Source organism: Lentzea kentuckyensis, assembly GCF_002150765.1.
Classification (GTDB): Bacteria; Actinomycetota; Actinomycetes; order Mycobacteriales; family Pseudonocardiaceae; genus Lentzea; species Lentzea kentuckyensis.
The window spans coordinates 112,437-168,390 of the sequence record NZ_MUYM01000056.1 but is presented as its reverse complement, the minus strand read 5'-3'; the positions used below and the strand labels follow the sequence as shown (position 1 = coordinate 168,390).

The window sequence follows — 55,954 nt, the reverse complement described above, 5'->3', positions numbered from 1 at the left end:
GGCGATTCCTGCTGGCTACAGGGGTTGCGCTGGTCGGCACGTCAGCGATGACGGGGACTGCCTCGGCAGTGTCCTCCGCCTCGCTGTGGCAGGAGTTCGTGGCGAACCCGTACAACCACCCGCAGATCCCGAACATCGCCTACGCCGGCTATCGGACGGGTGAAAAGCCTGCTCACAGGCCTGTGCTGGCGAACGTGCTGTTCTTCGGCGCACGCCGGGACGGCTCGGCGGACGCTGCTCCGGCGATCAACAGGGCGATCGAGTTCGTGGGCCGGCTGGGTGGCGGCACCGTCCTCGTGCCGCCGGGCCGCTACCGGATCGACGACATCATCCGCATCGGTTACGACAACGTGGTGTTGCGTGGTGCGGGCAGCACGAAGACGACGTTCTACGCGACCCGGTCGCTGGAGGAGATCGTCGGCATCAACCGCAGCCGCTACGGCTCGGAGAACTCGGCGTGGAGCTGGTCGGGCGGTCTGGTGTGGGTGTGCCACCGCGACCGCTACCAGCCGTTGGTCGAAGCGATCAAGGCGCACAAGTGGCCGTTCGAGGGCTGGACGGGCAACGAGCTGGAGCAGGGTTCCGTGTTGACCACCGTGACCGGTGCCGCGGCTCGGGGTTCGTTCGTCATGACCGTCGAGAATGGACGGAAGCTGCGCGCCGGTCAGCGCGTGTTGCTGCGGCTGGACGACTCCGAGTACTCGCTGCCGAAGCACATGTGCGGTGACCTCCCTGGCTGTGCGTCCTACAAGTGGGACGACAAGGACAAGCTCCTGTCGTACTTCCCCTTCCTGTGGCCGGTGCGCGTGGAATGGGTGCGCGGCAACAGGGTCAAGCTCGCGCAGCCGTTGCCGCTGGAGATCCGCCCGGAGTGGAAGGCGCGTCTGACCACGATGGCGCCGGTCGTCACGGGTGCGGGCGTCGAGGGCATCAAGATCGAGATGTACAAGGTGCCGACGCCGAAGCACTTGCAGGACAAGGGGTACAACGGTCTGGCGTTCCAGTGCGCGTGGGACTGCTGGGCCGACGACGTGCACGTGCAGGACGTCGACAACGGGTTCCTCCTGGTGTCCTCCAAGGGGATCTCGTTGCTGAACACGCGGGTGTCCGGCCGTGGTCACCATCATGCTTATGCGACGCGCGAGCAGTCCCACGACAACCTGACCGACGGGTTCGTGATCGAGGCCCCGTCCGAGCCCTCCCAGGCCGGTGCGGGCAACCACGGGTTGAACGTCGAAGGCCTGTCCTGCGGCAACGTCTGGACCCGCGGCAAGATGGACCACGACGTCTTCGACACTCACCGCGGCCTGCCGTTCGGCAACGTCCGCACCGAGATCACCATCAACAACGTCGGTGCGCACGGCGGTAGTGCGAACGCGGGTCCGTTGTACGGCGCCAGGTTCGCGCACTGGAACGTCACGGTGACGAACCAGCGCGCCGGCAACGTCCGGATCGACCAGGTGGCCCCGTGCAGTGCCACGGTGGCGATCTCCGAGGTGCGCGACTTCGGTCAGATCGACAAGCCGGACTTCGCCGGGCCGTTGAACTCGCGGTTGGAGCTCTACGGCACCACCGACGTCACGCCGCGCAACCTCTATGACGCGCAACGAAAACTGCGTCGTTCATGACGTAGCCGCGTACATCGCGATCGGCAGTGACCGTGCGACCGCGTCGAGGTCGGTGGGGAGCACGAAGCTCTCCACCGATCTGCCGATGCGGCGTTCCCAGCCGTTCTCGGTGAGCTCCAGGCGGTACGTGGTGTGGAGCTGGGGCAGGTCGCTGGGCGGCGTGGTGTCGGACAGCAGCAGGTGCTGGCCGTACGTGCGTCCTACCTGGGTGAGGGTCTGCAGCGTCGAGAAGAACGCCGGCCTTGCTTCTGCCAGGCCGTGCACGCCGTCCACGCAGACGAGCAGCCGCGGTGGTGCGGTGCCATCTGCCAGCATCCTGATGCGTTGTTCCAGGTCGTCCTTCAGATGGTGTGGTTGCACGTGCGGTGCGTGCGCCAGGCTCGCGAACACGCCAGTGCCGTGGAAGTCGATGAGTACGACCTGGAGTTCGTCCGGCGAGTGCCACAGCATCTGGCCGAGAATCAGCGCTTTGAGTGCGTCGGAACGTCGTTCTGGAGGCGCCACGACCTCGCCGTGCGGACCCATCCCGTCCTCCGTGAGGCCGGCCTTGATGTCGATCTCGACGGGCTGGTTGTACTCGTCCACACCCACCGCGGCCCGGTACCTCAACTTGATCGGCCGCGGTCGCCATCCGTGCGTCGGGTCGAACTTCGGCATGTCGTGCAGCATGAAGAAGTCCGGTGGCTGCTCGGCCTGGCGCATCAGCCGGGGCAGCTCACCGGCGTGCTGGTCGAGGTTCGCCGGCGTCGTGCAGTCGTCGATCCACACCCTCGTCGACTCGTGCGGGGCGTCCAGCAGCAGCTGCATCCCGGACCTGCCGACGTCCTGGGCGACGGTGGCGAGGGCGGTGCCGAGCTCCGTGGCTTCGACGTCCCGAAAACCGGTGACGCAGATGAGCAGTTGTGGCAGCACCTGGTGCAGGCCGCGGTGGTCGAAGATCGTCCAGGTGTTGCCGACGATCTCCAGCCGGCGTTCCGACTCGGCCAGGATCGCCTTCGCGAGCTCTGCGGGATCCCTTGCCACGTCCCGATGATGGGCCTGAACGTGCGGCGCCTGGTCGAGCCCGGCGAACGTGTCGGTGTCGTGCGCGTCGATGAAGATCGCTTGGAACAGCTTGGGCGAGTGTGTGGTCATGAGGCCCAGCAGCAGACTGCGGAACGCCTCCCGTGGGGTGACGCTGAGGTGCGACCCCGTGCGCCACTTGCCGTCCACGAAGTGCGTGAGCTCGACGACGACCGGTTCGCCGGTGCTGTCGATGCCGATCGGGACCTTCCACCACCGGCCCTTCCAGGCGAGCGCCTTGGTGAAGGTGCTCAGGCCGTGCAGGGCGAGGAAGTCCATCCGCACCAACGATCGCAGGTGCTTCGGAACGTCGGTCAGCGTGCTGGCCGTGATGACCACCCGGACGTCCCTGGCCGTCGAGGTGATCCACCGGACGGCCTCGGCGAGCCCGGGATCGCTTGCCGCGCAGAGCTTCCAGTCGTCGATCAGCAGCGTCGCACCGGGCTCGGCACCGCGTTCGAACCACGTCAGCAGGTTCTGGCGGCGGCGCTCGTCGGCGGGGTCGAACGAGACGTTGACCGGCTCGGCCGGTGTGCCCCGGCCGATGCGGTAGACCGGCCCGGTCACGGGACCGCGATCTGGACGGCGGTCTGGTCGTGCACGGAAAGCCCCATGCCGGGCTGGTCCGGTACGTGCGCGGCGCTGCGGGCGTTGATCAGCGAGGTGCCGGGGTCGTCCAGCCGGAGTTCGATGCCGAACGCCAGGCTGTCCCTGATGAACGACGGCACCTGGTCCCAGGTGTGCGCGGTGACGACGATGTGCCGTTGCGGGTCGAGGGGCTCGCCGGGGCCGTCGAGCAGTTGGAACGCGCTGAGATCGCCGAGCGCGGCGGCGAGGGTGCGCAACGCCGTGGACTTGCCGCTGCCGGGCGCGCCGACGATGGCGCCGTGCCGCAGTTCCGTCGTGAAGGCCGGGACGAGCGGGTCGCGGCGGTGTTCGTACGGCTTGTCCAGCAGGCCGACGGCGCCGGGCGGGAGCATGTCGAGCGTCAGCGGTTCGCCGAGCGGTGGCAGCACGATCTCGTAGGCGATGCCGCCACCGGTGACGTCCGGCAGGTCGTCGAGCGCCTCGGCGAAGTCATGGGTGGGGGTGGCGAGCGGCCACTCCGGGAGCTCGTACGGAATCCCTTGGGGCACAACGCCTGCGAACACGACGTGCATGCCCAGCGAGCGACCGGCGCGCATGGCCATCAGCAGCGCCGCGAGGAACTTCGGTTCCCTGGCCAGGAAAGCCTCCGCACCGGACACGCAGATGATCAGTTCGGGGACGGAGTTCCCTTCGGTGTGCACGATCTCCTGGCGCCGGTTGATCTCGCCGTAGAACGCGTCCAGCAGCCGGACGACCATCGCGTCGTCCGCCGCCGGCGTGATCGTGAACGCGACCTGGTCCACGTACGCCAGCGGATCGAAGACGCCGCTGCCGTCGCCGTCGACGAAGAGGTACTGCACGTGGTCGGCCGAGTGCGTGACCATCAGGCCGAGCAGTGCGCTGCGCAGCTGGTCCGGCGTGCCGCGGTGCACGGCGCTGCCCGGCGTGATCTCGACGTGGACCGGCCAGCCCCGGTCGTCGACACCGATGGCGGCCCTGAGGTCGTCGCGCTGCCACATGTTGCTCAGATCGGCCTCGATGCCGTGCAGCCCGAGGAAGTCCGTCGGCTCGCCGAGCAGGAGCCTGCGCAACCGGTCCGGCAGATCGGCCCACCTCCGAGCCGTGACCACGACCTGCACCCCACGCCCGGGCCCCAGCGCCGCGATCCACTCCACGGTCCGGTCCAGCTCCGGGTCCTGCCCTGCGCACAACGCCCAGTCGTCCACCAGCAACACCGCACCCGACGGCGCCCCGCGCTCGAACCAGTCCAGCAGACTCCGGCAGCCCGACTGGTCGGACGGATCGAACGTGGCCGCCACCGGCAACGGGTCGGCGCCCCGCCCGATCCGGTAGACCGCCATGTCCGGCGCGGCCGCGAGAGCGGCCGTCAACCGCTCCCTGGTCGCCCGCCCTGGACCGACGACGGCGAAGTTCCTGATCACCGCCCACATATACCAACAGCCCCCGGACCGCCGCTGCCCCTTCGCTAATGTGGGCGACGTGCCAGCCAAAGCCGTCGATCCAGCCGAGCTGCGCGCCGCCGTGCAGGCAGTGCTCCCCTGGCTGCGAGGCGAGGCCGACCAGCCGGAACGCCAAATCCTCGCCGCCGCCGTCCGCCTGAGCCTGCGCACCCTCGAACACATCGCGCCGGGCCGCAGCGTCGAGGTCCGCGTCCCCCCGTTCGCCGCCGTGCAGTGCGTGGAGGGCCCGCGGCACACCCGCGGCACGCCCCCGAACGTCGTCGAAACCGACCCCCGCACCTGGCTGGAACTGGCGACCGGCGCCCTGACCTGGCCCGACGCCCTGGACGGTGCTCGGGTCACCGCCTCAGGGACCCGAGCCGACCTCTCCCACCTGCTACCGGTGGTCCGTTTCTAGAACCAGGACCCGATGGTGTTGTCGTAAGCCGACTTCGCGCCGTCGCTGATGGCCCCGCCGACGTCCTTGACGACCTCGACACCACCCTCCACAACAGCCTTCCCGCCCTCGTAAACGTCACGCCCGAGCTCGCCCGCGTTGCCCAGCGTGTCAGCCACCACGTCGACGGCATCGCTGCCCAGCTCGCCAACGGTGCCCACCGCGTTGCGCCCGGCATCTCCCCAGCGTCCGTGCGAGATGTCGTCGACAACTTGACCGCCGCCGCGCCACATGTCCTCGCCCATGTCGACGACTTCTTTTCCGGTGTTGACACCCCAGTCGATGATCGGCCCGGCCACCGGCAGGTCGGAACCTGGCACCTCGACGGGAGTGGGCGAGTCCTGCCAACGCTGCTCAGTGACCTCGCCGCCCTGCCCGCCGGCGATCTTCGCGAGGTTGCCCAACGACTCGGAACCCTTGTCGTAGTACGAGGAATGAGAATGTCCGACCCAGTCCTCTCCTGATGTGCCGAACTGCTTCGCACCGAACGACGAGTCGTACGGCCCGGTCGACGACCCGTCCTTGGTAAACCAGTCGCCGCTCGTCAATTGGATGATCGGGTCGTGCTCGGCGCCACCGACGTACACGTGGCCGCGACCGGGTGGGATCTGGTCCACGCTGGACGCACCCACACCGGGTGAGCCGACGAACGCGATGTCGTCCGCCTTCAGCCCGTTGTCCATCGCCGAGTAGCCGACGACCGTGCTGCCGTAGCTATGGCCGATCACGGTGACGTGGGCACCGGGGTTGCGCTCCCGGTACCCCGCGACGTCCTGGGCCAGGAGCGCCGCGCCCTCCTTCGCTTGTGCCGGGTTGTCCACCTGGCCGATTGCGAACTCCGGAGCGTCGTAGCCGAACCACTGAATCGCGGCGCCGTCCTTGCCCATCGCGCCGCTGAGCGCCGCTGCCTGCTCCATGCTGAAATCGTCGAGTCCGGATCCCGTTCCAGGTACGCAAACGGCGAGGTCCTTGGCGGTGTCCGGGTCGCCGAACGCCACCGCCATGGTCCCCTCCTTGGCACCTGGCCCGTCGGGGTTCCACTGCAGGACGTAGGCCTTCTTGCCGTTCTCTCCGCCGAGCCTGTCCGCGTCCTTCAACGCACCTGAAGCGTCAGTCGCGTTCTTCGCGCGACGGGCGGCCTCGTCGTACTCCGACATGAGCTGCGCACCCTGCGGGTCGTTGCGCAAGGCACGCTGGCCGTCGGCGGTGTTCGGGTCGACGCCGAGTTCGCGCGCTCGGTCGGCGAGCTGCTGCTGCAGGTCGTTCTTCTGCTTGTTGAACCGATCCACGTCCTGCTCGATGCGCCGGCGGTTGGCCAGGTCCATGCCCTCGGCAGGCAGACCCTTGAGCTTGAGGAGTTCCTCGGGCTTGGCCTTGGCCAGCGCTTCCTTTTCCGCCGCGCTGAGCTTGTTCCACCAGTCGCGCACGGCCTGCGGATCACTGCCCGGCGGCGGCAACGGAGGCAGGCCGCTGCCTGCACCGGAGCGCTGAGCGGCGCGGTCCCAGCCGCAGTCGGTCCGTGCTGACTCCTCGAAGCCTGGCGGGATCTTGGTGAGCGCACCGGCATACGAACGCAGGACGTTCTCGTAGCCGGACCTGACCTTGCTCAGCGAGTCGTTGACCTGGTTGGCGAGCGTGCGGGTCTGTGCTTCGTCCAAGCCCGGCGGACGACTGCGCCACACGCTGATCGCCTGGTCGGCCGCGCCGCGCATCTGGCCATACGCACGGGAAGCGGCCTGCACGATGTCGACACCGGCGCCGAGACGCTCACCGGCGGTCTTGGCGGCGGTGGCGGACAGTTCGGCACGTGCGGTGAACTTCGTGGAGGCCTCACCGGTCCAGTTGCTGACCGCGGTCTTGCCGCCGTTGGAGACCAACTGGCCAGCACGCCCGACCGCGCTGATCGCGCCGGTGATCGGGTCTGCGGCAGCGGCGATCCGTCCGGCGTCTCCGGCGGCAAGCTTGCTGTACAGGCTCTCTGGATCCGTGTAGCTCACTTGCCGCCCCCAAGTCCCGAGAAGAGCTTCTGCAACGCGGCCGCATGGTCGTCGTCCGTGCGCTGATAGGCGTCCGCGTTGGACACGAGGCCTTCTGCGGCATCGGTGAGCCACGTCGAACCGCGCTGTAGGTCCTGGGAGTGCGTGCCGACGAACTTCGACAGCGCGTCCGCGAACTCTGCCGCGGCGTCGACCTCGCCGAGCGCGCCCGCGTCAAGCTTGAGCATCGAGATCATCTCCGCTGCCTCACGCACCGCGTCGGAGCCGTTGCCGAACTCTTTGGACGCGTTGCGCAGCAGTTCGGGCTCAACGCCGAACATCGCCACCCCCTGGTTGGTCTCTGATCCATGCGACGCAGAAGCATCATGGCCGGTTCCCCACTCACGCGTGGCGCGTTTGGGGCACGATGACCCCATGGTGCAGACAGGGTGGACGGCCCAGCGGTGGACCGCCGTGTTCATGGAGCAGGCGGAGATGTTCCGCAAGGCAGTGTCAGACGCGGACCCGACAGCCGAGGTGCCGACCCGTCCAGGGTGGACGGTGCAGGATCTGGTCATCCACCTCGCGCGCTTCCTGGAGACGTCCACCGCTTACTTGCGCACGGGCAGCCGCAGTCCGATGCAGCCGCCGCCCGCGCCCACCGGCCTCGCCCCGCTGGAGTATCTCGATCTCCAGTTGGTGGCTGCGCACGAGATCCTGACAGCCGTACCGGGTAACCGGCCGGTGTGGACGTTCTCGCCATCCGCGCCCGACCTCGCGTGGGTGTGGCATCGCCGCGTCGCCCATGAGACGGTGCTGCGTCGGTTCGACGCTCAGGCCACCGTGCGGCAGCTTGTCGCCACCGACGCCGACCTCGCAGTCGACGGCATCGATGAGGTGCTGACCACGATCGTCGCGGCCAAGGTTGCAGGTGACGTGCCGGGTGAGGTGTCCGGCAGTGCTGTCGTGCGGCCGACCGACGTGCCCGAGTCGTGGCTGATCTCCCTCGCACCCGGCGAGGTGCCTGAGGTCCGCGCCGCTGCTCCCGGCGAGGACGGCGGCGCTCAGATCGTCGGCGAGGCCGAACTCGTCTACTTCTGGCTCTGGAACCGGATGAACCTCAAAGAGATGACCGGAGACCGGCGCGTCCTGGACGTCCTGCAGGTCGGACGGGGGCACTGATGCGCAATCTGACCGCGCTGCTACTCGGTTGCTTGCTGTTGACCGCGTGTGCGGCCAGCTCCGAACACGAGCTTCGCTACAAGATCAGCGGGATCGACAACAGCTCTCCGACCGAGTATCTGAAACTCGATCTGGTGGACGGCGCGCCGAAGAACGCGCTGGATCCGAAGGCGCTGGAGCATCAGCTCGCGTATGAGCGCGAGATCAGTGGGGGTGCGGTTGTCGGTGACGAGGTCATCTGCACGATCACGCAGAACAAAGGGAGCGCGTTCGAGAACTCGAACGTGAAGACCAGGCTCACCGGGTGCAAGAAGGCCTGATGCGCAAGATCGTTCTCATCCTGCTCGGCTGCCTCGTGCTCGCCGGATGTGCCGGCACCTGGGAGGCGGAGATCCGGCTGAAGGTCACCAAGATCGAAGAGAACGATGTCGGACTCGACTACCTTCCGCCCGACGTGCAGGTCTGGCTGGACCCGGTCGGCGATTTGCCGGAGGACGCGTACGACCGGGACAACTTCATCGGCAAGATCATGGAGCCCGCCGAAATCGACGGTGACGTGAAGGTCGGCGACGAAGTCACGTGTCTGGCGAAGCAACGCACGATCGGGGCCCTGCAGACCAACTCGATCCAAACTGAGCTGTTTCAGTGCCGGAAGGCATGAGTTTCGTCACCTCACCGGGGGTGCGAAGGGGGTAGTTGGCCCCCTGCTCCACTTACACTCGGGTTGCAGCCAGCCCCACTCGTGAGGGAGCCAATTCGGTGGTCGCCGACCATTCCCAGTCCGAACAGGAACCCCGTGAGGAGTGCGGCGTCTTCGGCGTCTGGGCTCCGGGTGAAGATGTTTCCAAGCTCACCTACTACGGGCTCTACGCCCTGCAGCACCGCGGCCAGGAGGCGGCGGGCATCTCGGTCGGTGACGGGGCTCAGGTCGTCGTCTTCAAGGACCTCGGGCTCGTCAGCCAGGTGTTCGACGAGCAGGTCCTGCAGTCTCTCAAGGGCCACGTGGCCGTCGGGCACTGCCGTTACTCCACCACCGGGTCCACGACCTGGGAGAACGCGCAGCCGACGTTCCGGACCACGGCCGCCGGAAGTGGTCTGAGTCTCGGGCACAACGGCAACCTCGTGAACACCGCCGAACTCCTCGAAAAGGCGAAAGAGCTCGGCATCGTCGCGCGCAACGGCGCCACCACCGACTCGGACATCCTGTGCGGGCTGCTCGCGCACGCGGCGGCCGACAAGGGCATCGAGCAGGCCGCGCTGGAGCTGCTGCCCACCGTCAAGGGCGCCTACTGCCTCACCTTCTCCGACGAGTCCACGCTCTACGCGGCGCGTGACCCGCACGGGGTTCGCCCGCTGGTGCTCGGCCGGCTCGACCGCGGCTGGGTCGTGGCGAGCGAGACCGCGGCGCTGGACATCGTGGGTGCGAGCTTCGTGCGCGAGGTCGAGCCCGGTGAGCTCATCGCGATCGACGAGGACGGGCTGCGGTCCACCCGGTTCGCGACTCCCGAGCCCAAGGGCTGCATCTTCGAGTACGTCTACCTGGCGCGGCCGGACACCACGATCTCCGGGCGCGGCGTCCACGCCACGCGCGTCGAGATCGGTCGCCGGCTCGCCAAGGAGCACCCGGTCGAGGCCGACCTGGTGATCCCGGTGCCGGAGTCCGGCACGCCGGCCGCGATCGGGTACGCGCAGGCCAGCGGCATCCCGTACGGGTCCGGCCTGGTCAAGAACGCCTACGTCGGGCGGACGTTCATCCAGCCGTCGCAGACCATCCGCCAGCTGGGCATCCGGCTCAAGCTGAACCCGCTGCGGGACGTCATCCGCGGCAAGCGGCTGGTCGTCGTGGACGACTCGATCGTGCGCGGCAACACCCAGCGCGCGCTCGTCCGCATGTTGCGCGAGGCCGGTGCGCTCGAGGTGCACGTGCGGATCGCGTCGCCGCCCGTCAAGTGGCCGTGCTTCTACGGCATCGACTTCGCCTCACGTGCGGAGCTCATCGCGAACGGGCTGGACGACGACGGCATCCGCCGCTCGGTCGGCGCCGACTCGCTCGGGTACGTGTCGCTCGAGCAGCTCATCGCCGCGACCGAGCAGCCCAAGACGCGGCTGTGCTCGGCCTGCTTCGACGGGGAGTACCCGATCGAACTGCCGCCGGACGCGCTCATCGGCAAGCACCTGCTCGAGGGCCTCAAGGGCGTGGCGGGCTCGGCCGCTCCCGTCCTGGCGAGCGGCTATGGTGCCGAAGACGCACTCCGCCGTCCTTAACTTTGGGTACGTCCCTGCGACCCCAGATCCAAGTGGAAGAAGTTGACGTGACCGACAGCGCCAAGGCCACCTACGCCGCCGCCGGAGTCAGTATCGCCGCAGGTGACGAGGCGGTGGAGAAGCTCAAGCCGTGGGCGGCCAAGGCGCACCGGCCCGAGGTGCTCGGTGGCATCGGCGGGTTCGCCGGCCTGTTCCAGCTCAAGCTCGACCGCTGGAAGGAGCCGATCCTCGCGTCCTCCACGGACGGCGTCGGCACCAAGATCGCGGTCGCGCAGGCGCTCGACAAGCACGACACCGTGGGCATCGACCTGGTCGCCATGATCGTGGACGACCTGGTCGTGTGCGGTGCCGAGCCGCTGTTCGTGCAGGACTACATCGCGGTCGGCCGGGTCGTCCCTGACAAGATCGCCGCGCTGGTCAAGGGCATCGCCGAGGGCTGTGTCCAGGCCGGGTGCGCGCTGCTCGGCGGCGAGACGGCCGAGCACCCCGGTCTGATGGGCGACGACGACTACGACATCTCCGGCACCGGCGTCGGCGTGGTCGAGCAGTCCAAGCTGCTCGGTCCTGACCGCGTGCGCGACGGCGACGTCGTCATCGCGATGGGTTCGTCCGGCCTGCACTCCAACGGCTACTCGCTGGCCCGGCACGTGCTGCTGGAGATCGCGCGGATGCCGCTCGAGGGTCACGTCGAGGAGTTCGGCCGCACCCTCGGCGAGGAGCTGCTGGAGCCGACCAAGATCTACGCCAAGGACTGCCTCGCGCTGATCGCCGAGACAGAGGTCCGCGGGTTCTCCCACGTCACCGGTGGTGGCCTGGCCGCGAACCTGGCCCGCGTGCTGCCCGACGGCCTGCACGCCAAGCTCGACCGCGGCACCTGGACGCCCGCCCCGGTGTTCCAGCTCATCGCCCAGCGCGGCCGCGTGGAGCGCGAGGAGATGGAGAAGGCGTTCAACATGGGCGTCGGCATGGTCGCCGTCGTCGCGCCCGAGGACGTCGACCGCGCCCTGGCCGTGCTGACCGCGCGCCACGTCCCGGCGTGGGTGCTGGGCGAGATCACCAAGTCCCCCGAGGGCGGCGCAGCGCTCGTTGGCGACCACCCGCGTTTCTGAGGCAACCTCCTGAGGCGGTCGCCGCGTACTAAGCGGCGACCGAGGAGGGGCACTTGGACCGCGACCGCGAGTTCGGCGAGTTCGTCGACGCACGCGCTCTCGTCATGCGCCGCACGGCGTTCCTGCTGTGCGGCGACTGGCATCGCGCGGAGGACATCGTCCAGTCCGCGTTGATCAAGCTCTACGTGGCCTGGACGCGCGTGCGCAAGGACAGCGTCGACGCGTACGCGCGCAAAGTGCTGGTGCGCACCGCCATCGACGAGGGCCGCCGCGGGTTCTTCCAGCGGGAACGGTCCGTCGACGCCGTGCCCGAACACCCGGTGATCGACGACTCGGCGGACTTCGACCTGCGGCAGGCACTCGACGCGTTGCCGCCGGGCCAACGTGCCGTCGTCGTGCTGCGGTACTGGGAGGACCTGAGCGTCACCGAGACCGCCCGCATCCTCGGCAGGACGGAGGGCACGGTGAAGAGCCAGGCGGCCAAGGGGCTCGCGGCGCTGCGCGACCTGCTGGAGGACGAGCCGGCGTCGCGGATCCACACCTCAGAGGTGATCCGGAAGGGCAGGACGAAGCTCGCCCGCAGGCGCACGGCGATCGCCACGGCGATGGCGTTCGTGGTGCTGGCCGGACTGGGCACGATCGGGTACCTGGCGTCACCGCGGCCGACCTCGGGGCAGAGCGTTTCGGCCGCCGTCGACCACAACGAGGAACTGACCCGAACCCTGCGCGACGCCGGTATCGTCCCGCCCGGCGTCACCGCGGGAGACGTCGCAGGCAGCCGGGCACTGACCTTCTACTCGAAGGACTACTACCGGTACGCCGCGGCTCGTCTGACCGACGCACAGGGCGCGGGCAATCTCGTGATCATCCTGAGTCGCCCGAAGAATCCGGCCAACTTCGCCTGCCCGATGCGGGCCGACATCGACTGCTCGTCCGAAACGGTCAACGGCTTCAAGATCGTGACTACCCGGTGGCCCGAGCAGAACGGATCCGTGATCTGGTCGGCGGGAGTGATCCGGTCCGATGGCACGCAGGTCGAGATCCGCAGCGACAACCTCGCCGCGCCGCAGACGATCGACCCCGTCGATTCCGATCGCAACGCCGCAGTCACCAGGCCGGAACCGCTGCTCGGCCGAGACGCCCTGATAAAGATCGCGACACTTCCGGGCCTGACCTTCTAACCTGAAGACATGAATGACGTGACCGTGACTCGGACGCTGGTGCTGCCGGCGTCCGAGCTGCGCGAACGTTTTTCCAGGTCAGGCGGGCCGGGTGGGCAGGGAGTGAACACGGCGGACAGCCGCGTGGAGCTCTCGTTCGACCTGGCAGCCTCGCCGTCGATCCCCGAGCACCTCAAGCGCCGGATGCTCGACAGGCTCCAGAACAGGCTCGTCGACGGCGTGCTCACGATCGCCGCGTCCGAGCACCGCGCACAGCTGCAGAACCGCGCCGCGGCCCGCGAACGCCTCGCCGCGATCCTCCGCGCTGCCGCCGCCGCGCCACCTCCTGTGCGCAGGCCGACGAAGCCCACCAAGGGGTCGCAGGAACGCCGCATCGCCTCGAAGAAGCGCCGTGCGGACACCAAACGCGGCCGTGGCCGCTCAGGCTCCTGGGACTAGCGCGTAGATCCGTTCCGGACGGCCGGTTCCGCCGTACCGCAACCGAACCTCGGCCCGTCCGATGGACACGAAGTGCTCCAGGTACCGCCGCGCACTCACCCGTGCAACGCCGGTCGACGAGGCGCACTCCGAAGCCGAGAGCCCGTCCGGATGTGACCGCAGCGCGCCCTCCACGAGCCGTGCGGTCTCCGGGGTCAAACCCTTGGGCAGCAACGGTTTCGAAGTAGGCCGCGCACCGAAGACCTGGTCCACGTCCGCCTGCCCGGCCGAGTCGAGCCGGTGCAGCTTCTCCCGCAACGACGCGAAGTGCGCGAGCTGGTCACGCAGTGCCGAGTAGTCGAACGGCTTGATCAGGTAGTGCAACACGCCGCCGCGCATCGCACTGCGCACGGTGTCGACGTCGGTCGCCGCAGTGATCACGATGACGTCCACGTCCTCGTTGGCACGCAACGACTTCAGCACGTCGATCCCACTCTGGTCCGGCAGGTAGACGTCGAGCAGCACCAGGTCCGGTTTCAACGAGGACACCAGCCGCAACGCGTCTCCGCCGGTGTGCGCGACCCCGACGACCTCGAAACCCTCTGTGCGCGCGACATATCCGCTGTGGACCTTGGCCACCATGAAGTCGTCGTCGACGACGAGCACCCGGATCACCACGGAAGCCTTGCGGTGAAGACCGAACCCGACACGCTCACCGAACCACCGCGCCGCAGGCACGCCCGCCGGATCAGCGCGAGTCCGATGCCGCGTTCGCCGTGCGACGCCGCCTTGGTCGTGAACCCGTGCCGGAACACCTCCTCGGCCAGTTCCGGCGCCACACCGGGACCCGAGTCACGCACCACGACCTGGACCTCGTCGTCCAACTGCAGCACCCCCACCTCGATCCACTTGCCGGCTCCGTTGGTGCTCGGCGAGCTCAGTGCATCCAACGCGTTGTCGACGAGATTTCCCAGCACCATCACCAGATCCGCGGACAGAGCTTCGTCGACGCGTCCCAGCACGCTGTCCGGGCCCATCCGCAACGCCGTGCCGCGTTCGGCCGCCAAAGAAGCCTTCGCGATCAGCAACGCGGCCACGGCGGGGTCGCCGATCGACGAGCTGACCTCGGCCCGCCACTGGTCCTGTGCCGAGCTGATCTGGTGAATGTAGTTGGTGACCTCGTCGTACTCCTTCAGCGCGATCAGCCCGGCGATGGTGTGCAGCCGGTTCGCGAACTCGTGCGCCTGCGCTCGCAACGTGTCCGTCGCGTGCTGGGACGCGTCGAGTTCATGTTGCAGCGCAAGGAGTTCGGTGCGATCTCGCAACGTCACCACGGCGCCCTCACCGCTTTCGATCGGCATGCGGTTCAACGTCAGCACGACGCCCTGCCGCAGCACCAGCTGGTCGACACCGGTCGCGCGGCCGGTCAGCACGTCGCGCAGCCGTTCGTTGAGCTCCAGTTCCTCGACCGAGCGGCCCACCGCGTCCTCCGGCAACGCCAGCAGGTCGCTCGCGTGGTCGTTGACCAGTGTGATCCGATGCTGCCCGTCGAGACCGACGACGCCCTCGCGGATGCCGTGCAGCAACGCCTCGCGGTTCTCGACCAGCGCGGTGATCTCGTGCGGCTCCAGTCCGAGCGTCTGGTTCTTCACCCTGCGGGCCAGCAGCAACGACCCGGTGACGCCGATGACCAGCGCGATCGCCAGGTAACGCAGCACGTCGACGGGTTGCTGCAGCACGCCGGCGAACACTCCCTGATCCTCGGCTCCCGCGATCACCATGCCGTTCACCCGGCGGCTGATCGGGTCGAACACCGGCACGTGCGCCTCGATCGAGTCGCCGATGGTTCCGGTCCAGGACCTGCCCTCCAGCGCGGTGGTCCGGGTGTCCAGAGTGGACCCGATCTGGTCCGGGACCGGCGAGGCGATCACGAGCCGCTTGTCGTTGAGGATCAGCACGTAGGAGGCACCGGACAGGCTGCGGGCCGTCTCGGCGGGCGCGGCGAGCAGCCGCCAGTTGCCCATCTGCTCCTGGACCAGCGAGTTCGCGGCCACCGTCTCCGCGACCGAGAGCATGCGGCGTTCCTCGTTGGAGCGAAAGTTGCTCCCCGTCTGGACGACCGTCAGCGCGCCGACCGCGCACAGTAGCAAGGTGACGACTACGAGTTGCCACACGAGGAGTTGACTGGCCAGGGAACGGCGGCGGCGCATGAAACCTCCCGTGACCAGAAAGACCGAAAGAAACCTTAGAAGCGCAAGAGCGACATCAAGGTTTACACGAGAGCAACATGTCGAACCACGCGGACGAGAGGCGGGGATCACAGTGTCGGTGAAGGTGTGGGTGGCGGTGGCGACGGCGTTGCTCGCCGTCCTGCTGGTGCCACCGCTGCTGACGCCGGGTGCGGACAGCGGCGACACGAACCAGGTCAGGGCGCTGCGCGTGCTCGTGCCGAACTCCCCTGGCGGCGGGTACGACATCACCGCCAGGACCGCGGCCAAGGCCATGGAGGACGCTGACCTGCTGCGCAACGCCGAGGTGTTCAACCTCCCCGGCGCCGGCGGCACGGTCGGGCTCGGCCGCACGGTCGGCGAGCGCGGCAACGGCAAGCTGATCATGTCGATGGGTCTGGGCGTCGTCGGCGCGGTGTACACGAACAAGTCGCCGAACTCGCTGCTCGACACCACCCCGATCGCGAAGCTGATCGAGGAACCGGACATCGTCGTGGTCGCGAAGGACTCGCCGTACACGTCGATGCAACAGCTCGTGGACGCGTGGAAGGCCAGCCCCGGCACGGTGACCGTGGGCGGCGGCTCGGCTCCCGGCGGCCCCGACCACCTGGCCCCGATGCTGATCGCGAAGGCCGTGGGCCTGCAGCCGAAGACGGTCAACTACATCCCGTTCGACGGTGGCGGCGAACTGCTGGCGTCCGTGCTCGGCGGCAAGGTGGCGTTCGGCGTCTCCGGCGTCGGCGAGTACCGCGACCAGATCCAGGCCGGCACGTTGCGGGTGCTCGCGGTGACGAGCAAGGACCGCATCCAGGGCATCGACGCGCCGACGCTCAAGCAGGCCGGCGTGGACGTCGAGTTCACCAACTGGCGCGGCATCGTCGCGCCGCCGGGCATCACGCAGACCGACCGCGACAAGCTGGTCGACCTGTTCGGGCGGCTCCAGAAGACGCCGCAGTGGGCGGAAGCGTTGCAGCGCAACGGCTGGACCGGCGCCTTCGCACCAGGGGACGAGTTCAGGACCTTCCTGGAAAACGAGAACAAGCGGGTGGCAACGGTGCTGAAGGACTTGGGGCTGGCATGACAGCGACGAAAGCGTGGTTGCGGGAACGCTCTGAGCTGGGCATCTGCGCCCTGCTGGTCGTGCTCGGCGTGCTGGTGCTGACCGACGCGCTGCGCATCCCCACGGACTTCGCCCAGCGCGGTCCGGTCGGCCCGAAGGCGGTGCCGATCCTGGTCGGCTCGCTGCTCCTGCTCGTCGCCGTGCTGCTGGCCCGCGACGTGCTGCGCGGCGGTCGTGGCGAGGCGGAGGCCGGCGAGGACGTCGACCTGTCCGCACCGGCCGATCTGCGCACGGTCCTGCTGCTGTGCGGGGCTTTCCTCGCCAACGCCGTGCTGATCGGCGTGGTCGGGTTCCCGATCTCGGGCGCGATCCTGTTCTGGGGCGCGGCCTACGCGCTCGGCAGCCGCAACCTGGTGCGCGACCCGTTGATCGCGGCCGGTCTCTCGATCCTGACGTTCCTGGTGTTCAACAACCTGCTCGGCGTCCCCCTGCCCGGTGGCCCGTTGATGGAGGTGTTCTAGGTGGAACAACTGCTCGACGGCTTCGCGACCGCGCTGACGCCGACACACCTGCTGATGGCGGCGATCGGCGTGCTGCTCGGCACCGCGATCGGCGTCCTGCCCGGCATCGGCCCGGCCATGGCGGTGGCGCTGCTGCTACCCGTCACCTACGGCATGGAACCGACCGGCGCGTTCATCATGTTCGCCGGCATCTACTACGGCGGCATGTTCGGTGGCTCGACGACGTCGATCCTGCTGAACACGCCGGGCGAGAGCGCCGCGGTGGTCACCGCGTTCGAAGGCAATCCCATGGCCCGCAAGGGACGTGGAGCGCAAGCGCTGGCCGCCGCCGCCATCGGCCACTTCACCGGCGGCATCATCGGCACGCTGCTGATCGTGCTGCTGGCGCCGTTCGTGGCCAAGCACGCGGTCGACATCGGCGCACCGGACCTGTTCGCGATCATGGTGCTGGCGTTCATCGCCGTCACGTCGGTGCTCGGTGCCTCCCGGATCCGCGGCGTGGCATCGTTGCTCATCGGTCTGACGCTCGGTCTGGTCGGCCTCGACGAGATGACCGGCCAGCAGCGCCTGACGTTCGGCTCGCTGCACCTCGCGGACGGCATCGACGTCGTGGTCGTCGCGGTGGCGCTGTTCGCGGTCGGCGAGGCCCTGTGGGTCGCGGCCCACCTGCGGCGCAAGCCGTTCGAGCCGATCCCGGTCGGCCGTCCGTGGCTCTCGAAGTCCGACCTCAAGCGCACCTGGAAGCCGTGGCTGCGCGGGCCGGTGATCGGGTTCCCGTTCGGCGCGATTCCCGCCGGAGGTGCGGAGATCCCGACGTTCCTGTCGTACGTGACGGAGAAGCGGCTCTCCAAGCACAAGGACGAGTTCGGCAAGGGGGCCATCGAGGGCGTCGCGGGCCCGGAGTCCACGGCCTCCGCGTCCGCCGCAGGCACCCTGGTCACGATGCTGACGCTGGGCCTGCCGACCACCGCGGTCGCGGCCGTGATGCTCGCGGCGTTCCAGCAGTACGGCATCCAGCCCGGCCCGCTGCTGTTCCAGCGGGAAGCCGGCTTGGTGTGGGCGCTGATCGCGTCGCTGTTCATCGGCCTGACGCTGCTGCTGGTGTTGAACCTGCCGCTGGCGCCGTTGTGGGCGAAGCTGCTGCGGATCCCGCGGCCGTACCTCTACGCGGGCATCCTGTTCTTCGCCTCGGTCGGCGCGTACGCGGTGAACGCGGACATCTTCGACCTGCTGCTGATGTTCGTGATCGGCCTGCTGGGCTTCGCGATGCGCCGCTACGGCCTGCCGGTGCTGCCGGCGATCATCGGCGTGATCCTCGGCCCGGCCGCGGAACAGCAGATGCGCCGCGCGCTGCAGCTCTCCGACGGTTCGCTGACGGGCCTGGTGAACACGCCGATGGCGATCATCGTCTACGTGGTCATCCTGCTCATCCTCTTCTTCCCGCTGATCCGCCGCTTCCTCCCCAGCCCAACCCCTCCTACCGCTCCCACCCCTGAGCGCGAAAAAATCGACGCCTGAGAAGTGCACGCGGGGACCTTTCGTTCACTCCTGGAGTGCGAAAGGGCCCCGCGTGCGTTCAAGCAGCAGGGGTCAGCCGTGGGTTGGGAAGCCCAGGTTCACGCCGTGTTGTTGGGGCCAACGGGCTGTGATGGCCTTGGCGCGCGTGTAGAACTTCACGCCCTCGGCGCCGTGAACGTGCGTGTCGCCGAACAGCGAGTCCTTCCAGCCACCGAACGAGTAGTAGGCCATCGGCACGGGGATCGGCACGTTGATGCCGACCATGCCAACGTGCACGCGCCGCTGGTACTCACGCGCGGCCAGACCGTCACCGGTGTAGATCGCGGTGCCGTTGCCGTACTGGTTGCTGTTCACCAGGTCGACGGCGTCCTCGAACGTGTCGACGCGCACGACCGACAGCACCGGGCCGAAGATCTCGTCGGTGTAGATCGTCATGTCCCGCGTGACGTGGTCGAACAGCGTTGGCGCGAGCCAGAACCCGTTCTCGTGGCCCTCGGGAGCATGCCCGCGGCCATCGACGACCAGGGTGGCGCCGGCGGCCTCGCCCGCGTCCACATAGGACCGGACCTTGTCCCGGTGCACACCGGTGACCAGCGGGCCCATCTGGGCGTCGGGGTTGGTGCCCGGCAGCACCGACGGGTGCAGGTCACGGGTCCGTGCGGCGATCTTGGCGACCAGTTCGTCGCCGGTCTCGCCCACCGCCACGACCACCGAGATCGCCATGCAGCGTTCGCCCGCGGAGCCGTAACCAGCGGAGACAGCGGCATCCGCGGCGACGTCGAGGTCGGCGTCCGGCAACACGACCATGTGGTTCTTCGCGCCACCCAACGCCTGCACGCGCTTCCCGGCCGCCGTGCCGCGCGTGTAGACGTGCCGGGCGATCGGGGTCGAGCCGACGAACGAGGCCGCGGCGACGTCCGGGTGGTCGAGCAGCGCGTTCACCGCGAAGGCGTCGCCCTGCAGGACGTTCAGCACGCCGTCGGGCAGCCCGGCCTCCTGGAACAGCTCGGCCAGTCGAACCGACGCCGACGGGTCGCGCTCGGAAGGCTTGAGAACGAACGTGTTCCCGGTCGCGATGGCGATGGGGAACATCCACATCGGCACCATCACGGGGAAGTTGAACGGCGTGATGCCCGCGACCACACCGAGCGGTTGCCGCAGCGAGTAGGCGTCGACACCGCGCGAGACCTGCTCGGAGTGCTCACCCTTCAGCAACTGCGGGATGCCGCACGCGAACTCGACGACCTCGAGTCCGCGCTGCACCTCGCCGGCCGCGTCGGACAGCACCTTGCCGTGCTCGGAGGTGATGATCGCGGCGAGCTCGTCGCGTGCCTCGTGCAGCAGGTGGCGGTAGGCGAACAGGATCCGCGAACGCGTCGACAACGACGACTCGGCCCAGGACTGCGCGGCCTTCAGCGACGAGGCGACCGCGAGGTCGACGTCGGCCTGCTCCGCGAGCACGACCTGGGCCGACACCGCACCGGTCGCCGGGTTGAAGACGTCAGAGGTTCGGGACGACACCCCCGTGGTGCGGGCGCCGTCGATCCAGTGGGGGATGGTGCTCAACGCGGTCCTCCTGGGGGAGCTGTCGTGTTGCGGACTACGAGAGAGGGATTGAGGAGATGGCGCACGGGTTCAGTGCGCTCGTCGCGAACTCGCTGCAGCAGAGCGAGAGCCGCCAACCGGCCGAACTCGGCACGGGGCTGGTCGATCGTGGTCAGGGAGACGTGGCGGAGTGCTGCCAACGAAGTGTTGTCGTACCCCACAACGGAAACATCGGCCGGAACGCGCAAACCCGCGTCTTCCAACGCCGAAATGGCGCCGACGGCGTTGAAGTCGTTGCAGGACAGGATGGCGGTGGGCAACGAATCATCAGCGATCAGTGCACGGATCGCGCGTGCGCCGGCCGCGTCGGTGTACTCGGAAGACACGACCTGCGGCACGAGACCGTGCGCCTCCATGGCCGTGACGTACCCACGGCGACGAGGTCCGGCCTGAGTGCCTTCACCGCCGTCTAAATGGGCAATCCGCTTGTGTCCCAACGACACCAGGTGGTCGACCGCGAGTCGCGCGCCCTGCTCGCCGTCGTCGTTCACGGTATCCACAGTGGACACTCGCGACGAACGGGCCACGAGCACGATCGGAAGTTGTTCGGCGGCCTTGCCGATGGCGGTCGCCGGCACGACAGGGGACAACAGGATGAGTCCGGCAGGGCGAAACGACAGCAGGGATTCCAGGGCTCGGCGTTCGCGGGCGGGCGAGCGGCCACCGGTGTTGATGATGATGTCGAACCCCTGCTCGCGTGCCACCTCGTCGATGCCGTCCACGACCTCGGCGAAGAACGCGTTGTGCAGGTCGGAAACCATCACGCCGAGCACCGTCGACGTGCGCGAGGCCAACGAGCGCGCCATGGCGTGCGGCGAGTACCCCAGTTCCTCCGCGGCCTTCAGCACAGCGGTGCGTCGCATCTCGCTCACCTTGGGTGAACCGCGCATCACCAGTGACACCAGAGCACGGGACACACCCGCGCGCAGAGCGACGTCTTCCATCGTCGGCCTGACCATCTGAAGCCACCTCCCCTCTTGACACCCTGTGGCCGAAGTTACAGCATTGGAGCGCTCCAACCAATAGAGCGCTCTAACACATCACCGGCGATGAACAGGGGAAACCTGCGATGCGGATCGGAGTAGCGGGTGTCGGCAGGATCGGCACCATGCACGCGACCAACCTCGCCGCACTGGATCGAGTCGACGAGGTGCTTCTCTTCGACCCGGTGCCCGGTCGCGCCGCGCAGGCGTCGGCTGAGCTGAGCGGGACCAAGGCGGTGGACGACCTCGACACGTTGCTCGGCAGCGTCGACGGCGTCCTGCTGGCCACGCCGACCAACACCCACCCCGAGATGCTCCGCGCGGCGATCGGGCGAGGGGTCCCCACGCTGTGCGAGAAGCCGATCGCGAGCGACCTCGCCGAGATGACCGCGCTCGTCGAGGACGTCGAGAAGTCCGGTGTCGAGGTGCTGGTGGGCTTCCAGCGCCGGTTCGACCCGGCCATCTACGAGCTGAACCGCCGCATCCGCGCCGGCGAGGTCGGCGACATCTACCTGGTCAGGGCGGTCGGCAACGACGCGAACCCGCCGGACTTCTCCTACCTGCCGGCGTCCGGCGGCATCTTCCGCGACCTGCTGATCCACGACCTGGACTGCGTGCCGTGGCTGGTCGGCGAGCCGGTCGTCGAGGTCTACGCAAGCGGTTCCGTGCTGGTGCACCAGGCGTTCGCGGACGCTGACGACGTCGACAACGCGGTCGTGATGCTGAAGTTCGCGGGCGGCGCGCACGCCACGTTGGCCGGCGGCAGGCACGACCCGGTCGGCTACGACCACCGCATCGAGGTGCTGGGCAGCAAGGACTCCCTGGTCGCCGGCGTCGACCAGAAGACGCCGCTCAACTCGCTGGAGCCTGGCGGCCACGTGGCCGGACCGGACGCCTACCCCGGATTCCCGGAGCGCTTCCACCGCGCGTACGTCAACGAGATGAACCTGTTCACGCAGGTCATCAAGGGCGAGGTCGCGAACCCGTCGCCGGCGCGGGAGAGTTTGATCAGCCTTCGCCTGGCCGAAGCGTGTGAGCAGTCGCGCCGCAGCGGCGCACCGGTGAAGATCGAGGGGAACTGAAGGACATGGCGAAGATCGCTGGGGCACCGATCTCCTGGGGCGTGTGCGAGGTTCCGGGCTGGGGCAACGTCCTGCCCGCGACCACCGTGCTGGGCGAGATGAACGAGCTGGGCCTCACGGCCACCGAGCTCGGCCCGCCCGACTACCTGCCCGCCGACCCCGGTGCCTTGAAGGCACTGCTCAGCGAGTTCGAACTGACGCTGGTCGGCGGGTTCCTCGCGGTCACCCTGCACACCGACGTCCAGTCCACTCTGGACGAAGCCGACCGGGTGGCCGCGATCCTCAAGGCCGGTGGCGCCGAGGTGCTCGTGCTCGCCGCCGCGACGGGGCTGGACGGCTACGACGAAACGCCGCAGCTCACCGACGACGAGTGGAACACCCTCGTCAGCACCTGCGCGAAGATCCGCGAGATCGCCGCAGGGCATGGCCTCAGGACCGTGCTGCACCCGCACGTGGGCACCCACGTCGAGCGGGAGGCGGAGGTCGACAGGTTCCTCGCGGACTCCGATCTCCAGCTCTGCCTGGACACCGGCCACCTCCTCATCGGTGGCACGGATCCGGTCGAGCTGGCGCGCCGCTACCCGGACCGGATCGGTCACGTGCACCTCAAGGACGTGCGTGACGGGATCGCGGCGAAGGTGCGCAGCGGCGAGCTCAGTTACACCGATGCCGTGGAACAGGGCATCTACGTGCCGCTCGGGGACGGCGACGTGGACGTGGAAGCGCTGGTGAAGCTCGTTCAGGAGGCGGGCTACACCGGTTGGTTCGTGCTTGAGCAGGACACTCAGCTCAAGGACGGAAGTCCAGTGGACACACCACTGAAGGACACCGGGCGCAGCCTCGCGCACCTCAGCAAGATCCTCTGAAGGGACTGGAGACGATGAAGTCTCGCTTGGTCATCCGTGCGGGCGTTGCCCTCGCCGGTGTTGCTCTACTCGCCGCCTGCAGCGGTCCCACGGGTTCCAACACCCAGAACACGCAGAACAACAGCGCACCGGCTTCCGGTGACCTGAAAGTCGCTGTGATCACGCACGGAACCGCGGGTGACGCGTTCTGGAGCGTGGTGAAGGTCGGTGCCGAGGACGCGGGCAAGCAGCTCGGCGTCGGCGTCACGTACAACTCCGACGGCGACCCCGGCGCCCAGGCGAAGCTGATCGACAACGCCGTGTCGCAGAAGGTCGGCGGCATCGTGGTGTCGATGGCGAACCCGGACGCGCTCAAGACGTCCATCGAGAACGCGGTGAAGGCCGGCATCCCGGTCATCACGATCAACTCCGGCAGCGCGAAGAGCGCCGAGTTCGGTGCCATGGCGCACGTCGGCCAGGAGGAGTCGATCGCCGGTGAGGAAGCGGGCAAGAAGCTCAAGGCGGCCGGCAAGACCAAGCTGCTGTGCGTGATCCACGAGGCCGGCAACACGGGCCTCAACCAGCGCTGCGACGGTGCCCGCACCGGTTTCGGCGGCGCGGTGGAGAACCTCCAGGTCGACATCTCCAACCCCACGGACATCGAGGCCCGCATCAAGGCCAAGCTCCAGTCCGACACCGCCGTCGACGGTGTGCTGGCGCTGAACCCGCAGGTCGCCGTGAACGCGGCCGCCGCGATCAAGGGTGCGAGCTCGAAGGCGCAGGTCGCGACGTTCGACCTGAACGCGGACGTGGTCAGCGCGATCAAGGCGGGTGACGTGCTGTTCGCCGTCGACCAGCAGCAGTACGAGCAGGGCTACCTGCCGATCGTGATGCTGAAGCTGTTCAAGGACAACGCGAACACCCTCGGTGGCGGCAAGCCCGTGCTGACCGGTCCCGGCTTCGTCGACAAGTCCAATGTGGACAAGGTCGCGGAGTACGCCAAGAACGGCAAGAGGTAAGGAGGAGGCGGGGAGATGACCGTGACGGCCACAGCTCCACCGGCTGCCGACGAACGGCTGAGCAAGCCCAGGGTGATGGATCAGCTGATCAAGCGCCCGGAGATCGGCGCCATGCTCGGCGCACTGCTCGTGTTCCTGTTCTTCTCCGTGGTCACCGAGCAGTTCCTGAGCATGGGTGGTGCGGCCACCTGGCTGGACGACGCGTCCATGCTCGGCATCATGGCGGTCGCGGTGGCGCTGCTCATGATCGGCGGCGAGTTCGACCTGTCCGCCGGTGTCATGACCGCGTCCACCGCGCTCGTCACGGCTCTCCTCGCCACCCAGCTGGGACTCAACGTCTGGCTGTCGTTGCTCGTGTCGCTCGCCTTCGCGTTGGCGGTGGGCGCGTTGAACGGCTGGCTCGTGATGCGCACGGGCTTGCCGAGCTTCATCGTGACGCTGGGCAGCTTCCTCGCGTTGCAGGGCCTCAACCTCGGCGTCACGCGCCTGGTGACGGGCAGCGTGCAGGTGTCGGGCATGCGGGAGACGGCCGGCTACGAGTCGGCCGGGTTCCTGTTCGCGTCGACGTTCCAGATCGGCGGCACCAGTTTCTACGTGTCGATCATCTGGTGGGTCCTGTTCACCGTGATCGCGTCGACGGTGTTGATGCGCACCAAGTTCGGTAACTGGATCTTCGCGATCGGTGGTGCCGCGCAGAGTTCGCGCGCGGTCGGTGTGCCGGTCGTGCGGTCCAAGATCCTGCTGTTCATGACCACGGCGTTCGCGGCGTGGCTGGTCGGCTCGATCAACATCCTGCGGTACGCGAGCGTGCAGGCGAACCAGGGCATCGGCCTGGAGTTCCAGTACATCATCGCGGCGGTGATCGGCGGCTGCCTGCTCACCGGTGGCTTCGGGTCCGCGGTGGGCGCGGCGATCGGCGCGCTGATCTTCGGCATGGCCCGGCAGGGCATCGTCTACGCCGGTTGGAACAGCGACTGGTTCCAGCTGTTCCTCGGCGTGATGCTGCTGGCCGCCGTGCTGGTGAACAACATGCTTCGCCGTCGGGCGGAAAGGGTGAAGCGATGACCGCGCTCATCGAGACCGAGAACATCGGCAAGACCTACGGCAGCGTCATCGCGCTGAGCGATGTGTCCACTGTGGTCAACGCAGGTGAGGTCACCTGCGTGCTCGGCGACAACGGCGCCGGCAAGTCGACGCTGATCAAGATCCTGGCCGGCGTCCACCAGCACGACCAGGGTTCGTTCAAGGTCGAGGGCACCGAGATCAAGTTCTCCTCGCCGCGTGAGGCCCTGGACCACGGCATCGCGACCGTGTACCAGGACCTCGCGGTCGTGCCGCTGATGTCGGTGTGGCGCAACTTCTTCCTGGGCTCGGAACCGACGACGAAGTTCGGGTTCCTGGACCGGAAGAAAGGCAAGGAGATCACCAAGAAGGCGTTGTCCGACATGGGCATCGACCTGCGGGACGTGGAACAGCCCGTCGGAACGCTGTCCGGCGGCGAACGGCAGTGCGTTGCCATCGCCCGCGCGGTGTACTTCGGCGCCAAGGTGCTGATCCTGGACGAACCGACCGCGGCGCTCGGCGTGAAGCAGGCCGGTGTCGTGCTGAAGTACGTGGCCCAGGCGCGTGATCGCGGCCTCGGCGTCGTGCTGATCACGCACAACCCGCACCACGCCTTCCCGGTCGGCAACCGGTTCCTGCTGCTCAAGCGCGGCCGGCCGCTCGGTTCGTACGAGAAGTCGGAGATCAACCTCGAGGAGCTGACCCGCCAGATGGCCGGCGGCGCCGAGTTGGAAGCACTGGCTCACGAGCTGCGAGGTGTCGAGGCGTGACGTCGCTGGAAGTGCTGACCGTCGGCCGGGTCGGTGTCGACCTCTACCCGGAGCAGTCCGGGGTGCCGCTGGCCGAGGTCAGCACGTTCGCCAAGTCGCTCGGCGGCACCGCGACCAACGTCGCGGTCGCCGCCGCACGGCTCGGACGCAAAGCCGGTGTGCTCACCAAGGTCGGGCCCGACGGGTTCGGCACCTACGTCCGGCAGGCACTCGAAGGCTTCGGGGTGTCGTCGGAACACGTCGGCACCTCGCCGGATCTGCTGACACCGGTGGTGTTCTGCGAGCTCAACCCGCCGGCGGACCCGCCGCTGCTGTTCTACCGGCTGCCGACCGCGCCGGACCTGACGTTGAACGAGGAAGACGTGCCCTGGGCTCTCACCCGTGAGGTCCCGTTGTTGTGGGTCACGGGAACCGGTGTTTCCGCCGAACCCGCCCGTGGGACCCAGCGGATGATGCTGGCCAACCGCGGGCGGAAGAAGCACACGGTGCTGGACCTGGACTACCGGCCGATGTTCTGGCCGGACGTGAAGACCGCACGGGCCGAGATCAGCTGGATGCTCGACCACGTCACGGTCGCGGTCGGCAACCGAACCGAGGTCGAGGTCGCGGTCGGCACCTCCGATCCCGACGAGGCCGCTGACCGGCTGCTGGCCCGCGGGATCTCGTTGGCGCTGATCAAGAAGGGCGCCGAGGGCGTGCTCGTGGCCACTCCCGAGGGCCGCTGGACCGTGGAGCCGAACCCGGTCGAGGTCGTGTGCGGGCTCGGCGCCGGCGACGCGTTCGGCGGTTCGCTGGTGCACGGCCTGCTGTCCGGCTGGGACCCGGTGAAGATCGCCCGCTACGCCAACGCGGCGGGCGCGATCGTGGCGTCCCGGCTGGCCTGCGCGGATGCGATGCCGGACCAGAAAGAGATCGAGGACATGCTGTGATCACTGACGGGCAGTGGCGCGAACTGTTGTGGCGGCGGGCAGAGGACCCCGGCTCGATCAGACGGGCCTACCAGTCCCGCAAGCGGCGCAATTCGTTGCTGAACGGCAAGTCCACGCTGTTCCTGGTCGCCGCGGACCACCCGGCCCGGGGTGCGCTCGGCGTCGGCGGCGACCCGCTGGCGATGGCCGATCGACGGTCGTTGCTCGACAGGTTGCTGACGGCGCTGGCGAACCCCGCGGTCGACGGAGTGCTCGGCACGCCGGACGTGATCGAGGACCTGCTGCTGCTGGACGGCCTGAACGAGCGCGTGGTCATCGGTTCGATGAACCGGGGAGGCCTCGCCGGTGCGGACTGGGAGATCGACGACAGGTTCACCGCCTACGACGCGTCGTCCATCGCGACGTTCGGCCTGGACGGCGGCAAGATGCTGCTGCGCCTGGTCGACTCGGACCCCGGCACGATCCCGACGCTGGAAGGCTGTGCGCGGGCCGTCACCGAACTCGCCGAGCACGGCCTGATGGCGATGGTCGAACCGTTGCCCTACAAGCGCGATCACAACGACAAGCTGGTGCTGCAGAAGGACTCCGCGGCGCTGTCGCGTGCGTCGGCCGTGGCTGCCGGGCTCGGTGCGACCTCGGCTTACACCTGGTTGAAGCTGCCGGCGCCGAACGAGCCGGAGGTCGTGCTGGACACCACGGCGTTGCCCGCGTTGGTGCTCGGCGGGGTGCCGTCGGCGAACCCGGAGGACGACCTCGCGTCGTGGGGCCGCTCGCTGCGCCACCCGACCGTGCGCGGCCTGGTCGTCGGCCGTGCGTTGCTCTATCCGCCGGACGGTGATGTCGCCGCCGCCGTTGCCGCCGCTGCCGAAATCCTGCGCACCGCCAAGGGAGTCACGGTATGACCCTGCACCGTCCACATGGGACTCTCTCGACCTCCACGGACGTCATCTACCTGACGCCCGAGGACGCGAGCTGGACCTACACGGGTCTGCGCGTGCTGCGGATCGAGGCCGGTTGGGTGCGCACGATCGAGACCGGCGAGTTCGAGGCGTTCGTGCTGCCGCTGGCCGGGTCTCTCGTGGTCGAGGTCGACGACGAACGGTACGAGCTGCAGGGCCGCGACTCGGTCTTCACCCGCGTCACGGACTTCGCGTACGTGCCCAGGGACGCCTCGGTCACGTTGTCCTCTGTGGACGGATGTGAGATCGCCCTGCCGATGGCGCGCTGCGAGAACCGCCTGAGCCCCAGGTACGGCCCGGCCGACGGCGTGCCGGTCGAGGTGCGCGGTTCCGGCAACGCCACCCGCCAGGTCACGAACTTCGGCGTGCCGGGCGTGTGGGACCACGCGGACAAGCTCAACGCGTGCGAGCTGATCACCCCGGACGGCAACTGGTCCTCGTACCCGCCGCACAAGCACGACTCTTCGGAGCCGTGCGAGGTGGACAACGAGGAGATCTACTACTTCCGCATCGCCGACCGGGACCAGGTCACGCCTTCCCGCACCGGTTTCGGATTCCACCGCACGTACACCGACGACGGCACGATCGACGAGGACGTGACCGTGCGGGACGGCGACGTCTTCCTGATCCCGCGCGGCTACCACGGTCCGTGCGTCGCGGCGCCGGGATATCCCATGTACTACCTGAACGTTCTCGCCGGACCGGGCTCAGAGCGTTCGATGGCGTTCTGCGACGACCCGGCGCACACCTGGGTCCGCGACAGCTGGGCGACGCAGGAGCTCGACCCGCGCTGTCCGGTCACGACTGCTGAGGGGCGAGTCAAGTGAAGCTGACGACCGCGCAGGCACTGGTCCGGTGGATGCTGGCCCAGCGCACGGAACTCTTCGACGGCACGCGCGCGCCGCTGTTCCCCGGCGTGTTCGCGATCTTCGGCCACGGCAACGTGCTCGGCCTCGGCAACGCCCTGGAGGAGGTCCGCGACCGCATCCCCGTGTGGCGCGGCCACAACGAGCAGGGCATGGCCCTGGCCGCGGTCGGCATCGGCAAGGCCACGCACCGTCGCCAGGTCGGCGTCGCCACGTCGTCGATCGGCCCCGGCGCCCTGAACATGGTCACCGCGGCCGGCGTCGCCCACGCGAACCGGCTGCCTCTCCTGCTCCTGCCAGGCGACACCTTCACCGGCCGCGCGCCCGATCCCGTGCTGCAGCAGGTCGAGCACTTCCACGACCCGACCGCGACGGTCAACGACGCGTTCCGCGCGGTCAGCCGCTACTTCGACCGCATCACCCGCCCCGAGCAGCTGCTCTCGACGCTCCCGCAGGTGGCGCGCGTCCTGACCGACCCGGCCGACTGCGGACCCGTGACCCTGGCGCTCCCGCAGGACGTCCAGGCCGAGTCCTACGACTTCCCGGAGTCGCTGTTCGCCGAGGTCGTCCACCGGCCGTTGCGCCTGCGCCCTGACCTGACCGCGCTGGCCGAAGCCGCTCGCGCGATCCGTTCGGCCTCAAGGCCTTTGCTGGTCCTGGGCGGCGGCGTCCGCTACTCGGGTGCCGCCGGCCGCGCACTGCGGTTCGCCGAACAACACGGCATCCCGATCACCGAGACCACCGCGGGCCGCACCCTCGTCCCGCACGAGCACCCGCTGCACGCCGGCCCGCTCGGCATCACCGGCTCGACGTCGGCCAACGTCCTGGCCGGCGAAGCCGACCTGGTCATCGCCGTGGGCACCCGCCTGCAGGACTTCACCACGGCGTCCTGGACCGTCTTCTCCCCGGACGTGCACCTGGTCTCGCTCAACGCGGCCCGCTTCGACGCCGTGAAGCACGGCTCGTTCGCCCTGGTGGCCGACGCCGACGAGGGCCTGCGCGAACTGACCGACGAGCTCGCCTCCTGGCAGGCCCCGGCCTACTGGACCCGCCGCGCCCAGACCGAACGCGCGAAGTGGGACCAGCACATCACCGCGCTGCGCACCCCCGGCACCGGCCTGCCCACCTACGCCCAGGTGGTCGGCGTCGTGAACGACGTCAGCGGCCCCACCGACTACGTCATGACGGCGTCCGGCGGCCTGCCCGGCGAGCTGATCGGCGGCTGGCGCGCCTCTGGCGAGGCCACCATGGACGTCGAGTACGGCTTCTCCTGCATGGGCTACGAACTGGCCGGCGCCTGGGGAGCCGCGATCGCCCACACCGACGGCGTGGTCACCACCCTGCTCGGCGACGGTTCGTACCTGATGCTGAACGCCGAACTCTTCTCCGCTGCCTTCGCGGGCCACGGTTTCGTGGCCGTCGTCTGCGACAACGACGGCTACGCGGTGATCCACCGCCTGCAAACCGGCCAGGGCGGCGCCGGCTTCAACAACCTCTACGCCGACTGCACCACCAGCCACCCCGAACCACCCCGCACCGACTTCGCGGCCCACGCGGCCGCGATGGGTTGCGCGGTCTTCCCCGCCGACTCGCTGGCCGACCTCGAAGGCGCCTACCGCAAGGCCCGCGAGGTGGCGGTGTCCGAGCGTCGCCCGGCCGTCGTCGTGATCCGGACGCACCCGTCGTCGTGGACCGAGGCCGGGGCGTGGTGGGAGGTCGGCGTGCCGGAGGTCTCGCACCGGCCGGGGATCGCGGCCGCTCGTGACGAGGTGCTGGAGGGCAAGGCCAGGCAGGTCCGCTACCTGAGCTGAACTCCAACAGCGGATACCGCCGCGCCACTGTCGTGAACGAGGATCTTCGGCCGTGGCGCGGCGAACAGTTTGGCTTCTGGCAGTGGGTGTCCTCGTCCTGCTCGCGATCATCGTGATCGTGCCGGAGCTGCAGTACCCGGCCCTGCCGAGCGCCGACGTCGCGTTGCAGCAGGCCCAGGGACAGCTGCGGAACAACGCACGCTCGATCCTGCTGCAAGCCGTCGCCGGGCTGCTGGTGGTGCTCGGAGCCACGGCGACCTGGTACCAGGTCAGGGTCAACAGGGACGGCCAGATCACCGATCGGTACAGCCGGGCGATCGAGCACCTCGGCAGCGACAACGTGGACGTCCGGATCGGTGGCCTCTACGTGCTGGAGCGGATCGCGAACAACTCCGCGGAGGACCGCAGGTTCATCCAGCTGACCATCGGCAGCTTCCTGCGCAACCAGTCCCCCTGGCCGGTCGGATCGCCGGACGGACCGGAACACCCGACGCCGGCCGTCGACCGGGCTCTGCCGTGGCTGCGGATCCGCGCGTCGGACGTCCAGACCGCGCTGGCTGTTCTCTCTCGTCAGCCGAAGGCTCGCGAAGCGCCGCCGGTGAACCTCTCGCGGGTGGACCTGCGCAGTGCCTACCTGGAGAACGGCGACCTGAGCCAGGCGGAGATCCGCTGGTCCAATTTGGCCAGGGCACGGTTGCGGGGCACGCGCCTGGACGGCTGCGACCTCCACCGCACCGATCTCCGGCTGGCCGATCTGGAGCGCGTGAGCTTGCGAGAAGCCTCTCTGCGCAACGCTTACCTCGAAGGTGCCGACCTGCGCGGCGCCGACCTGACCGACGCGGACCTCCGTGGGGCGGACATGCGAGCGCTCCACCTGGACGAAGCAGTCCTCGACGGCGCCCGCGTCGACGGCAAGACGATCTGGCCGACCGGTTTCGCCCGATTTGGTGTCTCTGCGTCACTGTTCAGTGACTGAGACAACCTCACGTCCGGGAACAACACGCTGACGGCATTCCCTTGAACAGTTCGTAGCCCTACGAATCGTTCCAAGGGAGCCCGAAGTGAGCTTGCTCTTCTCCCCACTGACCCTGCGCTCGGTCACGCTGCCCAACCGCATCGCGGTCAGCCCGATGTGCCAGTACTCGGTGACGAAGGAAGACGGCGTGCCGACCGACTGGCACCTCGTCCACCTGGGCTCCCGCGCGGTCGGTGGCGCCGGCCTGGTCATCGCCGAGGCCACGGCGGTCACACCGGAGGGCCGCATCTCGGCGCAGGACGTCGGCATCTGGAACGACGAGCAGGTCGCGGCCTGGCAGCGCGTCACGGCGTTCATCAAGGACCAGGGCTCGGTGCCCGGCATCCAGCTCGCGCACGCCGGTCGCAAGGCCTTCGGTGACTGGGTTCCGGTCGCGCCGACCACAGAGCCGTTCCCCGGTCTTAACACGCCGGAGAAGCTCGAAAACCACACTGAAGTCGTGAAGGCCTTCGTCGAGGGTGCCCTCCGCGCACTGGAAGCGGGCTTCGAGGTCCTCGAGATCCACGCCGCGCACGGCTACCTGCTCCACGAGTACTACTCGCCGCTCACGAACGAGGGCAGCATCGAGGAACGCATCGCCGTGCCAGTCGAGGTCACCGCCGCCGTGCGGGCAGCGGTCGGCCCGGAGGTGCCGGTGATCGTCAGGATCAGCGGCTCCGACTGGGTCGACAACGGCTGGACTGCCGACGACAGCGTTGTGCTGGCACTGGCGCTCAAGGCCGCGGGCGCGGACCTGATCGACGTGTCCAGCGGTGGCAACACCGCGCAGGCGGACATCCCGATCGGGCCCGGCTACCAGGTGCCGCTCGCCGAAGCGGTGCGACACAAGGCAGACGTGCCCACGGGTGCGGTCGGCCTGATCACCGGGGCGAAGCAGGCCGAACAAGTGTTGACGGACGGATCCGCTGACCTGGTGCTGCTCGCGCGCGAACTGCTCCGCGACCCGTACTGGCCGCTGCACGCGGCTCAGGAGTTGGGTGTGGAGGTCAATGCGCCGAGGCAGTACGCCAGGGCATTCTGAAAGCGCCCTCAGAGTTCAAGGGCTGGGCACCGATGATCCGGTTGCCCAACCCTTGAACTCTTCAGGCTGAATTCAGCGACGGTAGTCGTCGTAATCGTCGTACGGGTCGTCGCGTGGCTCATCGCCACCACTACTCCCGTTCGGCGACCTTTCGTCACCAGACAGCTCGCGCTGCAGCGCAGCGAAGTCGGTCTCATGAGAGCTGTATTTGAGCTCCCTGGCGACCTTCGTCTGCTTGGCCTTCGCTCGGCCGCGCCCCATGGCTCGACCCCCTCGCACAGGGACGGGGGCGGCCGGGGGAACGGCGGCCCCACTCGTCTCGACAACTAGTTCCTGGTAACTACCGTACCGTGCCGATGGGGTTCCTCGCGACGCGGTAGGCGTGACACGTACCGCCAAATCTCGCGGCCGCCCTCGCGTGGAAGGATGCACAGGTGCCCAGACCGTTCGTCGCCTACCTACGGGTGTACGAACCGTTATCGGTATTGGACGCACCGCTAGCGGACAAGGTGCGAAAAGCCCTGGAAAACGGCCCTGTGCCTCGCGCGGAGGTGGGCGACCGGGAACGCGAGCTGTGGTTGCGATCACAGTTGGGACAAAAGCTGCTTCCGGGCGAGTCGTTCGACGTGATGACGATCAGCCCCGCCGAGGTTCCGACCTCTGACGCCGCGCGTGTCGGCCCGGGACCGCTCGTCTGCCCCCTCGACCTCAGGGCGCGCTCCGCGGCGGCTCTGGTGGGCTTCCTGGCCTCCGCTCCGCCGATCCTTCAGGACGCGGCCCTCGACATTGCTCCCGAAACTGTCCGAGCGCGCGCGTCGGCCGTGATGGCAGAGCTCTCGGCAGGAGCCGTCCACGTCATCTCCACGACCTGGACCGTGCCGCTGCCGTGGTTCGCCCTGGTCGACCCGGCCCAGCGCCGCGTGGTGCTGGCCAGCGCCCAGGACGACCCGGAACGTCAGGTGTCGTGGCGCATCGCGATGGCCGACGCACGCCGGCGGGTCGCACGGGCGCTCAAGGTCGTGAAGAACGCGCTGGGCGACGAGGGGCCCGCCACGGTCCTCGCCGACACCGGCCGCTGGCTGGAGCACTTCCATCCGCACTCGGCCGTCGAGCTCGACTACGGCGGCCTGGTGCAGCTGCTGGAGGACAAGGACCTGCTGGAGGACACGTCGGCGGCGGACGTGAACGCCATCGTCGACGCGCTTGAGTCGGGCGACGCCGACGAGGTGGCGTTGCGCTACGAGACGCTGCGCGAGTTCTGGGGCGAGCTGGCCCGCAGGGAACGCCACGGCTGAAGCAGCACCCGAGCGGTCACGGCCGCCACTGCTGCCAGCACCATGGCAGCAGGCCACGCCACGTGCACCGCGACGAAGCTCGCGAGGAACGGCGTGGTCGCGGCGCTGAGGTAGTTCGCCGAGTTCTGCATGGCGATCGCGGTGGCGCTGCGGCCGTCCGGTGCGAGCTCACCGGCCTCGGTGACCGCGAGGCCGTTCCAGCACAGGGCGAACACACCGGTCGGGACCAGGATCGCCACCAGCACCGGCAACGGCGCCTGGTCCAGCGCGGCGACCAGCACGAACCCTGCCGCGGTGAGCACCGCGAGAATCTTCAACGGCCCGATGCGGCTGCGCACCCGGTCCGACCACACGCCGACCGCGAGTCGTCCGGCCCCGCCGAGCGCTTGGGCGACGGCGAAGACCGCTGCGGCCGCCGTGACGCTCATCCCGCGGTGTTCGTGCAGGAGGGGCACCAGCAGCGCGGTCGCGGTGAACTGGGGAACCACCAGCAGTCCGCTGGCGACCGACAGCCGCAGCAGCCTGGGGTCCCTGAGCACCAGACCGTGCTCGGAACTCGCCCGGACCGCGCCCGGTGGTTCCCGTACGAGCACCGCCACGGCGAGCGCCACGAACGCCGTGAAGCCGGCCAGCACGACGAACGCCGTGGGGACGCCCGCCGCGATCGCGATTCCGGGCAGGAAGGCGGCGGTCAGGGCTGCTCCGAGCGGGGTCGCCGTCTGGCGGACGCCCATCGCGAGACCGCGTGACCCCTGGCTGAACCAGGACATCACCGCCCGGCCGCTGGCCGCGTTGACGCTCGCTCCGAACAGTCCGGCGCCGAGCAGAGCGAGTCCGGCGATCCAGGCGTTGCCCAACGCCACGGCGAGCAGACACGCGGCGGCACCGAGGCCGCCGATGGTCATGACGAGCCGTTCACCGCGTCGGTCCGCGACGACTCCCCACGGCACGAGCGCGATCATCGTGCCCAGGTTGACGGCCCCCAGCAGCAGGCCGACCTGCGGCAACGTCAGGGAGAAGTGCTGTTGGAGCTGCGGGCTGATCGCGGGCAGGCCGAGGAACACGGCCGCGTTCGTGCCTTGCGCCAACGCTCCGATGCACAGCACGACCCAGCGATACCCCATGAGGGCACGCTAGGTCGGCTGCCCAGAAAGTGGAACGACCGTCCCAGAATGTGGGAGTCAGCTCTTCCTGCGGTGGTGTCCGCGCTCGGCCGCCAGCAGCTCGTCCACCGACGCGCTCCCGCGCTGGTAGCGCGAAGCGATCTCGGCGTTGAGCTTGTCCACGACCACCTGCACCTCGCGTCGCCGCACCGACACCGAGGCCTCTTCCGCGATGAAGATCTCCAACGCCTCGCCGAGGCGATCGTCGGACAACTTGCTCACGTCGGAGAGGTCCACGTCGGAGACAAGCGCCTCGACGTGCCGTTGGTGCGCATCAGCACGTGACGGCTCATGGGTCTGGTACCGGCCCAGACCGGTCGCCGGCCCAACAGCGTTCGTGGACAGGATCGTGGCCAGTTGCTCGACCACCGCCGAACCGCCGGAACTGCGGCGCTCCTGCTCCGCACGCACGATGTCGATCCGCGCGTGCAGCAGCCGCCGCAGGTAGGACAGGTCGGTCTCTTCCTGCGCTGCCTCGTCGCGGAGTTCGCGCACCTCGACGAGCGGGCGCTGCTCGACGCCCTCCGTGTAGTCGGGGGCGAGCACCCGGTCGATTCGGCGGCGCCCGCCAGGACGCACCTCGATCACGTGTCCATCCTGCGGTAGATCCTCCTCACCCGCCAACACATCCCATGCACCAAACTTGTCTCAAATGTGCACGCCCAGGAGCTTTCGCGTCTCATCTGGCGACAAAGCAGGCCGTTGCGCGATCTTCGCCAGGCCTGCTGCGCGCGCTACGAGCTGTGCGTTGTCCCGAACGGGCACACCACGTGAGTAGCTGATCGTGTCCTCCATACCCACTCGGAGGTGGCCACCCGCACCCAAAGCGGTGAACATCACCGGCAGCGTGGTCCGGCCGATCCCGGTGGCGGAGAAGGTTGCGCCGTCCGGCAGAGCGTTGACTGCGGCGACCAGCGTCGCGGCGTCTCCGGGCATGCCGCCGGGCACTCCCATGACGAAGTCGACGTGCACGTGACCGCCCGCGGGCAGGCCGTGCTGGTCCAGCAGGCGCTTCAACGACGCCAGCTGGCCGATGTCGAAGATCTCGTACTCCGGCACGATGCCGCGTTCCTGCATGCCCTTGTGCAGGGCGACGATGAACTCCCAGCGGTTCATGAACACGTCGTCGCCGAAGTTGACCGTGCCCATCGTGCAGGACGCCGAGTCCGGCATCGCTTCGAGCACGCGGAGCCGGTTCTCCTCAGGGTCGTGCACCGACCCGCCGGTCGAGAGCTGCACGACGAGGTTGGTCTCGGAGCGCAGAGCCTCGACGGTGGCCTTCAGGCGGCCGAGGTCCAGCGACGGCAAGGCGTCCTCGCCGCGGATGTGGACGTGGATCATCGCCGCGCCGACCTGCTCGCAGCTCTGGGCCGTCGAGACCAGCTCTTCCAGGGTCACTGGAAGCTGCGGGACGTCGGCTTTCGCGTGCTCCGCTCCGGTGGGAGCGACCGTGATGAGAGTGCCCAAGGACATGTCCCGGGACTCTAGGGGTTCATCCCCGCAGGTTGCGAACGGCTTCCCGGCCCAGACCAGGCGTGTCCGCCGGCACCGAGTCGGGGTCGATTCGTGCCTGAACCTCCCTTTCGGGAGCTCCGGCGACGAGGTCCGAGTCCACCGGCACAGACCGCTTGACCAGCGCCAACGCGATCGGGCCCAGCTCGTGGTGCAACACCACGCTGCCCACCCGGCCGACCGCGCGGCCGTCCAGGGTGACCGGGTCACCGGTCTCCGGCTGGCCGTCCGCAGAACCATCCAGGTGGAGTAGGAGCATCCGGCGCGGCGGGCGGCCCACGTTGTGGACCTTCGCGACCGTCTCCTGGCCCCGGTAGCAGCCCTTGTTCAGGTGCACGGCGGGGTCGATCAGGTTGACCTCGTGCGGGATCGTGCGCTCGTCGGTGTCGACGCCCTGGCGCGGCCGCAGCGCCTCGACCCGCAGGGCCTCGAACGCGAAGCTGCCAGCCGGACGCGCGCCCGCGTCAGTGATCCGCTGCCACCACTGCTCGCGGTCGGCGCGCGGCACCAGCAGGTCGAACGAATGCTGAAGTGGCCACGACGTCCGGCGCACGAACCCGTCACCGAGCGCGTCGACGCTGGTGGGCACGGGGATGCCGAGCTTCTCCAGGATCGCGGGAGCGTCCGGTCCGATGATCGACAGGAGCGCGAACTCGGCCGTGGCGTCGCGCGGCTCGACCTTGGACCAGAAGACCATCTTCTTCAGGTACGTCAGCAGGTCGTCGACCTTCTCGACGTCGAGGAACACCGTGCCGCCGACGTTCGCGACGACCATGTGGTGCTCCAGACGGCCCTGCGCGTCGAGGATCAGCGCCTCGGTCGAGGCACCCTCGCCCAGCTGTTCGAAGTGCTGGCTGGTGAGCTGGTGCAGCCACTTGAGCCGGTCCTCGCCCGGAATCGCGATCACACCGCGGTTGGAGCGGTCCACGACCACGACGGACCGCGCGGCCGAACGTTGCTCGGCGAACGGGTCTCCGTAGTGCCAGGCGACGCCGGCATCGATGGAATCGTCGGGCGGCGGGACGGCTCCGGGGAGGGTCACTCGGTCTCCTGCTCCTGCTTCAAACAGTCGCGGCACGTGCCGGACAGCGCGAGATGGCTTGCATCCAGTTCGAACCCGTCGCGCGCCCGCAATGTTCCGACCAGCGGGTCGAGAAGCTCACACGGGATCTCGTCGATCCGGCCGCAGACGTGGCACACCAGGTGCACGTGCTGGTGGTCGTCGACGGAGTAGCTCGGCGCGCCGTGGCCCAGGTGTGTGTGCCGCACCAGCCCGAGCCGGTCCAGCAGGTCGAGCGTGCGGTAGATGGTCGTGATGTTGACCGTCGGCGCCGTCTCCTGGACGCGCTGACAGATCTGCTCGGGCGTCGAGTGCTCGAGCGACCGAACCGCGTCCAGCACGAGCTGACGCTGCGGCGTCATCCGCATACCGCGGTCGTGCAGCGTTTTGCGCAGGCCTCTTGCGGTCTCCACGACACCGATGTTAGTAGGCTCGGTCCATGCGCGTGCTGGCACTGCTCGACGGAACCCTCGCTGACCCCGACTCGCCGCAGATCCGCGTCGACGACCTCGGACTCATGCGCGGTGACGGCGTGTTCGAAACGATCCTCGTGGTCGACGGGAAGCCCCGCGAACTCACGCCGCACCTGGACCGGCTGGACCGGTCCGCCGCCATGCTCGACATGCCCGCGCCGCCGCGCGCGGAGTTCGAGCGCGCCGTCGAGCTCGTCATCGGCAACTGGACCGGCGGCCGGGAGTTCGCCCTCAAGCTCGTCTACACCCGCGGCATCGAGGGTGGCGACGGCGTCGGCACCGGGTTCGCGCTCGGCATGGAGATCGGCGCGAAGGTGCTCAAGCAGCGCGCGGAGGGCCTGTCCGCGGTGACTCTGGACCGGGGCATCGAGCCGGACCTCGCCGACCGCGCGCCGTGGCTGCTGCTGGGCGCCAAGTCGTTGTCGTACGCGATCAACATGGCCGCGATCCGCGAGGCCGAGCGCCGCGGCGCCGTCGAGGTCATCTTCACGACCTCCAGCGGTTCGGTGCTCGAGGGCCCGACCTCCACGGTGATCCTGGTGCGCGGCAGGACGCTGGTGACGCCGCCGTCGAAGCTAGGCATCCTGCCCGGCACCACGCAGTACGCGCTGTTCCGCGCCGCCGAGCGCGCCGGCTGGACCGTGCTCGTGGAGCCGATCCAGACCGGCGAGCTCTACGACGCCGAGGGCGTGTTCCTCGCGTCCAGCGTCCGCAAGATCACGCGGGTGAACACGCTGGACGGCAAGCAGCTGCCCGACTCCTCAGCTCTTCTCACCGAACTCCAGGGCCTCTACGAGTCCGAGTACTGACGGGATGAAGGGCTCCTTCATCGACCTCAGGTGGATGAAGGAGCCCTTCATCGACCTCAGCGGAGGGCGGCGTCGACCGCGGCCAGCAACGGGCCGCGGTCACCCGACATCTCCCAGAACATCGCGCCCAGCAGGTTCTTCGACTTCAGCCACGCGGTCTTGCGCTGGATCGACCACGCGTCGTCGAAGGTCCACCACTGGTTGCCGGTGTAGCAGGACGTCGCCACGGCCACCTCGTCGTGGAAGACGGTGCAGTTCGGCACGGACGCGACGAGGTTGGCGTACCCGCGCGTGCCCGCCTCCTCCGGGAACTGGCCCGGCGCCGCCCCACCCGCTGGCTGCCACTCGCCGTTCTTGCCGCCGTTGGTCACGTTCTGCCAGCCGCGGCCGTAGAACGCGAGCCCGAGCGTGATCTTGCGCGACGGCACCCCGGCGTCGAGGTAGGCCTGCACCGTGCTCGCGACGTCGAAGTGGAACGGGTACGGGTCGTCCGGGTCCGGGTAGAGGTTGCCCTGGTGGCCGGTCCGGTTCGGCTCCCACGAGTTGTCGCTGCCGGAGCCGTGGAAGTCGTAGCCCTGGACGTTGAAGATGTCCATCGACTGCGCGACCCGGCCGAGCTCCCAGCCCGCCGCGATCTTGGCCGGGTCGGCAGGGGTGAAGGCGGTCAGCTGGTAGCGCTTGCCGGTCGTGGCGCCGTACGCGTCGATCTGCCGGCGGAACTCCTCGATCAACAGGCTGTTGTCGACCTTGTCCTGCGGGCCGAAGTGGTTGCCCGCGTGGCCTTCGGCGCCCGGCCACTCCCAGTCGAGGTCGAAGCCGTCGAAGATGCCCGCCGCGGTGCCGGGGCCGCCGGCACCGTTGTAGGTCGGCAGGTTGCCCTTGAGATAGACGTCGATGCAGGACGACACGAACTTCTTGCGCGCCGCGTCGGTCGCCGCGACGTCGGAGAAGTACTTCGAGTACGTCCAGCCGCCGAGCGAGATCAGCACCTTGAGGTTCGGGAACTTCGCCTTGAGCTTTTTGAGCTGGTTGTAGTTGCCGCGCAACGGTTCCCAGCCGCTGTCCGCGACCCCGTCGACGGACTGCGCCGCGCTCATCGGCCTGCTGTAGTCGGCTTCCGCGTCGCCCGCGCCGTCGCCCTGGTTCGGGTCCTGCGGGTTCGGGCTCGTGCCCTTCGTGACGCCGTGCAGACACGTCAGGTTGACCGGGTCGATGTTGCCGAACGCGTAGTTGACGTGCGTCAGCTTGGCGGCGTCCATGTCCTTCACGAAGTACTGGCGCCCGTAGATGCCCCACTGCACGAAGTACCCGACACGGGCGTACCCGCCGACGATGTCACTGGTGCGTTCGGTCAGGGCGTTGCTCGCCGCGGACACGTTGTCGTAGGTGTCGCGGGCCCTGACGGTGAAGGTGTAGCTCGTGGACGGCGCGAGGCCGCTCACTGTTGTCGAGGTGCCGGAGACCGTCGTCTTCACGGCCGTGCCCACGTAGACGTCGTAGTTCGCGACACCGCTGTTGTCGGTGGAAGCGTTCCACGCCAACGTGATGCTGCCCGCGTCCTTGGCGGTCGAGCGCAGATTGCCCGGTGCTGTCGGTGGGGTCGTGTCGTTGGCGGGATTGTTGGTCGTCACGCTGACGGCCGCGCTCGGCGCCGACTGCGTTCCCTTGGTGTCCTTGGCCCGCACCGTGAACGAATACGCGGTGTTCGGGTTGAGGCCGGTGATGATCGCGGACGTCGCGGTGCTGCTCGTCGCGAGGGTTGAGCCGGTGTAGACGTCGTAGCCCGCGATCGGCAGCGAACCCGCCGTGGAGGCGTTCCACTGCAGCGTCACCGTGCGCGTGGTCTTGCTCGGTGAGCTCAGACCCGTTGGGGCACTGGGCGGAGTGTCCGGCGCGCCGCTGCAGTTCGCGTTGTTGATGCGACAGGTCACCGGCTCCACGTTGGAGCTGATGGAGAACGTCGGGCTGTACGGCTCGGTGCTGCCACCCGCCGCGACGCTCTTGTTGTAGTGGGCAGGGGTGACGGTGACTTGGTTGCCGGACTGGCTGACGGTGCCGTTCTGGCCGTTGCTTACCGTCACGCCGTTGGGCAGCGTGAAGACGATCGACCAGTCGGAGATGGCCGCGGTGGTGTTGTTGCGCACGATGAACTTCGCCGTGCCGCCGGCCACCGAGTAGTCGGCGGTGACACCACTCGCGGGCGGCGCCGGATCACCGGTGCCGTCGCAGGCCATGTTGTTGATCGTGCAGGTGGTCGGGTCGGCCGCAGTGCTCAACGTGAACGTGGGGCTGTACGGCTCGGTGTCGCGTCCCGGCGGAAGATTGTTGATGTAGAAGGCCGGAGTGAGCGTCACTCTCGTGCCGTTCTGGGTGGTCGTCGCGTTCTGGGCGTTGCTGACGGTGACACCGGCCGGCAGGTCGAACTTGATCGACCACCCGTTGAGCGCGGTCGTGGACGCGTTGGCGACCACGAACTTGCCACTCGTGCCGGTGCGGGAGAAGGTCGCGGTGATGCCCGTGGCGGCCCGTGCGGGGACCGCCAGTGCGAGCACAGCGACCAAAACCGCTAGCAGGGCAGGGATTCGGCGCATGCGGAACTCCAGATTGGTAGAGGTCCGCGGCGGCCCGCCGGTTACGTTATTTGGTCTGGACCACTTACGTCAACGCTCTGGTCCTCAGCCGATCGGGCGGAACCGGACGCTCGTGCCGGGCCGAGCCTGGCCGAGAAACCGCAGGTGATCACAGTCGACGACGCCGATGACGGGGTAGCCACCGGTCGTCGGATGATCGTTCAGGAACACCACGGGCTGCCCGTCCGGCGGCACCTGGACCGCGCCGGTGATCATGCCCTCGCTGGGAATCTCCCCGTCACGACGATTCAGCTTCGTGCCCTGCAGCCGCGCGCCGACCCGGTTGCTGCGGTCGGACACGGTCCAGCTTCCTTGCCGCAGCTGGGTTTCCGCGTCGTCGAACCAGTCGTCGCGCGGGCCGAGTCTGATCGGGATGACCAACGTTTGCAGGGCCGGGTGAGGTGGCACCACGTCCGCGCCGTTCGCCGGATTCGGTGTGCCGAGCGTCAGGACGTCGTTGTCCCGCAACGGGTCTGGACCGATTCCGGAGAGCAGGTCGGTGGAGCGGCTGCCGAGTTCTTCTGGCGCCTGGACGCCACCGGAGATCGCCACGTACGTCCGCAGTCCGGTTTGGGGGGTGCCGATGTCGACGGTGGCGTTTTCGGGCAGGTGCAGAGGCTGGTGTGAGTCGGCGAGCCTGCCGTCGATGCGGACTTCGACGCTCGGTCCGGTGACGGCGATCGTGCAGGAGGCGTCGGCCCGGATGCGGGCACCGCCCAGCAGGAGTTCGAGCCCGGCCGCGGTTTCGTCGTTGCCGACGAGCCGGTTGGCCAGGGTCAGCGAGAGCGGGTCCACCGCGCCGGAGGGCGGGACGCCGAGGTGCGCGTTGCCCGGCCGGCCGAGGTCCTGGACCAGGGCCTGCGGACCGGTGCGGAGGATCGTGACGGTTCTGGTCATGCGATCACGAACCTGACCAGGTCGCCGGGCTGCAGCAGCGCCGGGACGTCGGCCTTCGGGTCGAACAGGGTGATCTCGGTGCGGCCGATCAGCCGCCAGCCGCCTGGTGTGGGCCTGGGATAGGCGGCGGTGAACTCACCCGCGATGCCGACCGAGCCCCGCGGGACCTTCGTGCGCGGGGAGTCGAGGCGCGGCTGCTGGAGGCTCGCGGGCAGGCCGGTCAGGTAGGCGAATCCAGGAGCGAAGCCGCAGAACGCCACCTCGTAGGTGGCCTCGGTGTGAAGCTTCACGACCCCGTCAGGCGTAGTTCCGGCTGCCTCGGCGACCAGGTCGAGGTCCGGGCCGTCGTAGACGACGGGGACGGTGATCTCGCGTGGGTGAGTTGCCGGCGCCTTGGTGAGGTCGATGTCCTTGAGGGCATCCCTGACCTGCGGGAGCGCGCCCTTGACCAGCACCGTTCGCGCGGCCGGCACCAGTTCCTCGATGCCGTGGATGCCCTGGAGGGCTGCGCGGACGGCCGCGACCTCGGTCAGCGAGTCGACCTCGACCAGGAGCGCATCGGTTCCGCAGCGCCGTAGCAGCATGAGCACATGCTACGGGGAATCGTGGGATTGTTGAACAATCCGACACGCCGGATTGTTCAACAATCCTTGGATCGAAGGCTGTTGAGCAATCGGGTGCGAACGATCGGCTGCGAACGAGCTAGCCGACGATGCGCTTGAGGTGTGCGGACGCGTGCGGCTGCAGCGGCTGGCCGACCATTGCGCGCTCCTCGACGTAGGCGAGGTCGCCGTTGTTGACGATGCCGTACAGACGTTGAGAGGCCTGGACGTCCTTGGCCGTGGCGGAGCGGATGATCGCGTCCGACTCGAACTCCCACGACGTCTGCGTGCGCACCTTGCCGTAGTACAGCTCGACGATGCCGGTGTTGTGCGTCAGCAGCAGCTCGATGGTGTCGTCTTGCTGCGGACGCCAGAAGCCTTGTTCTCTTGCCGCGGGGCGGATCACTTCGCCGGCCTCGTTGAGGAGCCAGGACCTCGCCTCGTAGATGAGGAACGGGCGGCCGTCGTGGGCGAAGGTGATCTGCTGGCCGAAGCGGAACGGGCCGTCGATCGTCGGGTAGACGATTTCGCCTTCGCCTCGCCAGACCCCTACCAGGGGGAGGACTCCCAGGAGGGCGTCGTTGAGGTCGGCGCCTTCGCGCAGGTTCGCCGTGTCGCCCGGGATGGGCATGTCGGAGAACTGCGGGAGGTTGCGCTCGCGCGTCGAGGCGGCTCGTTCTTCGGCCAGGCGGATGGCCTCGTCGCCGCTGCCTGGGGTGGGGGTGGTCGTCATCGCTGGTCGGAGTAGAGGCGGTAGACGACGTAGGCCGCGAACCACAGGACCGCGATTGTCACTAGGACCAGGAGTCCGGTGAAGATGTGTTCCACGGCGTAGAGGATATCTCGGCTGCTCAGACGCGGAACGTCCCGGTGGGCCACGCCACCGGGACGTTCATCACTCGTTCGTGAACGGCACGCGGGGACCCCGCGTTTCCCTCAAGGGCACGCGGGGCCCCCGCGTGACATCAGGCGACCGCGATTTCCACCGCGTGCACGCCTGGGCCGGACGCCGAGACGTCGGCCTGGCCGTTGCCGGTGCGGTGCAGTGCGCGGACGGTCCAGGTGCCGGGGGCCGCGAAGAAGCGGAAGTCGCCCTCCGGGGAGGAGACCACCTCTGCGGTGAACTCGCCGGTCGAGTCGAGCAGGCGCACGAAGGCGCCGCCGACCGGGGCGCCGTCCGAGAGGACCTTGCCCTCCAGGACCGTTTCTGTCGTGTCGGACTCGATGGTGCCGCCCTGGGCGGGCGCGCCGCAGCCGTTGGTCATGTTGATCAGGCCTCCTTGCCGGAACCGAGTTCGATCGGCACGCCGACGAGCGAGCCGTACTCCGTCCAAGAACCGTCGTAGTTCTTGACGTCTTCGTGGCCGAGCAGCTCGCGCAGGGCGAACCAGGTGTGCGAGGAGCGCTCGCCGATTCGGCAGTACGCGATGGTCTTGCGGGAGCCGTCGAAGCCTGCTTCGGCGTAGATCGCCTTCAGTTCTTCGTCGGACTTGAAGGTGCCGTCCTCGTTGGCGGCCTTCGACCAGGGCACGTTCACGGCCGACGGGATGTGGCCGCCGCGCTGGGCCTGCTCCTGCGGGAGGTGGGCCGGGGCGAGGAGCTTGCCGGAGAACTCGTCGGGGGAGCGGACGTCGACCAGGTTCTTGTTGCCGATGGCGTCCACGACCTCGTCGCGGAAGGCGCGGATCGAGAGGTCCTGCTCCTGGGCCTTGTAGGAGGTTGCCTCGCGGGTGACCTCGTCCTTGTCCAGGGGGCGGCCGTCGAGTTCCCACTTCTTGCGGCCGCCGTCGAGGAGCTTCACGTTGGTGTGGCCGTAGAGCTTGAAGTACCAGTAGGCGTAGGCGGCGAACCAGTTGTTGTTGCCGCCGTAGAGGATCACCTGGTCGTCGTTGGAGATGCCCTTGGCGGAGAGCAGCTTCTCGAAGCCCTCGCGGTCGACGAAGTCGCGGCGGACCGGGTCCTGCAGCTCGTTCTTCCAGTCGATTTTGACGGCGCCGGGGATGTGACCGCCGTCGTACGCGGTGGTGTCCTCGTCGACCTCCGCGAAGACGACGCCGGGCGTCTGGAGGTTCTCCTCGGACCAGGCGGCCGAGACCAGCACGTTCTCACGGCTCATGGGAAGTTGCTCCTGTATTTGTACTGGGCTTATTGCGATTGCGGACGTGCGAGGGCGGGTGCGTGCCTGCGCAGCAGCAGGTACATCTCGCACCCGAGGCACAGGCCGAGCGCGGCGTTGAGCAGCGCTGCGACCAGTGCGAAGCCGGTCGCGACCATGCCGAGCGTGGTCAGGCCCGTGGCGTAACCGAGGGTGCCGATCAGTGCGAAGACGAAGCCGACGCCCTGGGCGAAGCGCAGTGGGGCCGCCTCCTCGCGTTCGGTGGTCGGGGTGATCCTCGGCTGGATCGCGTAGCGGTAGACGTGACCCCACGGGTTGAGCTTCAGCGAGATGAACGCGCACATCGCGAAGAGCACCGTCTGGGCGGCGAGCAGGCGCCACCAGCCGGTGAGCAACACGACGGCCAGGACGACGGTGGTCATCCAGGCGGAGAAGCGCGGTCCGCGCGGGTCTACTGGGGAGTCCTTGGGCACGACGACCTCCGGGCAATCGGACGAGGAGAAATCAGTCCGTCAGAGGTAGCTGTGGGCGTCAAGCAGCCCAATCAGCTCGTCGTGCGACACAGGCTGCTGCGCACGCGGCACAGGTCAACCGCGCGTCGCTTCGTGAGCAGCAAGGTCATGCCAGCGAGGGTAGCCCTCAATCCCTCGGTCCGGGAGGTATGTCCATCTGGTGGAACAACGCAGGTTCACTCGACCGGATTAGGGCAAATGCGGCTGCAGAGCGGCCAGCAAGGAGTCGCGTTTCGGCACGCCACCGACTCGCAACACCTCGGTGCCGTCGGCGGTCAACGCCAACGTCGTGGGGGTGCGCATGACGCCGAGCTTGGTGGCGACGTCGGGGAGGTCGGTGACGTCGAGTTCGGCGTGCGTGAGGCCGTCGGTGCCGTCGGCGAGATCGCGCAGGATCACCTTCGCGTGGCGGCACGGCGCGCAGAACGTCGTGGAGAGCTGGACCAGCGTCACCCCCGGCGCGAGCAGGTCGCGCACGGGGGCGGGCAGGTCGCCGAGAGAACTGGAAGCGGTGTCACGACGAGAGATGCGGCCCTCGCGGACCTTGAGCAGCAAACCGATCGCGCCGGCCACGGCCAGCGCGCCCAGCAGCGCCCACACACCAGTCATCGTTGGACCAACGGTACATCCGTGATCTTGCCGGTGAGCTTGAACGCACCGCTTTCCACCTCAACGGCGGTGGGCGTCGCGCCGAACGGGAGCTTGCCCGGGTCGATCTTGATCGCGAGTGCCTGGCGCAGCTGCGGAACGATCTGCTTGAGCGAGGCGTCGTCCAGCTCGATGTCGTCGATGTTGATCTGGATAGCGCCGCTGACCAGGGCGATCTGGCCGTACGCGGTGAGCGTGACGACCTTGCCGGCGACGTTGGTCTGGCCGGAGAGCTTGATCGCCGCGGTGGTCTTGGGCACCACCGGGTCGGCCGGGGTCTGCGTGGCGAGGCGGTTGTCCGGCTCGATCGAGAGCTTGTCGAACGGCGTGACCTGGTTCGCGAGCCGGTTCAGGTCCGGCGCCTTGATCTTGACGCTGCCCTCGACCTCGTCGATGGTCGCCTTGGAGACGTTGCCCGCCAACAGGTCCGCGAGCTCGATGCGGGTGTGCCGGAGGTCGGCGCCGATGTCGAGGTCGCGCAGGTCGACGCCCTGCTGCTCGTCCTTGATCGGCACGCCCAGCGCGTCGATCCGGACGTGCGTGTAGTCACCGCGCAACGCCTGCAGGATGAACGGGAACCCGTTGATGCGCACGTTCGGGTCTTCTTTGAGCTGTAGCTTCTCGCGCATGCGCTGGGCGATCTGGTACTCGCCGGCCGCCGCCAGCGCGAAGTCCGCCGCCACCAGCAGTACGCCCAGCACGAGCACCGTGATGATCAGGAACTTCCCGCGCCGCGACTTCTTTCGCGGACGTGCAGGGGTGTGCGCAGTCATGCCTCGTCCTCGACTTCACCGGCGATCCATGCCGCCATCCGGTCTACCAGGTCTGGAGTCGCGGCTGATTCCGCGTGCCGCATGCCGTTCTCGATCCACAGCTCGGCATGTCCCAAGGACGCGCGGTGCAGGGACATGGCGTGCTCCACGCTGAAATAGTGGTCCAGGTCACCGTGCACGATCAGCAGTGGGGTCGGCGTGATGCGCGACACCACCTCCAGCGGACTCTCCGGCGGTTGTACCCAGCTGTCACCGAGGCGAACCCCGATCGCCCGTGCCGCCAGCTTCCCGTGCGGCTGCTCCAGCAACCAGTGCACCCGGCGCATGGGAGCGGTCTCGCGGGACCACCAGCGAGCCGGCGCGCTCACCGAGACGACGGCATCTGGCCTGGTCTCTCCCAGTGCGGCGTGCCGGAGGACCACCGAGGCGCCCATCGAGAACCCGACCGTGGCGATCTTGCGGTAGCCCAGCGAGCGGGCCGTCTGGACGGCTGCCTCTATGTCGTGGATCTCGTCCGCGCCGACCGTGCAGCGTCCTTCAGAGCGTCCGTGCCCGCGGAAATCGAACGCGACCACACCGCCGTGCGTGGCCAAACGAGCCAGCACGCGAGAGACGTACGGCTTGGCCACGTTGTTCGTGAACCCATGTCCCACAACGAAAGCGAGGTCGTTTTCGCCCTTGTGGTGGACGCCGTGCAAGCGCACTCCGTCATGTGACATGGATGTAACAGGCGTGACGCTTGTGGAAACAACTGTGAGCACGACTTCTTGACCTGGGACTTTCTCGGGTTGCACCGGTATTGTCTCCGTCATCCGCAGGCAACGGGGCCCGGTCACCGTACGCCGCTGGTCTGGTCGAGGTGACCTGACCACGGCCGATTTGGAGGGCGCCGCGATGAGCATCGACGTGCTTCTGCTGACGACAGACCCTGACCCGGAAGCTGTGCTTCCCGCATTGGCTCTGCTGCCGCACGCCGTGCGTCCGCTGCGTCCCGAGGTCTCCGCACTGCTCGAGGCAGGCCCGCACGACATCGTGCTGGTCGACGCCCGCACGGATCTCGTGGGCGCCCGCTCGCTGTGCCGCCTGCTCGACTCGTCCGGCGTGGACGTGCCCGTGGTGGCCGTGGTCACCGAGGGCAGTCTGGTCGCCGTCAACTCCGACTGGTCGGTCGACGAGATCCTGCTGCCGAACTCCGGCCCCGCCGAGGTCGACGCCCGCCTGCGGCTGGTCCGCTCGCGCCGCGGCGCCACGCAGCCCGGTGGCGACGGTGCCCTGCAGCTCGGCGACCTCGTGATCGACGAGGCCACCTACACCGCGCGCCTCAAGGGCCGCCCGCTCGACCTCACCTACAAGGAGTTCGAGCTGCTCAAGTACCTCGCGCAGCACGCCGGCCGGGTGTTCACCCGCGCCCAGCTGCTGCAGGAGGTCTGGGGCTACGACTTCTTCGGCGGCACCCGGACGGTCGACGTCCACGTGCGACGGCTGCGCGCCAAGCTCGGCCCCGAGCACGAGGCGTTGATCGGCACCGTGCGCAACGTCGGCTACAAGTTCGTCCGCCCCCCGCGTCCGGGTTCCTCGCGCCGCCCGGCGGAGGTCACTGAGGTGGACGACTCGGTCCGTGTCCTGGATGACCATCTGATCGCGCGGTAGGTTCGCCTGTGTGGCGCAACTGAGCTGGTACGACGATCTGACGACCGACCTGGCCGCCGAGGCGGGGCAGCTGCTGGCGGCCGCGGAGAGCACCGACGGCGTGGCCCCGGTCGGCGAGGCCGTGCGACTGCGGATGCGCCCCGGCGCCACCGGTAGCAGGCACCTCCTCGCGCGCCTGGACGGCGAACTCGCCGGGTACGCGCACGTGGATCTGATCGGCGACTCCGGCGGCCACCAGGTCGCCGAGTTCGCCGTGCACCCGAAGTACCGCCACCAGGGCGTCGGCGAGGCGCTGGTCACCGCGCTGCCGCAGGAATCCCTGCGGATCTGGGCGCACGGCGGCCACCCGGACGCGGAGAAGCTCGCCGCGAAGCTCGGCTTCCGCAAGGTCCGCGAACTGCTGCGGATGCGGTTGCGCGTCGAGAGCGACCTCCCAGAGGCCAAGCTGCCAGAGGGCATCACCATCAGGCCGTTCGTGCCCGGCAAGGACGAGGCCGCGGTCGTCTACGTGAACCACCGCGCGTTCGACTGGCACCCCGAGCAGGGCTCGATGTCGATCGAGGACGTCCGGGCCAAGGAGGACGAGGACTGGTTCGATCCTGAGGGCTTCCTGCTCGCGTTCGACGCCGACGAGAAGCTGGCGGGCTTCCACTGGACGAAGGTGCACACGCCCGACCTGGGCGAGGTGTACGTCGTGGGCGTCGACCCGAGCAGTCAGGGCGGCGGGCTGGGCAGGGCCCTGACCGTCGCCGGCCTGCGTCACCTGCGCGAACAGGGTGTCAAGGAAGTCATGCTCTACGTCGAGTCGGACAACGTCGCCGCGGTCCGCGTGTACACGAAGCTCGGATTCACCCTCTGGGACGCCGACGTCCAGTACGCCCGGTAGTCAACGGACCGTCACAAAACGCATACGCGCTGGTCACGCCGTCACTCTTTCGGCCGCGTGACCCGTCACTTCCCGTTCGGTGTTCACCTGCCGTTCACCCTGTCTAGGCGGTCTGTCCACCCTGGCTACCTACCTTCCGTAGCGAGCGGCGACGTCCGTCGCGAACCGCTTGAATCGCTTCCGCAAGGTGGAGGACCAAGGTGAAGATCCAGCGGCACGGCGCCGTGCTCGGCCTCGTCGCGGCCGGCGCGCTTCTGCTCAGTGCGTGTGGCTCCGACAACAACACGGGCGCCGCGGGTGGCAACACCACCTCGAACGCTGCCTCTGTGCCTGTCGAGTGTGGTGGCAAGACCAAGCTGAACGCTGAAGGCTCCTCCGCCCAGAAGAACGCGATCGACGCGTTCGTGCAGGCGTACCAGAAGGCCTGCCCCGGCGTTGATCTCGCGTACAACCCCTCCGGCTCCGGCGCGGGCGTGAAGAACTTCAACGCCGGCCAGGTCGACTTCGGTGGTTCGGACTCCGCGCTCAAGGACGGCGCCGAGACCGAAGCCGCCACCAAGCGCTGCCAGACCAACCCGGCGTGGAACCTCCCGCTGGTGTTCGGCCCGGTCGCCATCGGCTACAAGGTCTCCGGTGTGGACAGCCTCGTGCTGGACGCCAAGACCACCGCCGCGATCTTCTCCGGTGCGGTCAAGAAGTGGAACGACCCGGCCATCAAGGCGCTGAACGGCTCCGCGACCCTGCCGGACAAGGACATCGCGGTCATCTACCGCTCGGACGAGTCGGGCACCACCGACAACTTCCAGAAGTACCTGAAGGTCGCCGGTGGCTGGACCAAGGGTGACGGCAAGCAGTTCAAGGGTGGCGTCGGCGAGGGCAAGGAGAAGTCCGCCGGTGTCGCGCAGGCCGTCGGCTCCATCGACGGTGCGATCACCTACGTCGAGTGGTCGTTCGCGCAGGACAACAAGCTCTCGATCGCCAAGATCGACGCTGGTGCCGGCGCCGTCGAGCTGACCGCCGAGTCGGCCGGCAAGGCCATCGACGGTGCGAAGGTCAAGGGTGAGGGCAACAACCTGGTCCTCGACCTCGACTCGATCTACGGCACCAAGGCCGCCGGTGCGTACCCGCTGCTGCTCGCGACCTACGAGATCGTGTGCTCGAAGGGCTACGACGCCGACACCGCCAAGGCCGTCAAGGCGTTCCTCACGGTTGCCGCCACCTCTGGTCAGGACCAGCTCGCCGAGGCCGGCTACGTGCCGCTGCCCAAGGCGTTCCAGGACAAGATCCTGACCGCTGTGAAGGCGATCGCCTGAGGTTGATGCGAAACTTCGGCTGACGCAGACGCGATGAACGATCCCGTCGTGGCCAAGCGCCCCGCCCGCTCCGGTGAACCCGGCGCGGAGCGGGGCGTTGCGGCTGCTCACACCGCCTCGGAGGCTCCGATTCCCCCGACACCGGAAGCTCCAGAAACCGCTAAGGCACCTCACGTCCGGCCCGGTGACCGCATCTTCCGCGGCCTGGCGACGGGGTCCGGTGTCTTCATCGTGGTCCTCATCGGCGCGATCGGCCTGTTCCTGATCCTGCAGGCCATCCCGTCGCTCGGACTGGACAACGTCAACTTCCTGACCAGCCGCGAGTGGAACACCACCGACGCGGCCAACCTGCGGTTCGGCATCCTCGACCTGACGCTCGTCACGGTCGTCGTCGCGCTGCTGGCCCTGTTGATCGCGATGCCGATCGCGCTGGGCATCGCGTTGTTCCTCACCCAGTACGCGCCGCGCAACCTCGCGCGGCCGTTCGCCTACGTCATCGACCTGCTCGCCGCGGTGCCCTCGATCGTCTTCGGTCTGTGGGGCCTGTTCGTGCTGGGGCCGGTGCTGTTCCCGTTCTCCGAGTGGCTGATCGAGAACCTCGGCTGGATCCCGCTCTTCGCCAAGGGCAACGTGAACGTGCAGCTCGGCGGCACCATCTTCACCGCGGGCATCGTCGTCGCCGTGATGATCCTGCCGATCATCACGGCCGTCAGCCGCGAGGTCTTCGAACGCACCCCCACCATGCACATCGAGGGCGCCATCGCGCTCGGTGCGACCAAGTGGGAGGTCGTCCGCACGACCGTGCTGCCGTTCGGCAAGGCCGGTTACGTCTCCGCCTCGATGCTCGGTCTCGGCCGCGCGCTCGGCGAGACGATCGCCGTCGCGGTCATCCTGAGCACCGCGACCAGCTCGTTCGGCTGGTCGCTGTTCGACGGCGGTTCGACGTTCGCCTCGAAGATCGCGCTGGCCGCACCCGAGTTCAACGACCCGCGCTCGGCAGGTGCCTACATCGCCGCCGGTCTGGTGCTGTTCGTGCTGACCTTCGTCGTGAACGCCATGGCGCGCTCGATCGTCGCCGGCCACAAGGAGTACGAGTGAGCACCAATCTCGCGGACCCCACGCGCCTCGCGACGCCGCCGACGTTCCAGGCGGTCAGCCTCTCCCGCCGGATCAGGAACGGCCTCGCCACCTGCCTGGTGTGGGGCGCCTTCCTGATCGCGATCATCCCGCTCGTGTGGGTGCTCTACACGGTGCTGCAGCGCGGTTTCCCGGTCATCCTCGACGGTGACTGGTGGCAGAAGTCGATGTCGGGCCTGCTGGCCCGCCAGCAGGGTGGCGGCGCGTACCACGCGATCTACGGCACCCTGGTCCAGGGCCTCGTCTGCGCCGTGATCTCGGTGCCGATCGGCATCATGGTCGCCATCTACCTCGTCGAGTACGGCGGCCGCTCGCGGCTGGCGAAGGCGACGACGTTCATGGTCGACATCCTCACCGGTGTCCCGTCGATCGTCGCGGCGCTGTTCGTCTACACGGTCTGGATCACGTACTTCGGTCTCGGCCGCAGCGCGCTCGCCGTGTCGCTCGCGCTGGTGCTGCTGATGGTGCCGGTCATCGTGCGGACGACCGAGGAAATGCTCAAGATCGTCCCGGACGAGCTGCGCGAGGCGTCCTACGCGCTCGGCATCCCCAAGTGGAAGACGATCGCCAAGATCGTCATCCCGACCGCGCTGTCCGGCATCCTGACCGGCATCATGCTGGCCCTCGCCCGCGTCATGGGCGAGACGGCGCCGGTCCTGGTGCTCGCCGCGTACGCGCCGTTCATCAACTACAACCTGTTCGACGGCCCGATGGCGTCGCTGCCGTTGATGATGGTGAACGAGCGCAACAACCCGACGCAGGCCGGTTTTGAGCGCATCTGGGGTGCGGCGATCACGCTCGTCGTGCTCATCACCCTGTTCAACCTCCTGGCGACCGTGATCTCGCGGGCGCTGGCGCCGAAGACGAAGTGAGCGGGACATGGCCAAGCGACTCGACATCAAGGACCTGAACCTCTTCTACGGCAAGTTCCACGCCGTGGAGAACGTCTCGCTCGCGGTGCCGCCGAAGAACGTGACCGCGTTCATCGGCCCCTCCGGTTGCGGCAAGTCGACCGTGCTGCGGTCGCTCAACCGCATGCACGAGGTCGCGCCCGGCGCGCGCGTCGAGGGCAAGGTGCTGCTCGACGGCGAGGACATCTACGCGTCCACTGTGGACCCGGTCGAGGTGCGGCGCACCATCGGCATGGTGTTCCAGCGGCCGAACCCGTTCCCCACGATGTCCATTCGCGACAACGTGGTGGCCGGCCTGAAGCTCGCGGGCGTGAAGAACAAGAAGGAGCTCGACGAGGTCGCCGAGCGCTCGCTGCGCGGCGCCAACCTCTGGAACGAGGTCAAGGACCGCCTCGACAAGCCAGGCGGCGGCCTCTCCGGTGGTCAGCAGCAGCGTCTGTGCATCGCGCGTGCCATCGCGGTGCAGCCGGACGTCCTGCTGATGGACGAGCCCTGCTCGGCTCTGGACCCGATCTCCACGCTGGCGATCGAGGACCTGATCACGGAGCTGAAGAAGGAGTTCACGATCGTCATCGTGACTCACAACATGCAGCAGGCCGCCCGTGTGTCGGACCAGACCGCGTTCTTCAACCTGCTCGGTGTCGGTCAGCCCGGACAGCTGATCGAGGTGGACGACACGGAGAAGATCTTCTCCAACCCCGGCCAGAAGGCGACCGAGGACTACATCTCCGGCCGGTTCGGCTAAATTGCTGCGGGTGAGCCCGCAAAGCAAGCCCCGCAAGAAGAAGCAAGGCAAGGCACCCGGCCGCCGGCCCGAGAACAACTCCCCGTACGGGGCGTTGCTCGAGTCGGCGGCCGCGCTGCGTTCGGAGTCGTGGTTGCTCGCGGACGCCTGGGCGAGCGAGCTGTACGCCACCCTCTGGCTTGCCGGATCCGGCCACGCGCCGTTGATCGAAGCCCTCGCCGCGATGGACGACCCGGCGGCGCTCACCGCGTTGCGCGCGCTGTCCGGCGTGGGCGCCCCGGACGTCAGGGCCAGTGCCGCCGAGGCCGCGGAAACCCTTGCCGCCAAGGGCATCGCCGAGCCGTCCTGGTACGTCGCGGGTACTGTCCCGGACTTCCGCGACGCCTACCTCGTCACGAACCTGCTGGGAGACGTGGAGGTCGTCGCGTTCACCCAGGAGCGCGCCGGTGTCGGGGAGACCGTGCTGTTCATGCGGCAGCCGGTGCTCGGAGCCACCGCCATCGAGCTGTTCGCCACGCCGGACGAGGGCACCAAGGCGTTGCTGGAGGACATGATCGCCTCCACGCCGGACGCGTTCCGGGACGAGATCACGCCGCTGAGCGCCACCGGCGTCTACGACCGGGTGCGGCCGGACGTCGTGCAGTTCTGGGAGGACGGCCCGGACGAGGAGGCCGAAGAGGGCCTGATGGGCGACGAGGACGTGCGCCACCCCGTCCAGCTGATCGCGCTCGCCGATGCGCGCGTGAGCGTCCTGGTGCCCACCGAGTACGAGATCCCCGTCATCGGTCCGGAAAGGACGGACGAGGTCGTTGAGGCGTTCCTGGCTTCACCGCACGGAATCGCCGACGTCGAGGCCGCGCGGGCGTTCGCTCAGATCGTCGTTGGTGCGGCGGTGGAACAGAATCGCGACCCCGTGGTGTACGGACCGGCGTCGCTCACGGCCGTGCTGATCCTCAACGTGGCCGCGAAGGTGCACGTGTCGGACGCGGATCTGGCTCTGCTGCCCGAGATCGTGCGCGCGTGGGCGTACTTCACCGTCGACGCCAGGGACCTGCCGCGCGACGAGGCACGGGCGGCGTGGGACGAGGAACTGCCCACCGTGCTCGCCGAGTTCTCCGAGGCCTACGCCGATCCGGAGCTCGCGGCAGAACGCGATGGGCAGTTTCGCTAGTGGCGCGTCCCGGAACGTTGGCGAGGTAATCCACGCTCAGCAGGGCGCCTCGCGGCACCGCCCCCGCGCCCCCATACATCCAGTATGAAGGCGCGGGGGCGGCACCACGATGCACCCGTCTGACCGCGAATTCCCCCGGCAACGTTCCGAGCCACACCACTAGAAGGCGGAGCGCCGCGCTCAGAGGTTCTCGTCGCCACCGTAGCCGGGCATCCGGCCGGTGACGACGAAGACCGTGCGCTTGGCGACCGACACAGCGTGGTCGCCGTAGCGTTCGTAGAAGCGGCCGAGCAGCGTCGTGTCCACCGCGGTGGCGACGCCGTGCTGCCAGTCCTTGTCCATGATCACCGAGAACAGGTGGCGGTGGATGTCGTCCATCGCGTCGTCCTCGTCCTCGAGGTTGCGCGCGCGGTCGACGTCCTTGTTGCGGATGATCTCCGCGGCCTCGCGGGCGAGCTTGACCGCGATCTGGCCCATCTCGGCGAAGTACGGCTGGACGTCCTCGGGCACCGCCGACGCCGGGTGCCGGCGCCGCGCGGCCTTGGCCACGTGCAGCGCCAGGTCGCCCATCCGCTCGACGCTCTCGGCGGCGTGGATCACCGCGAGCACGGTGCGCAGGTCGGTCGCGACCGGTGCCTGCAACGCGAGCAGCGCGTACGACTGCTCCTCGATGCTGGAGCGGACGTCGTCGACCTTCTGGTCACCGCTGATGACCTGCTCCGCGAGGCCGAGGTCGGCCTGCAGCAGGGCGGTGGTCGCGTTCTGCATCGCCTCGGCGACCATGCCGGTCATGTCGGCAAGTCGGCCGGCGAGCTCTTCTAGCTGGTCGTGGTAGGCCTCGCGCATGGCGCTCAGCCTACGTCCCGACCATCGCGGCAGCGACATGCCAGGATGAACCGGAGATGAACCCCAGGCGAATCACTTCGCCGCGCAGGGGTCCTGTGCCGCGTTCACAATGGACAGATCAGTGCCTGTTTGCGTCTGGCTCTGGTTGTTGTTGCCCTGCGGGGT

Annotated in this window: 58 protein-coding genes and 1 pseudogene (2 of these 59 only partly in view); 32 read left to right on the top strand and 27 right to left on the bottom strand. The window is 68.5% G+C overall.

What is annotated here, in order from left to right; translation table 11 throughout:
• On the top strand, nt 1-1,628 hold the 3' portion of the coding sequence (locus tag B0F77_RS25890) for a glycosyl hydrolase family 28-related protein (RefSeq protein ID WP_086665562.1). The gene continues 16 nt to the left of window position 1, outside the view; only the last 1,628 of its 1,644 coding nucleotides appear in the window; its start codon lies off the left edge, out of view; the stop codon is at nt 1,626-1,628.
• Here the strand turns inward: B0F77_RS25890 and B0F77_RS25885 are convergent.
• Both B0F77_RS25885 and B0F77_RS25880 read right to left on the bottom strand, forming a co-directional pair.
• Complete coding sequence (locus B0F77_RS25885) at nt 1,623-3,257, bottom strand: hypothetical protein (RefSeq protein WP_086665561.1); 1,635 nt, start codon at nt 3,255-3,257, stop codon at nt 1,623-1,625. The genes B0F77_RS25890 and B0F77_RS25885 overlap by 6 nt on opposite strands.
• Nucleotides 3,254-4,720: a type VII secretion protein EccC gene (locus B0F77_RS25880; protein WP_143466909.1), complete on the bottom strand. Its 1,467-nt coding sequence runs from the start codon at nt 4,718-4,720 to the stop codon at nt 3,254-3,256. Before B0F77_RS25880 ends, B0F77_RS25885 begins: the two co-directional genes overlap by 4 nt.
• A 58-nt stretch (nt 4,721-4,778) precedes the next feature.
• Here B0F77_RS25880 and B0F77_RS25875 point away from each other — a divergent pair, with 58 nt between their 5' ends.
• Entirely contained in the window at nt 4,779-5,156 is a 378-nt protein-coding gene (locus B0F77_RS25875; protein ID WP_086665597.1) for a sterol carrier family protein, read from the top strand.
• Here the strand turns inward: B0F77_RS25875 and B0F77_RS25870 are convergent.
• Nucleotides 5,153-7,192, bottom strand: coding sequence for an alpha/beta hydrolase (locus tag B0F77_RS25870; RefSeq protein ID WP_086665559.1), 2,040 nt, complete (start codon nt 7,190-7,192; stop codon nt 5,153-5,155). The two genes, B0F77_RS25875 and B0F77_RS25870, sit on opposite strands and share 4 nt — an antisense overlap.
• On the bottom strand, nt 7,189-7,512 hold the full coding sequence (locus tag B0F77_RS25865; RefSeq protein ID WP_086665596.1) for a DUF2563 family protein: 324 nt from the start codon (nt 7,510-7,512) through the stop codon (nt 7,189-7,191). The genes B0F77_RS25870 and B0F77_RS25865 overlap by 4 nt, the downstream gene beginning before the upstream one ends.
• 94 nt (nt 7,513-7,606) lie before the next feature.
• On the opposite strand from B0F77_RS25865, the gene B0F77_RS25860 reads away from it, so the two are divergent.
• From B0F77_RS25860 to arfB, 7 genes and pseudogenes are all read left to right on the top strand, one after another.
• Nucleotides 7,607-8,353: a maleylpyruvate isomerase N-terminal domain-containing protein gene (locus B0F77_RS25860; protein ID WP_245848617.1), complete on the top strand. Its 747-nt coding sequence runs from the start codon at nt 7,607-7,609 to the stop codon at nt 8,351-8,353.
• Nucleotides 8,353-8,673 (top strand): hypothetical protein, encoded by a 321-nt coding sequence (locus B0F77_RS25855; protein WP_086665558.1) that lies wholly within the window; start codon nt 8,353-8,355, stop codon nt 8,671-8,673. Before B0F77_RS25860 ends, B0F77_RS25855 begins: the two co-directional genes overlap by 1 nt.
• The gene (locus B0F77_RS25850) at nt 8,673-9,014 is read left to right on the top strand and encodes a hypothetical protein (protein WP_086665557.1); all 342 of its coding nucleotides are present in this window, start codon (nt 8,673-8,675) and stop codon (nt 9,012-9,014) included. Before B0F77_RS25855 ends, B0F77_RS25850 begins: the two co-directional genes overlap by 1 nt.
• Nucleotides 9,015-9,112: 98 nt before the next feature.
• Nucleotides 9,113-10,618 (top strand): amidophosphoribosyltransferase, encoded by a 1,506-nt coding sequence (gene purF, locus B0F77_RS25845; RefSeq protein WP_086665556.1) that lies wholly within the window; start codon nt 9,113-9,115, stop codon nt 10,616-10,618.
• Nucleotides 10,619-10,665: 47 nt separating this feature from the next.
• Nucleotides 10,666-11,727 (top strand): phosphoribosylformylglycinamidine cyclo-ligase, encoded by a 1,062-nt coding sequence (gene purM / locus B0F77_RS25840; protein ID WP_086665555.1) that lies wholly within the window; start codon nt 10,666-10,668, stop codon nt 11,725-11,727.
• Nucleotides 11,728-11,780: 53 nt separating this feature from the next.
• A pseudogene (locus tag B0F77_RS49945) lies at nt 11,781-12,239 on the top strand (SigE family RNA polymerase sigma factor); the annotation flags it as partial.
• Between the two features lie 678 nt (nt 12,240-12,917).
• Entirely contained in the window at nt 12,918-13,346 is a 429-nt protein-coding gene (gene arfB / locus B0F77_RS25830) for an alternative ribosome rescue aminoacyl-tRNA hydrolase ArfB (protein WP_086665554.1), read from the top strand.
• On the opposite strand, the gene B0F77_RS25825 is transcribed toward arfB, so the two are convergent.
• Together B0F77_RS25825 and B0F77_RS25820 are read right to left on the bottom strand one after the other, a co-directional pair.
• Nucleotides 13,329-14,000 (bottom strand): response regulator, encoded by a 672-nt coding sequence (locus tag B0F77_RS25825; protein ID WP_086665593.1) that lies wholly within the window; start codon nt 13,998-14,000, stop codon nt 13,329-13,331. The genes arfB and B0F77_RS25825 overlap by 18 nt on opposite strands.
• The gene (locus B0F77_RS25820; protein WP_086665553.1) at nt 13,997-15,535 is read right to left on the bottom strand and encodes a sensor histidine kinase; all 1,539 of its coding nucleotides are present in this window, start codon (nt 15,533-15,535) and stop codon (nt 13,997-13,999) included. Before B0F77_RS25820 ends, B0F77_RS25825 begins: the two co-directional genes overlap by 4 nt.
• 130 nt (nt 15,536-15,665) lie before the next feature.
• Here B0F77_RS25820 and B0F77_RS25815 point away from each other — a divergent pair, with 130 nt between their 5' ends.
• Genes B0F77_RS25815 through B0F77_RS25805 form a run of 3 tightly spaced genes read left to right on the top strand, consistent with a single transcriptional unit; the run spans nt 15,666 to nt 18,652 of the window.
• Complete coding sequence (locus B0F77_RS25815) at nt 15,666-16,634, top strand: Bug family tripartite tricarboxylate transporter substrate binding protein (protein WP_245848628.1); 969 nt, start codon at nt 15,666-15,668, stop codon at nt 16,632-16,634.
• Complete coding sequence (locus tag B0F77_RS25810; RefSeq protein WP_086665551.1) at nt 16,631-17,134, top strand: tripartite tricarboxylate transporter TctB family protein; 504 nt, start codon at nt 16,631-16,633, stop codon at nt 17,132-17,134. The genes B0F77_RS25815 and B0F77_RS25810 overlap by 4 nt, the downstream gene beginning before the upstream one ends.
• Nucleotides 17,135-17,188: 54 nt before the next feature.
• Entirely contained in the window at nt 17,189-18,652 is a 1,464-nt protein-coding gene (locus B0F77_RS25805; protein ID WP_086665592.1) for a tripartite tricarboxylate transporter permease, read from the top strand.
• Nucleotides 18,653-18,724: 72 nt separating this feature from the next.
• Here the strand turns inward: B0F77_RS25805 and B0F77_RS25800 are convergent, their stop codons facing one another.
• Together B0F77_RS25800 and B0F77_RS25795 are read right to left on the bottom strand one after the other, a co-directional pair.
• The gene (locus tag B0F77_RS25800) at nt 18,725-20,218 is read right to left on the bottom strand and encodes a CoA-acylating methylmalonate-semialdehyde dehydrogenase (protein ID WP_086665550.1); all 1,494 of its coding nucleotides are present in this window, start codon (nt 20,216-20,218) and stop codon (nt 18,725-18,727) included.
• Nucleotides 20,215-21,216 carry a LacI family DNA-binding transcriptional regulator gene (locus B0F77_RS25795; protein ID WP_086665549.1) on the bottom strand — a complete coding sequence of 334 codons (1,002 nt, stop codon included), beginning with the start codon at nt 21,214-21,216 and terminating at the stop codon, nt 20,215-20,217. The genes B0F77_RS25800 and B0F77_RS25795 overlap by 4 nt, the downstream gene beginning before the upstream one ends.
• 110 nt (nt 21,217-21,326) lie before the next feature.
• Here B0F77_RS25795 and B0F77_RS25790 point away from each other — a divergent pair, with 110 nt between their 5' ends.
• The 11 genes from B0F77_RS25790 to B0F77_RS25740 all read left to right on the top strand — a co-directional run bounded on the left by B0F77_RS25790 (nt 21,327) and on the right by B0F77_RS25740 (nt 32,640).
• The gene (locus B0F77_RS25790; RefSeq protein ID WP_086665548.1) at nt 21,327-22,322 is read left to right on the top strand and encodes a Gfo/Idh/MocA family protein; all 996 of its coding nucleotides are present in this window, start codon (nt 21,327-21,329) and stop codon (nt 22,320-22,322) included.
• 5 nt (nt 22,323-22,327) lie between these two features.
• Nucleotides 22,328-23,188, top strand: coding sequence for a TIM barrel protein (locus tag B0F77_RS25785; RefSeq protein WP_086665547.1), 861 nt, complete (start codon nt 22,328-22,330; stop codon nt 23,186-23,188).
• A gap of 14 nt (nt 23,189-23,202) precedes the next feature.
• Nucleotides 23,203-24,186 carry a sugar ABC transporter substrate-binding protein gene (locus B0F77_RS25780; protein ID WP_086665546.1) on the top strand — a complete coding sequence of 328 codons (984 nt, stop codon included), beginning with the start codon at nt 23,203-23,205 and terminating at the stop codon, nt 24,184-24,186.
• A 75-nt stretch (nt 24,187-24,261) separates the two neighbouring features.
• Nucleotides 24,262-25,251 carry an ABC transporter permease gene (locus tag B0F77_RS25775; RefSeq protein WP_425435722.1) on the top strand — a complete coding sequence of 330 codons (990 nt, stop codon included), beginning with the start codon at nt 24,262-24,264 and terminating at the stop codon, nt 25,249-25,251.
• A complete protein-coding gene (locus B0F77_RS25770; RefSeq protein ID WP_086665544.1) occupies nt 25,248-26,018 on the top strand; it encodes an ATP-binding cassette domain-containing protein in 771 nt (256 codons plus the stop codon). Before B0F77_RS25775 ends, B0F77_RS25770 begins: the two co-directional genes overlap by 4 nt.
• Nucleotides 26,015-26,947, top strand: a complete 933-nt coding sequence (iolC, locus tag B0F77_RS25765) for a 5-dehydro-2-deoxygluconokinase (RefSeq protein ID WP_086665543.1) — start codon at nt 26,015-26,017, stop codon at nt 26,945-26,947. The genes B0F77_RS25770 and iolC overlap by 4 nt, the downstream gene beginning before the upstream one ends.
• Nucleotides 26,944-27,849 (top strand): Cgl0159 family (beta/alpha)8-fold protein, encoded by a 906-nt coding sequence (locus B0F77_RS25760; protein ID WP_086665542.1) that lies wholly within the window; start codon nt 26,944-26,946, stop codon nt 27,847-27,849. The genes iolC and B0F77_RS25760 overlap by 4 nt, the downstream gene beginning before the upstream one ends.
• Nucleotides 27,846-28,733 carry a 5-deoxy-glucuronate isomerase gene (gene iolB, locus B0F77_RS25755; RefSeq protein WP_086665541.1) on the top strand — a complete coding sequence of 296 codons (888 nt, stop codon included), beginning with the start codon at nt 27,846-27,848 and terminating at the stop codon, nt 28,731-28,733. Before B0F77_RS25760 ends, iolB begins: the two co-directional genes overlap by 4 nt.
• Complete coding sequence (gene iolD, locus B0F77_RS25750) at nt 28,730-30,583, top strand: 3D-(3,5/4)-trihydroxycyclohexane-1,2-dione acylhydrolase (decyclizing) (RefSeq protein ID WP_086665540.1); 1,854 nt, start codon at nt 28,730-28,732, stop codon at nt 30,581-30,583. Before iolB ends, iolD begins: the two co-directional genes overlap by 4 nt.
• Nucleotides 30,584-30,665: 82 nt before the next feature.
• A complete protein-coding gene (locus B0F77_RS25745) occupies nt 30,666-31,559 on the top strand; it encodes a pentapeptide repeat-containing protein (RefSeq protein WP_158102824.1) in 894 nt (297 codons plus the stop codon).
• An 85-nt stretch (nt 31,560-31,644) separates the two neighbouring features.
• Complete coding sequence (locus B0F77_RS25740) at nt 31,645-32,640, top strand: NADH:flavin oxidoreductase/NADH oxidase (protein ID WP_086665538.1); 996 nt, start codon at nt 31,645-31,647, stop codon at nt 32,638-32,640.
• Nucleotides 32,641-32,712: 72 nt separating this feature from the next.
• On the opposite strand, the gene B0F77_RS25735 is transcribed toward B0F77_RS25740, so the two are convergent.
• The gene (locus tag B0F77_RS25735) at nt 32,713-32,901 is read right to left on the bottom strand and encodes a DUF3073 domain-containing protein (protein WP_086665537.1); all 189 of its coding nucleotides are present in this window, start codon (nt 32,899-32,901) and stop codon (nt 32,713-32,715) included.
• 173 nt (nt 32,902-33,074) lie between these two features.
• On the opposite strand from B0F77_RS25735, the gene B0F77_RS25730 reads away from it, so the two are divergent.
• The gene (locus B0F77_RS25730; RefSeq protein ID WP_086665536.1) at nt 33,075-33,935 is read left to right on the top strand and encodes a DUF8083 family protein; all 861 of its coding nucleotides are present in this window, start codon (nt 33,075-33,077) and stop codon (nt 33,933-33,935) included.
• On the opposite strand, the gene B0F77_RS25725 is transcribed toward B0F77_RS25730, so the two are convergent.
• From B0F77_RS25725 to B0F77_RS25705, 5 genes are read right to left on the bottom strand one after another with little or no spacing between them, the layout of a single operon-like run.
• Nucleotides 33,878-35,059, bottom strand: a complete 1,182-nt coding sequence (locus B0F77_RS25725; protein ID WP_086665535.1) for an MFS transporter — start codon at nt 35,057-35,059, stop codon at nt 33,878-33,880. The two genes, B0F77_RS25730 and B0F77_RS25725, sit on opposite strands and share 58 nt — an antisense overlap.
• Nucleotides 35,060-35,116: 57 nt before the next feature.
• Entirely contained in the window at nt 35,117-35,686 is a 570-nt protein-coding gene (locus B0F77_RS25720) for an RsiG family protein (protein ID WP_086665534.1), read from the bottom strand.
• 60 nt (nt 35,687-35,746) lie between these two features.
• Nucleotides 35,747-36,571: a beta-keto acid cleavage family enzyme gene (locus tag B0F77_RS25715; RefSeq protein WP_086665533.1), complete on the bottom strand. Its 825-nt coding sequence runs from the start codon at nt 36,569-36,571 to the stop codon at nt 35,747-35,749.
• A gap of 19 nt (nt 36,572-36,590) precedes the next feature.
• On the bottom strand, nt 36,591-37,652 hold the full coding sequence (gene ygfZ / locus B0F77_RS25710) for a CAF17-like 4Fe-4S cluster assembly/insertion protein YgfZ (protein WP_086665532.1): 1,062 nt from the start codon (nt 37,650-37,652) through the stop codon (nt 36,591-36,593).
• Nucleotides 37,649-38,038: a Fur family transcriptional regulator gene (locus B0F77_RS25705; RefSeq protein WP_166049435.1), complete on the bottom strand. Its 390-nt coding sequence runs from the start codon at nt 38,036-38,038 to the stop codon at nt 37,649-37,651. Before B0F77_RS25705 ends, ygfZ begins: the two co-directional genes overlap by 4 nt.
• A 71-nt stretch (nt 38,039-38,109) precedes the next feature.
• Between B0F77_RS25705 and B0F77_RS25700 the strand changes: the two genes are divergently transcribed.
• Nucleotides 38,110-38,952, top strand: a complete 843-nt coding sequence (locus B0F77_RS25700; protein ID WP_086665530.1) for an aminodeoxychorismate lyase — start codon at nt 38,110-38,112, stop codon at nt 38,950-38,952.
• Nucleotides 38,953-39,008: 56 nt separating this feature from the next.
• On the opposite strand, the gene B0F77_RS25695 is transcribed toward B0F77_RS25700, so the two are convergent.
• The 11 genes from B0F77_RS25695 to B0F77_RS25650 all read right to left on the bottom strand — a co-directional run bounded on the left by B0F77_RS25695 (nt 39,009) and on the right by B0F77_RS25650 (nt 47,849).
• A complete protein-coding gene (locus tag B0F77_RS25695) occupies nt 39,009-41,543 on the bottom strand; it encodes a glycosyl hydrolase family 18 protein (RefSeq protein WP_086665529.1) in 2,535 nt (844 codons plus the stop codon).
• Between the two features lie 84 nt (nt 41,544-41,627).
• Nucleotides 41,628-42,479 (bottom strand): 5-oxoprolinase subunit C family protein, encoded by an 852-nt coding sequence (locus B0F77_RS25690; protein WP_086665528.1) that lies wholly within the window; start codon nt 42,477-42,479, stop codon nt 41,628-41,630.
• A complete protein-coding gene (gene pxpB, locus B0F77_RS25685) occupies nt 42,476-43,063 on the bottom strand; it encodes a 5-oxoprolinase subunit PxpB (protein ID WP_086665591.1) in 588 nt (195 codons plus the stop codon). Before pxpB ends, B0F77_RS25690 begins: the two co-directional genes overlap by 4 nt.
• Nucleotides 43,064-43,181: 118 nt before the next feature.
• On the bottom strand, nt 43,182-43,814 hold the full coding sequence (locus B0F77_RS25680; protein ID WP_086665527.1) for a heme-binding beta-barrel domain-containing protein: 633 nt from the start codon (nt 43,812-43,814) through the stop codon (nt 43,182-43,184).
• Between the two features lie 232 nt (nt 43,815-44,046).
• The gene (locus tag B0F77_RS25675; protein WP_086665526.1) at nt 44,047-44,346 is read right to left on the bottom strand and encodes a DUF1416 domain-containing protein; all 300 of its coding nucleotides are present in this window, start codon (nt 44,344-44,346) and stop codon (nt 44,047-44,049) included.
• A 5-nt stretch (nt 44,347-44,351) separates the two neighbouring features.
• Nucleotides 44,352-45,197: a sulfurtransferase gene (locus tag B0F77_RS25670; RefSeq protein ID WP_086665525.1), complete on the bottom strand. Its 846-nt coding sequence runs from the start codon at nt 45,195-45,197 to the stop codon at nt 44,352-44,354.
• Nucleotides 45,198-45,226: 29 nt separating this feature from the next.
• Complete coding sequence (locus B0F77_RS25665) at nt 45,227-45,670, bottom strand: DUF4395 domain-containing protein (RefSeq protein ID WP_086665524.1); 444 nt, start codon at nt 45,668-45,670, stop codon at nt 45,227-45,229.
• Nucleotides 45,671-45,741: 71 nt separating this feature from the next.
• On the bottom strand, nt 45,742-45,819 hold the full coding sequence (locus B0F77_RS50920) for a putative leader peptide (protein WP_373294250.1): 78 nt from the start codon (nt 45,817-45,819) through the stop codon (nt 45,742-45,744).
• A 79-nt stretch (nt 45,820-45,898) separates the two neighbouring features.
• On the bottom strand, nt 45,899-46,318 hold the full coding sequence (locus B0F77_RS25660) for a thioredoxin family protein (protein ID WP_086665523.1): 420 nt from the start codon (nt 46,316-46,318) through the stop codon (nt 45,899-45,901).
• Nucleotides 46,315-47,130, bottom strand: a complete 816-nt coding sequence (locus B0F77_RS25655) for an LmeA family phospholipid-binding protein (protein WP_086665522.1) — start codon at nt 47,128-47,130, stop codon at nt 46,315-46,317. Before B0F77_RS25655 ends, B0F77_RS25660 begins: the two co-directional genes overlap by 4 nt.
• Nucleotides 47,127-47,849, bottom strand: coding sequence for an alpha/beta hydrolase (locus tag B0F77_RS25650; protein ID WP_281252543.1), 723 nt, complete (start codon nt 47,847-47,849; stop codon nt 47,127-47,129). The genes B0F77_RS25655 and B0F77_RS25650 overlap by 4 nt, the downstream gene beginning before the upstream one ends.
• Nucleotides 47,850-48,024: 175 nt before the next feature.
• Here B0F77_RS25650 and B0F77_RS25645 point away from each other — a divergent pair, with 175 nt between their 5' ends.
• From B0F77_RS25645 to B0F77_RS25615, 7 genes are all read left to right on the top strand, one after another.
• Nucleotides 48,025-48,780: a response regulator transcription factor gene (locus B0F77_RS25645; RefSeq protein WP_245848614.1), complete on the top strand. Its 756-nt coding sequence runs from the start codon at nt 48,025-48,027 to the stop codon at nt 48,778-48,780.
• A 10-nt stretch (nt 48,781-48,790) separates the two neighbouring features.
• Complete coding sequence (gene mshD, locus B0F77_RS25640) at nt 48,791-49,666, top strand: mycothiol synthase (RefSeq protein WP_086665520.1); 876 nt, start codon at nt 48,791-48,793, stop codon at nt 49,664-49,666.
• A gap of 200 nt (nt 49,667-49,866) precedes the next feature.
• Nucleotides 49,867-50,979, top strand: coding sequence for a phosphate ABC transporter substrate-binding protein PstS (gene pstS / locus B0F77_RS25635; protein WP_086665519.1), 1,113 nt, complete (start codon nt 49,867-49,869; stop codon nt 50,977-50,979).
• A 33-nt stretch (nt 50,980-51,012) separates the two neighbouring features.
• The gene (gene pstC, locus B0F77_RS25630; protein ID WP_086665518.1) at nt 51,013-52,077 is read left to right on the top strand and encodes a phosphate ABC transporter permease subunit PstC; all 1,065 of its coding nucleotides are present in this window, start codon (nt 51,013-51,015) and stop codon (nt 52,075-52,077) included.
• A complete protein-coding gene (gene pstA / locus B0F77_RS25625) occupies nt 52,074-52,988 on the top strand; it encodes a phosphate ABC transporter permease PstA (RefSeq protein WP_086665517.1) in 915 nt (304 codons plus the stop codon). Before pstC ends, pstA begins: the two co-directional genes overlap by 4 nt.
• A gap of 7 nt (nt 52,989-52,995) precedes the next feature.
• Nucleotides 52,996-53,772: a phosphate ABC transporter ATP-binding protein PstB gene (gene pstB / locus B0F77_RS25620; protein WP_086665516.1), complete on the top strand. Its 777-nt coding sequence runs from the start codon at nt 52,996-52,998 to the stop codon at nt 53,770-53,772.
• A gap of 10 nt (nt 53,773-53,782) precedes the next feature.
• Entirely contained in the window at nt 53,783-54,943 is a 1,161-nt protein-coding gene (locus B0F77_RS25615; RefSeq protein WP_143466908.1) for a hypothetical protein, read from the top strand.
• Nucleotides 54,944-55,123: 180 nt separating this feature from the next.
• Here B0F77_RS25615 and phoU read toward each other — a convergent pair whose 3' ends face one another.
• Both phoU and B0F77_RS25605 read right to left on the bottom strand, forming a co-directional pair.
• A complete protein-coding gene (gene phoU / locus B0F77_RS25610; protein ID WP_086665514.1) occupies nt 55,124-55,789 on the bottom strand; it encodes a phosphate signaling complex protein PhoU in 666 nt (221 codons plus the stop codon).
• 72 nt (nt 55,790-55,861) lie between these two features.
• Nucleotides 55,862-55,954, bottom strand: partial view of an LCP family protein gene (locus B0F77_RS25605; protein WP_143466907.1) — the 3' portion only. 3,123 nt of this gene lie beyond the right edge of the window; only the last 93 of its 3,216 coding nucleotides appear in the window; its start codon lies off the right edge, out of view — the gene reads right to left on this strand; it ends in the stop codon at nt 55,862-55,864.

Coding starts and splice junctions, on each gene's coding strand:
- B0F77_RS25865 (WP_086665596.1), bottom strand. CDS start 7,512: ATGTTCGGCGTTGAGCCCGAACTGCTGCGCAACGCGTCCAAAGAGTTC.
- B0F77_RS25860 (WP_245848617.1), top strand. CDS start 7,607: ATGGTGCAGACAGGGTGGACGGCCCAGCGGTGGACCGCCGTGTTCATG.
- B0F77_RS25855 (WP_086665558.1), top strand. CDS start 8,353: ATGCGCAATCTGACCGCGCTGCTACTCGGTTGCTTGCTGTTGACCGCG.
- B0F77_RS25850 (WP_086665557.1), top strand. CDS start 8,673: ATGCGCAAGATCGTTCTCATCCTGCTCGGCTGCCTCGTGCTCGCCGGA.
- arfB (WP_086665554.1), top strand. CDS start 12,918: ATGAATGACGTGACCGTGACTCGGACGCTGGTGCTGCCGGCGTCCGAG.
- B0F77_RS25820 (WP_086665553.1), bottom strand. CDS start 15,535: ATGCGCCGCCGCCGTTCCCTGGCCAGTCAACTCCTCGTGTGGCAACTC.
- B0F77_RS25810 (WP_086665551.1), top strand. CDS start 16,631: ATGACAGCGACGAAAGCGTGGTTGCGGGAACGCTCTGAGCTGGGCATC.
- B0F77_RS25805 (WP_086665592.1), top strand. CDS start 17,189: ATGGCGGCGATCGGCGTGCTGCTCGGCACCGCGATCGGCGTCCTGCCC.
- B0F77_RS25795 (WP_086665549.1), bottom strand. CDS start 21,216: ATGGTCAGGCCGACGATGGAAGACGTCGCTCTGCGCGCGGGTGTGTCC.
- B0F77_RS25790 (WP_086665548.1), top strand. CDS start 21,327: ATGCGGATCGGAGTAGCGGGTGTCGGCAGGATCGGCACCATGCACGCG.
- B0F77_RS25785 (WP_086665547.1), top strand. CDS start 22,328: ATGGCGAAGATCGCTGGGGCACCGATCTCCTGGGGCGTGTGCGAGGTT.
- B0F77_RS25780 (WP_086665546.1), top strand. CDS start 23,203: ATGAAGTCTCGCTTGGTCATCCGTGCGGGCGTTGCCCTCGCCGGTGTT.
- B0F77_RS25775 (WP_425435722.1), top strand. CDS start 24,262: ATGGATCAGCTGATCAAGCGCCCGGAGATCGGCGCCATGCTCGGCGCA.
- B0F77_RS25770 (WP_086665544.1), top strand. CDS start 25,248: ATGACCGCGCTCATCGAGACCGAGAACATCGGCAAGACCTACGGCAGC.
- iolB (WP_086665541.1), top strand. CDS start 27,846: ATGACCCTGCACCGTCCACATGGGACTCTCTCGACCTCCACGGACGTC.
- B0F77_RS25735 (WP_086665537.1), bottom strand. CDS start 32,901: ATGGGGCGCGGCCGAGCGAAGGCCAAGCAGACGAAGGTCGCCAGGGAG.
- B0F77_RS25725 (WP_086665535.1), bottom strand. CDS start 35,059: ATGGGGTATCGCTGGGTCGTGCTGTGCATCGGAGCGTTGGCGCAAGGC.
- B0F77_RS25715 (WP_086665533.1), bottom strand. CDS start 36,571: ATGTCCTTGGGCACTCTCATCACGGTCGCTCCCACCGGAGCGGAGCAC.
- B0F77_RS25705 (WP_166049435.1), bottom strand. CDS start 38,038: ATGCGGATGACGCCGCAGCGTCAGCTCGTGCTGGACGCGGTTCGGTCG.
- B0F77_RS25700 (WP_086665530.1), top strand. CDS start 38,110: ATGCGCGTGCTGGCACTGCTCGACGGAACCCTCGCTGACCCCGACTCG.
- B0F77_RS25695 (WP_086665529.1), bottom strand. CDS start 41,543: ATGCGCCGAATCCCTGCCCTGCTAGCGGTTTTGGTCGCTGTGCTCGCA.
- B0F77_RS25690 (WP_086665528.1), bottom strand. CDS start 42,479: ATGACCAGAACCGTCACGATCCTCCGCACCGGTCCGCAGGCCCTGGTC.
- pxpB (WP_086665591.1), bottom strand. CDS start 43,063: ATGCTGCTACGGCGCTGCGGAACCGATGCGCTCCTGGTCGAGGTCGAC.
- B0F77_RS25680 (WP_086665527.1), bottom strand. CDS start 43,814: ATGACGACCACCCCCACCCCAGGCAGCGGCGACGAGGCCATCCGCCTG.
- B0F77_RS25675 (WP_086665526.1), bottom strand. CDS start 44,346: ATGACCAACGGCTGCGGCGCGCCCGCCCAGGGCGGCACCATCGAGTCC.
- B0F77_RS25670 (WP_086665525.1), bottom strand. CDS start 45,197: ATGAGCCGTGAGAACGTGCTGGTCTCGGCCGCCTGGTCCGAGGAGAAC.
- B0F77_RS50920 (WP_373294250.1), bottom strand. CDS start 45,819: ATGACCTTGCTGCTCACGAAGCGACGCGCGGTTGACCTGTGCCGCGTG.
- B0F77_RS25660 (WP_086665523.1), bottom strand. CDS start 46,318: ATGACTGGTGTGTGGGCGCTGCTGGGCGCGCTGGCCGTGGCCGGCGCG.
- B0F77_RS25655 (WP_086665522.1), bottom strand. CDS start 47,130: ATGACTGCGCACACCCCTGCACGTCCGCGAAAGAAGTCGCGGCGCGGG.
- B0F77_RS25650 (WP_281252543.1), bottom strand. CDS start 47,849: ATGTCACATGACGGAGTGCGCTTGCACGGCGTCCACCACAAGGGCGAA.
- B0F77_RS25645 (WP_245848614.1), top strand. CDS start 48,025: ATGAGCATCGACGTGCTTCTGCTGACGACAGACCCTGACCCGGAAGCT.
- pstC (WP_086665518.1), top strand. CDS start 51,013: ATGAACGATCCCGTCGTGGCCAAGCGCCCCGCCCGCTCCGGTGAACCC.
- pstB (WP_086665516.1), top strand. CDS start 52,996: ATGGCCAAGCGACTCGACATCAAGGACCTGAACCTCTTCTACGGCAAG.
- phoU (WP_086665514.1), bottom strand. CDS start 55,789: ATGCGCGAGGCCTACCACGACCAGCTAGAAGAGCTCGCCGGCCGACTT.